Source organism: Niastella caeni (assembly GCF_004834005.1).
In the GTDB taxonomy this organism is placed as follows: domain Bacteria; phylum Bacteroidota; class Bacteroidia; order Chitinophagales; family Chitinophagaceae; genus Niastella; species Niastella caeni.
In genome coordinates, this window is the sequence record NZ_STFF01000005.1 from 1 (window position 1) to 57,671 (window position 57,671).

Below are 57,671 nucleotides of genomic sequence, written 5' to 3' on the forward strand. Positions count from 1 at the left end.
TTTTAATGCCAAAATCAAGGCTTTCAGAGCCTCGGCAAGGGGTGTTCGAGATATTAATTTCTTCTTATTCAGACTCCATAAAATCTATGCCTAAACAAATCAATCCCCCAAAAATTTCACTTGATCCATAATTTGTGACTTCAAGCTGAAAATATTTTCTAAGTTCAAATTTGTGACCTTAAGTATTTCGCAGAGAGTTAAAGAAGAACTAATTAGATATTTTTAATATCTGGGATTTTTTTATTTGGTTGGTGGAAAATTGAAAAATTGGGCGGAATAATGTCATATTTTTTGGCCTAAAACCAGAAATTTTGCCTCTTTTATATGATTTATATCACAAAAATCATGGAGAATTGAAAATTTCATCTATATTAGCGGAAGCAAAATAAAAAAAGCCACCCGTAGAAACGGCTGGCCTCTAACGATTGCTTGCCATATGAAAAAAGAGATAAATCTATTTGTCTTTTTGAATACTGAACAGTAACTTGCCGTATTCTTTTTGAGCCTCTAATGATTGCTGCTTTTTCTAACGATTGCTTCCCATAACCATTTTGCTCATTTGCTGGATCAAAAGTAGGATGTAAATACGTATCTTTCAAAACATCTTACTACCGGTTTAATTACGCCAAAAGCGTGAAAGGAATCCTAAAGCCCTTGCCGGTATTGAGTTTCAGGCAAATTTCATAATTATGTCCAACCGATTTACAGACGCGTTGTTTCAATTGGTTCATTCACTGGAGAAGTCGGAAAAGAGGCACTTTAAACTTTATATAAAAAGAAGTTCGGCTAATGAAGACTTGAAAATCATACGGTTATTTGATGCGTTAGATAAATTGCCCGAGTATGACGAAAAGTTGTTGCTTAAAAAGTTACCAGATATCAAAAAGCCACAGCTTGCCAACATAAAGACTCATTTATATAAACAGTTATTGGGCAGCCTTAGGCTGTTAAAAGCTACCGAAAACATTGATCTTCAACTGAGTGAGCACCTTGATCACGCCCGGGTACTCTACAATAAGGGATTAAAACTGCAAAGCCTTAAAATTCTGGAAAAGGCTAAGGAGATCGCGCGCTCCAATCAGAAATTTAATTTCCTGGCCCAGGTTATTTCCCTGGAAAAAAAGATCGAAACACTTCACATTACCCGCAGTTCTACCGAAAAAACACTTGTTCTCGCTGAAGAAGCCCAGGAAATCAGTAGTCATATCGACAGGGTTACCCGGCTTTCGAACCTGGCCTTGCTGTTGTACCGTTGGTTTGTGCTGAATGGCCATGCCCGCAATCCGGAAGATGAGCAAGACCTGATAAAATTCTTTAGGGAATACCTGCCTGCCGATATAAATGCCGTAAATGGTTTTTACGAAAAACTATACCTGTACCAGAGCTATAGCTGGTATGCATTTATAAAGCAGGACTTTTTAATGTATTACAAGTATGGGCAGAAGTGGATTGATCTGTACAACGAACATCCGCTAATGAAGGAGGTGGAAACAGGCCACTATATAAAGGGCATGCACAACCTGTTGAATGCTCATTTCGACTTACGTAATTTCAAAAAATTTGATATTACACTTAAGCAGTTTGAGGAATTCTCAAAAACACCGGTAGCAACACATCACGACAATTTCCGCACACATACATTTATTTATATCAACAGCGCAAAGGTTAACCAGCACCTGATGCAGGGAACCTTCCGGGAAGGACTGGCGCTGGTGCCTGAAATAGAAGAAAAGCTGGAAGAGTATGCGTTGTTTGTTGATCAGCACCGTATTCTCGTATTCAATTACAAGATCGCCACGTTACATTTCGGCAATGGGGAGTATGAAAAATGTATCGATTACCTGCAACGGATCATCAACGGTCCGATAGACCTGCGGATAGACCTGCAATGTTATGCGCGTTTGTTGCACATGCTGGCCCATTATGAAATGGGGAATTACGAGTTGATGGAGTCGCTGAGTAAATCAGTGTTCCGGTTTATGGCGCGCATGAAGAATATAACCGTGGTGGAAGAAGAAATGTTACGCTTCCTGCGAAATTCCTTTGGCGTAAGCCCGCGTGAGTTAAGGCCTGAACTGGAGAAGTTTTTAAACAAGATCAAACATCTCGAAAAAAACCGCTTCGAAACAAGGGCGTTCGCTTACCTGGATATTATTTCCTGGACGGAGAGTAAAGTATACCAAAAACCGATGCGGGAAGTGGTATATGAAAAATATATAAAAAGTAAACACCGGGGTACAGTTGTAGCCTGAATTTAATGAGTAAAAGGGTGCGCTTCAATTAAAAGCGCACCCTTTTACTTAATGCTGTTTTTGTGCATTTCCGCTCATCCACACTTTTCATAAATAGCCTGCAACGTTTTGTATATTTATCAATAATTAAAAGTTGGTTATGTTCATACAACGGTCCTTGGCTTTATTGGTTTTGTTTGGTAGCCTAATGGCAAATGCCCAGGTGAAATTAAGCCTGCCGCGCAATTTGAAGACTGCCTATGAAAAAGAAACGCGTACCAATAATGGACAACCGGGCAGTAAGTACTGGCAAAATACCGGCAATTATGCCATCGATATTAATTTTAATCCCGATACGCGGTTGCTGACAGGCAAGGTTGATATTGAATATATCAATAATAGTCCCAATACCTTGCAACAAGTTGTTTTCAAGTTATATCCCAATATTTACAAAAAAGGAAGCGTTCGCATGATGCCGGTTAAACCTGCGGATATTACAGATGGCGTTCGTATTTCATCACTTCAATATAATAATACGGTAATTGACAGCAGCAGGATTAGCATCGATGGAACCAATATGATGGTACCTGTTAGTCCGCTTGCGCCAGGGGGCACCATGCACTTTACCATTCAATATACGTATACGCTTAATAAAACCTCCCACATCCGTACCGGTGAAATTGAACCGGGTGCTGATTTTATAGCATATTTTTTCCCACGAATTGCAGTGTACGATGATGTCGATGGCTGGAATATGGCACCGTACTTAGGTACACAGGAGTTTTATAATGATTTCGGCAACTTCAACGTAGCCATTACTGTGCCGGTCAATTATGTAGTGTGGGCAACCGGCGACCTGGCTAATTGCAATGAGGTATTGACAGAAAAATATTGCCAGCGTTTGCAGATGGCAGAAAAGCAGGATGGCATTATCAACATTATTGATTCTTCCGATCTGCAACAAAGGGATATCACCCGTCAAAATGCGTCTAACACCTGGAAATTTTTGGCAGAGAATGTTACCGATTTTGCTTTTGCCGTAAGCGATCATTATATGTGGAAGTCGACCAGCCTTGTAGTAGACGCAGCTACAAAAAGAAGAACGCGGGTAGATGCTGTTTTCAATCCGGCACATAAAGATTATTATGAAGTGGTTGATTTTGGCCGTAAAACAGTTTGGGCCATGAGTTATGTATTTCCCCGCTGGCCATTTCCATATTCACATATATCAATTGTTGATGGGCTCGATCAGATGGAATATCCGATGATGGTAAACGATAATCCGCTGGAAAGCCGCGTGGAGACCATTGAGCTGGTAGACCATGAAGTGTTTCATACGATGTTTCCTTTTTACATGGGCATCAATGAAACAAAGTATGCGTGGATGGATGAAGGCTGGGCCACCATTGGTGAGTGGATCATTTCGTCGATCATTGATAGCAGCATAAGAGATGTTTACGGCGTTAGCGGATATGAAAGAGCCGCTGGAACAGAACAGGATGCGCCCATCACCACCCTGTCAACGCAAATGAATGGCATGCCTTATTTTTTAACTTCATATCCAAAATCGGGGCTGGGCTATTTATATGTAAAAGATATGTTGGGTGATTCGCTTTTTACAAAAGCGCTGCATTACTACATTCAGCAATGGCGGGGCAAGCATCCCATTCCTTTCGATTTTTTTAATTGCATGAATACGGGCTCAGGAAAAAACCTGAACTGGTTCTGGAAAAAATGGTTTATTGATGGCGGCGTACCTGATCTATCGATAAAAAAGGTAAATAAGACAAATACCGGCTTCAATTTAACTGTTGAATGTACCGGGCATAAACCTGTTCCGGTTGATGTTATAATAAATTATGCCGACGGGTCGAAAGAAAGCGTTCATCGCTCTATTGCGGTTTGGGAAAAATCAAATACCGTCATTATTGCATTACCTGCTAAAAAGTCGGTTAAAACGATTACCCTGGATGGACCTTATGTGCCGGATGTTAACAGGAAGGATAATGTATGGAACAATAATTTATAAAATTAATATATGTGGCAGGCGCAATAAGGGTTTCGTATTGTTAAAGTGGAAAAACAATCATAAGTTTTTATTATTTCATTCGTTTTTCGCGAATTTAATTTGCATCTTTGCAGACGCTTGCTGCCGTACGGATAAGTTTTTTATTTCCATTGTAAAACCGCTTATTATAATGTATACCCACATTTGGCTTAAATACCTGCCCATTATCAGAATTTTGATGAAGAAATCAGCAGCAGGTGATCAGGTACTTAACCTCAATCGTCCAGATTTTGAAAAGGCCGGTGTAGCGCGCAAAGCCGGTTACAAATTTACCATTGAATACACCAATGGAAAAGTAGCTAATGTAATCAGCACATCACAATTGGCCCTTGACCTGGCTGCTGTAATGCTAGAAGACGCTACTTTGAAAAATCTGTTCACAACGAATAATTACCAGGTTAGTTTGAACACAAAGTTCCAACTGAGCATTAAAAATTGCACGCCGCAACCTGAAGCCTTGGCTTTGGAAGAAACAACGGCGTAAGCAATTACTGTTCAATCAAACCTTTACCCCATTTTCCGAAATCGGAAGAATGAATTTATTGAACCCTGTGCCGGCCTGGCCGAGACAGGGTTTTGTTTTTATATCTTACCCGTTTACAACTTCATTTTAATACAGTTAAGGGACGTTTATAACTAACCCGATTTAATCTTTTTTTTCCGCTACAAATAACAGGCAGAGGCATTAACTTGCATAAATGATCGATTATTTACAGGGTTTGAATGCGCAACAGCGTGAAGCTGTTTTACATAGAGATGGTCCATTAATGATTGTGGCAGGAGCTGGTAGTGGAAAAACAAAAGTACTTACCACCCGCATTGCCCATTTAATGGCTACAGGTGTTGATGCTTTTAACATTCTGGCGCTCACCTTTACCAATAAAGCGGCGAAGGAAATGAAAGAGCGTATTGAGAAAGTGCTGCAAAATAGCGAAGCAAGAAATTTATATATCGGTACATTTCACAGTGTGTTTGCCCGCATATTACGGGGAGAAGCGCATCGCATTGGCTATCCCAACGATTTTACCATTTACGATACCGACGATACAAAGAGTGTGATTAAAACAGTGGTGAATGAGCTGAACCTCGATGACAAACACTACAAACCATCTGCTGTATACAATCGTATTTCAGGTGCAAAGAACGCATTGGTTGGCCCGGCGGAATATGCGAATGATTACGCTATTCAGCAGGAAGACATGCGTACCAATCGCCCGGCCATGGCCCAGATCTATGACGCGTATGTAAAACGTTGTTATAAGAATGGCGCTATGGATTTCGATGATCTGCTGTTGAAGTTTTATGAGCTGTTGAAAAATGTTCCTGAATCGCTGAGCAAATACCAACGCAAGTTTAAATATATTCTGGTCGATGAGTACCAGGATACCAACCCCGCGCAGTATGAAGTAATAAAATTGCTGGGCGCTATGCATGAAAATGTGTGCGTGGTGGGTGATGATGCGCAAAGTATCTATAGCTTCCGCGGCGCCACCATTGAAAACATTTTGCAATTCCAGAAAGATTATGAAGATGCCAAAGTGGTGAAGCTGGAACAAAACTATCGCAGTTCCAAAAGCATTCTGGATGTAGCTAACGAGGTGATCAAAAACAACAAAGGACAAATTCCCAAAAACCTTTGGACAGAAAAAGGTGAGGGAGAAAAGATAAAGCTGGTTCGCCTGAATACCGATAACGACGAAGGCAAGTTTGTGGCTGATACCATCCAGGAACAAAAGCTGCGCAATCATTATAACAACCGCGATTTCGCCATCTTATACCGCACCAATGCACAAAGCCGTGCATTTGAAGAAAGTTTGCGGCGTATGGGCATTCCTTATACAATGTTTGGTGGTCTCAGCTTCTATGCGCGTAAAGAGATCAAGGATTACGTAGCATACCTCCGGGTAATTGTTAACCCACGTGATGAAGAAGCCCTGAAAAGAATTATTAATTACCCGGTGCGTGGTATTGGTAAAACAACTATCGATAAAACTGTTTTGGCAGCCAATGAGCAAAACATCTCCATGTGGCAGGTGTTGGAGCGGGCGCGTGAGTTTGGTTTTAAAGCCGGCACACTGGAAGCGATCGAAAATTTTGTTACCATGATCAAAAGCTTTGCCAGTATGCTACAAGGCAAAAATGCATATGATGTAGCGGTGCATGTAGGCAAGCAAACTAATTTTGTAAAGGAGTTATTCAACGATAAAAGTACCGAAGGCGTTCAACGGTACGAGAACGTGCAGGAGTTGTTGAACAGTATTAAAGAATGGACTGAAAGTCCGGATACGGAAGAAGGCGAAGTAACCGACAAAGGCTTGGGCGCTTACCTGCAACAGATCACCCTGCTTACAGATGCTGATGAAAAAGACCCCAATGCCGATACGGTTAAATTAATGTCAATTCACGCCGCCAAAGGATTGGAGTTTGGCTGTGTGTTTGCCGCTGGTTTGGAAGAAATGCTTTTCCCGAATGCATTGGCCATAAACTCACGCGAAGAGCTGGAAGAAGAGCGCCGTTTGTTTTATGTTGTAATTACAAGGGCCAAAGAAAGACTTTGGATCTCTTATGCCAATACGCGTTACCGCTTTGGTAACCTGGTACAAAACGAACCGAGCAGGTTCCTGGAAGAACTACCTGAACAATATGTAGACAGGAGCTTTGCCGGAGGAGGGATGCGTAACCAGGGCATGGGCAACCGCAGCGCTTACGACAGAATGAATGGCGGAGGCTGGGGTGGTGGTCAGTCGGCAAATCAGGCAGAGAAACGCTATGGTCCGCCGCCCTCGAAAAAAGCGTCAACACCTGCATCTTCTACTCCCTCATATATTACTCCCAAGCCGCAAAACAAACCGGTTGAGCATGTGCCTTCCGCCGACTTTGTTGCCAGCGATATTTCCAACTTACAGGTTGGCCAGCGGGTTGAGCACCAGAAGTTTGGATTTGGTGAAGTGATAAAAATGGAAGGAAGTGCGCACAACCCTATTGCTACCGTGAAGTTTGAATTGAACGGCGAGAAAAAGATAATGCTTAACTATGCCCGTTTGAGAATTATTGAACAATAAATTAACCATGCCACGGTTCAAAACCGTGGCACGGTTATCGATCACGGCTGCGAAAACACTTTCATTACGCCATTCCTGAATAATTTACCAATGGGGATGTCGGTCTTATCGATTTCCACCAATTCATTGGTGAAAGATTTTATTTTGTTGATGGAAACGATGAACGATCTGTGGGTACGTACAAATAATTTTTCGGGTAACATGGCTTCTACCGAGCTTATCGATTGTTTGGTAATGATAACACCCTGCACTGTATTCACTTTGATATAATCTTTCATGCTTTCTATATACAGAATATCATCCAACATAACTTTTACCATTTTACGGTCGGCACGGAAGTAAACAAAGCTTTCATTTTTCTTTTCTTCCACTACGCTTGTAACAACTGGTTTCGATATGGCTGTGGAACTATTGAGCGGATAGGCTTTGTTGACCGCTTTCAAGAAACGGTCGAAGCGAATGGGTTTCATCAGGTAATCCACCACATCCAGTTCATATCCTTCCAGCGCATATTCTGAGAAAGCCGTTGTGAAAATAACCTTGGGTGGATTTTTCAATGTTTTTATGAAGTCAGTGCCGTTTAATTGCGGCAAGCGGATATCGAGGAATAAAAGGTCTACAGGTTGTTGTTGTAAAACCGTCAGCGCCTGAATAGCGTTGGCGCATTCACCCATTAACTGCAGCGTGGGTATTTCCTGTACATACCGGCGAATTATCTCGCGGGCAGGCGGTTCATCATCTATGATCAGGCAACGTATGGTTTGGGTATCATTCATGATAGGCTAACTTAAAACCAGCATTTTCTTTTTTGGTCAACGGTATACTATCTAATTGCAACCAAAGATTCACAATAAATACATCTTCTTCGTCGGTGATCGTTAACTCGTGTTTGCCGGGATACAACAGTTCCAGGCGTTTGCGTACATTCAAAATGCCAATACCTTGATAATTGTTTTTGGCTACCCCACTGTCCTTTCCGTTCATAAGCTTTACATACATCCTGTTGTTGTCAAGCGTTACCTGCAGGTTTAACCAGGGCTGTTCCAGCATATGGCTGGTACCATGCTTAAAACAATTTTCAACCAGCGGTAATAACAACAATGGGGCAATTGCCAGGTCTGAAGTATTAGCGGGCATGTTTACATGAACATCTAACTGTTCATCATAACGAATTTGTTCCAGCGTAATGTAATCCCTGATCAATTTTAATTCTTTCGATAGGGGCACCTGAGGTTGGTTGCATTCGTACAGCATAAACCGCAACATGTCTGACAAACCCATTACCAGTTGCGAAGCTACGGGCGCTGTATTTTGCGTATGGGAGTAAATGTTATTAAGTGTATTAAATAAGAAATGCGGGTGCACCTGGGCTTTCAGCAACTGTAATTGCGATTCGGCATTTTCTTTTTGTAGCTGCAGGTTGCGCTGTTCTTTTACATACCAGTGTTTCATTAATTTAATAGAAGCTGCAATGCCGCCGATGGTAATACCACCACGCAACCCAGCCATGAGTGCCTTATGGAGGTTGCTGGCTGCCCGCAGCCGCAGAGCCCGGCCAAACTCAGTAGTATTCAGGATCCATTCTTGTATTTGGGGAATAATAGTAACCGCTAAAATGGTAGATACGCAAGCTGCACCTAAAAAGCAAAGCAGTACCCATACAGCCGTTTGCCAGTATTTTTGTTTGAGCAGGTACCGGGGAATTACAAAATACATGAGGGCATATGCCAAAGAAATATGGGCTATCATGTATACCAGCGATTCAAATGTTGAATCCAACAGATGCAAAGCATAGCCATGTTTCAGACTAAAGCCTATTACCGAATACAATACAGCCTGAGTCAGCCACCAAAATACCCAAAATGCCAGGTGCCGCCGGATGCGGTATTTTGGCTCATCTGAAAAAATGAAAGGGTATTTGGCCGTGGGTCGCATATCCTAAAATTACATTTCGTTTGGCTTTCATAGGCGCTATTGGGTGTTAATATCGCCATATATCAATTTTTCGTCGACGAAAGAGTTTTAAGCCTGACAAATGGAGGAGATTTACAGGTGGGGTCATCAATTAGTAACATGCCACTTACCCATCGCCTATTCCCCTTTCAAACTATTCTCTACCAGCGACTGATTCTCTCTTGCCTTGTGCTGTTTCTCCCAGGCCACTACTGAGGTTTCCAGCACTTGTTTCAGTTGCATTTTAGTTGTTCGTTTGGAAGGGTTGATACGCAGCCCTTCTATTTTTTCTTTATAAACCAGCACCCCGTCATTGTTATAAAAATAAACGATGTGCTGTTTAGGCGCGTGGATATTACTTTCCACAACCCACCATCCTTTTTCCGATACCCATTCAGGACACACGCGTTGATTGTCCTGGCCAAAAGTTGCGGCCTGCATCAGCAGGCCCGTGATCAATGTTGCAAACAGATTTTTCTTCATGGCTATAACTTTACTGTCAAGATTATTTTTAGAAACTACGTAAAGCTATTTATCCCGCTGCCGGAAAATTGATAAAGTGGCTGGTAGTAGTGTTGGTTATGATAGAATACAAGTAACCGTAGACTAAAAGGAAAAACACCTATTAAATGTTTTGGTCGACGAAGCACACTCGGGCTTGACAAGTACAAGATGTAACCCCCACACTTCGGAGCATTTGAATGTATTGGCCAGAAATGAATGGGATTGGCACGTTCAAAGGGATTTTATAGGGGTTAAGTCATTGAATTGTAGGGGGTAATAGTTGATCGGTATCAAAATAAATGCTATTCGTTACAAAGACCCGATACGGGATTGTTTTAATGCCAAAACTTTACTACCTTATATGAATGTACGAAAAACCCCCACCCTTCGGCTCTTATTATGTTACACTAAGTGTGTCTGGCTGGATAGATGTATTCACCCATCATGCTTATTGCGAAATTCTTATTGACAACCTAAACAATTGTATTGACAACAAAAACCTACATGTGTATGAATACGTGTTAATGCCCAGCTACATCACTATTATTGCCTCATCAAAGAAGAAACACATCTCAACAATCTTAAGAGAGTTTAAAAACGGTACTGCAAAGCAAATTCTGAAATCAATTGCAGAGAATCCTGAAGAAAAGCGAAAAGAATGGATGATGCGATTGTTTCATTATTACAGTAACCGGTATCAACATGATGCGGAGCATCACTTTTGGCAATTTGGAAATCACCCCGTTGTTTTAGATAGCTCCGAATTGTTTGCCCAGCATGTAACCGAAGTAGTGAATTTGCCGGTTACAACCAGGCTGGTCGATGATCCCCATCATTATGTTTACAGCAGCGCCCATCCGCTGCAACGGGTTAAGCTGGCACCCTGGCAATAGTATTTTAATAAATTCCGTATACCTCTGTTAGCATATATTTTCCGGCCGATTTAAAAAATTGGTCGGGTGTATTCTTTTATGCCCTGATAAGCCATTATTTTAATTCACGAAAGGCATATCGTTAAAGCATTTGTAACCAGTAAAAAGCATTAATAAAAAATTATTATTCGTTAACGGGCATTAACACCAGGCGATTTTCTTACCAACATTTTGTATATTACATTCCCTTGTCTCTGCTATATTTCTTTAGCCTGATTGTACGTATTATCCGCACCCGGAGCCAATTCAACAGCACGGTTTTATTATTCACCCGAGTATACATTTATTAATGATAATTGATAAATCAATTCTCCTATGATTGATAAAAATAAAAATCAGGGTTTCAAACAACAGGATTGTTCCTATTTGACTTTTAATGTGGTAGACTGGATAGATGTGTTTATAAGACCAACTTATAAACACATCATTGTTGATGCATTAAACTATTGTATTGAAGCAAAAAAGTTCACGGTATATGCCTGGTGCTTAATGACCAATCACCTGCATATGCTGGCCAGGGCCCAGGATGGCTCGGGGCTGGCCATGATTGAAAAAGAATTTAAAAGATATACTACTACAAAGATCCTGGAGGCTATTGATATAGAACCCGACCTGCGCCGGTCGTGGATGTTGCAGCGGTTTGAAAACTGTAGCCTGAGCCTTAAAAAAATTGAAAAATTTCAGTTGTGGCAAACCTGCACCAATCCCGCCTACATAGATTTCAAGCAGGTATATAAATTACAGGAAAGGGTTTTATACATTCACGAAAACCCGGTACGCGACGGTATTGTAAGCAGCCCGGAACACTACTTATACAGTTCCGCCTCCGACTATGCCGGTAAACCGGGCATGGTTAAGGTGAACGTAATTAATTTTGAAAGCCTGCGGATGTCGTTATTAAAGAATGGGTCAGCGTAAAGCGTTCTTTAACGCCTCAACATTTTTCTTTTCACTGCCCACAAAAATTTTATCATTTACAAAAACCACCGGCCTTTTTAAAAAAGTGTATTCATCCAGGATCAACTGGCGATAATCTTTTTCTGTAAGGGGCTTGTCCTTCAGGCCCATTTCCTTGTATTTCATAGCGCGGCGGCTGAACAGCGATTCGTAGCTGCCGGTCTTGTTTTTCATTTCGTCGAGCTGGGTGGCACTTATGCTTTCGGTTTTAATATCCTGCATTTCGAAGCCTTTTTTATCGATCCCGGTCTCTTTTATAATAGCCTGGCAGGTGGTGCAGTTCCCCAAATGATAGATTTTATTCATGAGTGCGAAGATAGAGGATGAACTCAGAAGTCGGAATTCTGAGGCCGAAAGAAGAAAGTTTAAGGGCGTCGGAAAAATTAGGGAGCGAATTGGTTAACAAGTGTTTATGTGAAAAAATCCGCAGGTTGCCAGGTCATTAGGCGTCCAATTTGCAGGGTAAAAAAACTGTTCCCAGATCCACCAGGCGGTAGTTGGTTCTTTTTCACACTTTATTTACAGAAAATGGCCGTTTCAACTGTAATTTTTTAGGTAATTCGACGACCAATTTGGTATCTTTTCGCTAAAACCAACCCAACAATTGCAGGCAAAACTTAACCAGGATGAGTTTGTGGCTTTGGTGCACCAACACCGCGCTATGTTGTATAAGGTGTGCAATTTATATTGTACATCCGACTACGATAAACAGGATCTGTTCCAGGAGATCGTAATACAATTATGGGGCGCTTATCCACGGTTCAGGGGTGATTCAAAATTCAGCACCTGGTTATACCGTATTGCATTGAATACAGCCATTTCTGACCTGCGTAAACAAAAGAAGTACATTAAAAGCGTAGAACCTGAATTATTACCAACGGAGATTCAAGACATTCAATACAATAACGAAAAAGAAGAGCGGTTGCAGCAACTGTATAAGGCTATTAACCATCTTACTGAAATTGAACGGGCTATTGTAATGCTGTACCTTGAAGATAAGAGTTACGAAGAAATGGAAGATATTTTGGGGATCAATCAGAATAACCTGCGCGTGAAAATGAACCGGATCAAAGAAAAATTACGTAAACTCACAAAATCTGTAGAACATGGAGTTAGATAGCCTGAAAGATATTTGGAAAAATCTGGATGAAGAAGATCTTCAACCGGGCAGGGAAGTGCCTATTTTGTCCATGTTGCAAAAACGGTCACAAGGCACTATTGCCAAATTAAAGCGCAACCTTAACCGCGAGTTGGTTGCCGTATTGGTCATCTATACGCTTAGTATCTGGTATATTGTAATACAGCAGGGCCATTACAACGAACTGGCTGTATTGCTTGGTTTGGTGGGCGGCGCCTTTCTATTCTATTATTACCGCAAGAATAAGCTGCTGAAACAAATGCAGTGCGTGGCTTGTGAAGTAAAATCCAATTTGAAGCAACAGTTGGTTACGCTAGAAAAATACGTTCGCTTTTATTTTGTTGCGGGCACCATTCTTACACCGCTGGCTTATTTTGCTGCCGGCGTTATTACTTTATTTAATGCACCTGACGCCACTCCATCGCTGAATGGCGTTAATGTAGAAGCGCAAACTTCCGTTTCGCAATTGCCTATTACCGCCAACATCAGCAATCATCGTTTTTTCTATTTATTTATTTCAATAGGTGTGTTGGTCACTGTTGGCAGTTATTTTCTGAATCGCTGGTTCGTTAACAAACTGTACGGGCAGCATATTCAAAAGTTAAAAGACCTGCTAAACCAGATGGAAGAAGCTTAGTTCAATTGGCAATAAGCAATAGACACAGTCCACAGGCCATTTCCAGTAATAAATAAACCAATTTCCTTAACAGTTCGCTCCTGCATTTGCTTGCAGGGTGGGGCTTAAAGCGTACAGCTAAAATCTGCCACCAGTAAAACAATTTTCTTTAATATATACATGCCAGAATTTGGCAATACCTATCTGCACTGATACTTTTTTTGCATTGAATGACGATCGGTAGGTTTTGAAAATCATTGCACATGATTTTTAAGTAATTTCATTCCCTAAAACGATTCGCTATGTCTACTCGTCGGGATTTTATAAGACAATCGTCCCTGCTTACCGCAAGTTTTTTTATTAGTAAGGAAGAATGGTTCAGTACACCCAAAAAAATTGGCCTGCAGCTTTATACCCTCCGCAATGAAATGGGTAAAGATGCAAAAGGTACTTTAGCTAAAGTTGCTGCGCAAGGATATAAAACCGTTGAAACATTTGGTTATGGCGGCGGCAAATGGTTTGGTATGAACGCAACCGAATTGCTGGCAACACTTAAAGAAAACGGATTATCTACGCCCAGCGGTCACACGTTCCCCGCCAGTATTTTTTTACAAAGCGGCTGGGAAGAAAAATGGAAACCTGCAGTAGATGATGCCAAAGCAATTGGCCAGGAATTTATTGTTATTCCCTGGCTGGAAGAACAATACCGCACCTCAGCCGATAACTATAAGAAAATTGCAGCCTCCCTTAACAAAGCGGGTGAAATAGCTAAGAAAGCAGGCGTAAAGCTCGCTTATCACAACCACGATTTTGAATTTGTTCCGGTAGACGGTAAAACCGGCATGGATATCTTTTTAAAAGAAACAGATCCCAAACTGGTATTTTTTGAATTGGATATTTACTGGGTTTCAAAAGCCGGTAAAGATCCGTTGGCCATGTTTGCCAAACACCCCGGCCGCTTTACCATGTGGCATGTAAAAGATATGGACAATACGCCGAAAAAATCCTTTACTGAAGTTGGAAGCGGGGTTATCAACTATAAAAAGATATTTAATTACGCCAAGCAAAGCGGCATGAAGTATTTTTTTGTAGAGCAGGACATGTGCCCGGGTGCGCCATTAGATAGTACCGCCAAAAGTATCGCATACCTGAAAAAGAATATCATAAAGTAAACTTGTTATCCTATTATAATACCTTATACCATTTCATATGATGCATCGCAGAAAATTCTTGCAACAGGCGGGCACATTGCTTGCCGGGGGAACTGTATTGTCTTCGTTCGACAATCAAACATTTGCCATTTTTAAAAACCGCATTGCACCCTCCGACCAACTACGAATTGGCGCCATTGGCATCAATGGCATGGGTTGGGCTAATGTAACGTCTGCTTTAAAAGTGCCGGGCGTTAATTTGGCGGCCATCTGCGATGTAGACAAGAATGTGTTGGATAAAAGAATGGGTGAGCTGGCAAAGATGAATCTTGATGCTTCGAAAGTGAAAGCATATAGCGATTACCGTAAGCTACTGGAGCAAAAAGATATTGACATCGTTATTGTAGGCACACCCGATCATTGGCATGCCTTACAAATGATACATGCCTGCGAAGCAGGTAAAGATGTATATATTGAAAAGCCTGTTGGTAATTCAATTGTGGAATGCCGCAGCATGATAGCTGCCCAACAACGCTACAACAAAGTAGTTCAGGCAGGCCAGTGGCAACGCAGCCAGCAACATTTTAAAGATGCTGTTGACTATGTACAAAGCGGAAAGCTGGGAATGATAAGAACGGTAAAAGTGTGGTGCTACCAGGGATGGATGCATCCCCAACCGGTGGTGCCCGACAGTAACCCGCCTGCCAGTGTAGATTATGCCGCCTGGCTGGGACCTGCTCCCAAGCGCCCTTTCAATGCCAGCCGGTTTCATTTTCATTTCAGGTGGTTTTGGGATTACGCCGGTGGCCTTATGACCGACTGGGGCGTGCACCTGCTTGATTATGCTTTGCTGGGCATGAAGGCCGATGTGCCCAAGTCAATTGCCGCCCTCGGCGGTAAGTTTGCTTATCCCGATCTAAGCCAGGAAACGCCCGATACATTGACAACCTTATACGAATTCGACAAATTCAACCTGGTATGGGACTCCGCCATGGGTATTGATAACGGTTCTTATGGCAGAAACCACGGCATCGCCTTCATTGGCAACAATGGTACGCTGGTGCTTTACCGCGGAGGTTGGGAAGTGCTGGAAGAACCGCAAAGCACCAATAAAGCAAGCAAGTCGTTTGTTAAACCATCAGATAATGGTTTAAATAATCACTGGGTGAATTTCATTGATGTGGTGAAGTCAAGAAAAATGGAAGACCTCAACTGTTCTATTCAGGCCGGAGCGCATGTGGCTACTGTTGCTCAAATGGGAAATATTTCTTTCAGAAGCGGACAAAGGCTGGTGTGGGATAAATCGAATGGAAAATTTACCGATGAAAAGATCAATAGCCAGTACCTGATGAAGGAGTATGAGAATGGATATAAACTGCCAAAGGTTTAAATAAAATTAACCGTGCCACGGTTTGGAACCGTGACACGGTTATTATCATTATAATTTTTTGATCTTGATATTACGGTACCAAACGGAATTGCCGTGGTCCTGCAATGCAATTCTTCCCTTTTTATAAGTTCCAAAGCCAGACCATTGTTTGAATTTGCTGGCGGCGATCATTTTTTTCCAGGCATCGTCCCACATCGTAGTGCTGAGGACTTTGGTGCCGTTTAAATGAAATTCCAACGCCCCTTTATTTGAGATCACTTCAACCTGGTTCCATTCTCCGGCAGGCTTTACAGTTTCGGGTGAACTGGCAATAAGATCATACAGATCACCTGCGCGGTGCTTATTGATTTTAGCATCAGGATGCGCGGCATTATCCAACACCTGCATTTCGGGACCGGTATGATATGTTTCAGTGAATCCGGGTCCTTCCTGCACATAGAACATAATACCGCTATTGCCGCCCGGGTCAATTTTCCATTCCAGCTTCAGATCGAAACTCTCATATTCTTCATTGGTCACCAGGTCGCCCCCGCCTACTATTTTACCCTCGTTCTTAGTGGTTGTATCAAGGTGTATAGCGCCATCGGTCACCTGCCAGGCCGAGCCATCGGTTTTCTTATTGAAAACATGGAAATTGCCTTTAGATACGCCGTCAAACAGTAATTGCCAGCCAGTGTTTTTTTCTTCGTTAGTAAGGCTGTTTGTAGTTACTTCAACAGGAGCAGCGGCCATAGTATCTGTTTTTGTTGTATCGGTTCCCGGTTGATTGGTACCGGTACCGCCCTGGCAACCGGCGATTGCACCGGCCAATACCAAACAAGCAAAAGTTGTGCGCATATAGTTGATTTTAGTGAGGAGACGATTTTATAATCTTTTGATCTGGATATTTCTGAACGCTACGCCATTACCATGGTCCTGTAAGGCAATGCGGCCCTTTTGGAACATGCCAAAACCAGCCCAGTTCTTAAACTTGCTGTTCGCGATTAACGATTTCCAGTTATCATCCCACATAATAGTAGAAACTACTTTGGTTCCGTTCTGATATAATTCGAGCAGGCCCTTATTGATAATGATCTCAATCTGATTCCACTGGCCCCAGGGACGTACGTTCTCAGGTGTACTGGCAATAAGATCGTACAGATCGCCGGCGCGGTGTTTATTGATCTTTGAATCGCGATGGCCATTGTTGTCGATGATCTGCATTTCGGGACCCGTTAAGTACGAGGCGTTATATTTCGCATCTTCCTGGGTAAGAAAAATAATGCCGCTGTTGCCTGCCGAATCAATTTTCCATTCCAGTTTCAGATGGAAGTTTTCATATTCTTCATTGGTCACCAGATCGCCGCCGCCTGCGCCGCTTTGTTTGGCTGCGGGGTCGAGGTATAAAATACCATTTTGCACTTTCCAGGCAGCGCCATCTGATTTGTTATTATAAATATGCCAGTTGTCTTTAGACGTGCCATTGAATAAAACCTGCCAGCCGCCTTTGCTCTTTACAGATCCGTTTGATGAGCCAGTGGTTTTATTAGCAGAATGACAAGCTAACAATGTAACCGGGAATAAGGCGATAAGTAACTTTTTCATGTATTATTTCTAAATAAGTGGTACACGTAAGCGGCCTGCAATACATTAAAAAGAGACCCCCGCTTTGTGAGAGCAGGGGTTATGTAGTTTATTGATTTTTTAATGAGAGTATGTAGCGAACCATTTCTTTGGCACTGTCGACACTAACTGTCGGGTGTGGTGTCATTGGTACGCTGCCCCAGACACCAGAGCCGCCCTTGATTATTTTTTGAGCAAGGGTGTCAATATTTGCTTCGGTTGCTTCATATTTTTGAGCCACTTCAGTATAAGCAGGTCCGATATTTTTTTCACTGATCTTATGACAGGTAGTGCAATCGAGCGCACCGATCATTTCCAGGCCTTTTTCATTGGCGTTGCTGGCGGGAGCGGTGGGAGTTGCATTTTCGGCTGGTTTTTCTTCACCGGCTTTTTTACCGTCTGAGGAGTTGCAGGCAACCATTGCTGTACAAAATGCAGCAAAAACAACATATTTCTTCATCGAAACAAATTTTAGTTCAGAATGTGCAAGTTACAAGTTTAGCAAATTACATTATTTTAATCCTAATACCGACCGGTTAAATTTTTCATCGCTTCCGGTACCGGCAAAATCGTCAAACGCTTTCTCTGTAACGCGAATAATGTGGTCTTTTATGAACACGGCTCCTTCTGCAGCGCCGTCTTCAGGATGCTTGATACAACATTCCCATTCCAGCACGGCCCAGCCTTTATAATCATAAGCCGATAGTTTACTAAAGATAGATTTAAAATCTACCTGGCCATCGCCCAGCGAGCGAAAACGGCCGGCCCTGTCTATCCAGTTCTGGTAGCCACCATAAACGCCTTGCTTTCCGGTTGGGTTGAACTCCGCATCTTTTACATGGAACATGCGAATGCGCTCATGATAGTTGTCGATATACTCCAGATAATCGAGGCATTGCAATACAAAGTGCGAAGGGTCGTACAACAGGCAGGCCCTTGAATGGTTATTGGTATGTTTTAAGAAGAGCTCGTATGAAATACCATCGTGAATATCTTCATTGGGATGTACTTCGTAACAAACATCCACTCCGCACTCATCGAAGTAATTTAGGATGGGTAGCCAGCGGTTGGCCAGCTCTTTGAAGCCGGTCTCAACAAGCCCCGCGGGCCGTTGTGGCCAGGGATATACTGTGGGCCATAACAAGGCACCGCTGAAAGTTGCGTGGGCATCTAATCCCAGGTTTTGCGAAGCCTTGGCGCCATAGCGCAATTGTTGAACGGCCCATTCGGTACGGGCTTTGGGATTATTGCGGAATTTTTCCGGTGCAAAGCCATCGACCAATGTATCGTAGGCAGGATGTACTGCCACCAGTTGCCCTTGCAAATGAGTTGAGAGTTCTGTGATCTCTAACCCGGCTTCTTTTACGACGCCTTTTATTTCGTCAGCATAGGTTTTGCTTTCGGCTGCTTTTTGCAGATCGATACAGCGGCTGTCCCAGGAAGGTATTTGTACACCCACAAAGCCCAGGCTTTTCGCCCACTGGCAAATTGATTTCAGTGTATTGAATGGCGGTTGATCGCCCATGAACTGAGCCAGGAATAATCCGGGTCCTTTTATCGTCTTCATTAAATGCGCTTTGATTGTTAAAATTTCAAGAACCAAATTCCAAGATCCAAAGAATAAATTCCAAAACCCAAATTCCCAATTACCAAAGTACTATTATGCGTAGTTTGTGATTTGAGTTTTGTTTTGAGCTTGCGATTTGTAATTTGAGATTTACGGCCTTGCCGTTTATACTTCAAACAACGTCCATTTTTCTTTGCTGGCGCTGCTCTTAACAACGTTATCGATAAACGCCATACCACGAACGCCTTCGTCTACCCGCGGAAAGTCGAGCATTTCTTTTGAAGGTTGTACGCCATCAATATGAGCAGATAAGGTCAGCGCAAAGTTGCGATAGATATTGCCGAATGCTTCCAGGTAACCCTCGGGGTGTCCGCCCGGAGTGCGGCAGTTATGCGTTGCGAAAGAAGACAACACGCCGGTATAATTTCCACCGGCGCGTAAGATCTGCGTTGGTTGATCGAGCCATTTAACGATGAGGGTGTTTGGTTCGTGCTGCGCCCATTCAAGGCCGCCACGTTCGCCATATATCCGGATCTTCAATGCATTTTCTTCACCGGCGGCTACCTGCGAAGCCATTAAAACGCCGGCAGCGCCATTATCGAACTTTAATAATACGTTGCCATCATCATCCAGTATGCGGCCTTCTACCATTATATTCAGGTCGGCGCACATATGCGTAATTTGTAAACCGGTAATGTATTCAGTTAGGTGGGCAGCGTGGGTCCCAATATCGCCCATGCAACCGCTCTTTCCTGATTTTTTAGGATCGGTTCTCCAGGCAGCCTGGGCATTGCCTTCGCGTTCCGACAATTTACTTAACCATCCTTGCGGATACTCTACATATACTTTTCTTATTTTTCCAAAAACACCGCCCTGGACCATAGCGCGAGCCTGCTTAACCATCGGGTAGCCGGAATAGGTATGTGTTAAGCACAACTGTAAACCGGTTTCATCTACTTTCTTTTTTAATTGTTTTGCTTCGTCTAGTGTGAAGGTCATGGGTTTTTCTATTACCACATGAAAGCCATGGTCAAGCGCCATCATAGCAGGAGCAAAGTGTGCAAAGTTGGGTGTTACAATTGTAACAAAGTCCATGCGTTGACCGGCTGGTAATTTGCTTTCTGCCTTGATCATATCTTCATATTTGGTATATATGCGGTCATCGGGCAGAAATAACATTTTTCCGGATTCGATAGCCATCTCAGGGGAAATACTTAGTGACCCACATGCGAGCTCAATGAGGCCATCCATATTAGCAGCAATGCGGTGAACAGCGCCGATAAAGGCATCTTTGCCTCCACCCACCATTCCCATTTTTAATTTTCTGTTCATGAAAAAGAAATTAGAAAATGTGAAAAAGGATTTGTTTTAAAATAAAAAATTACATTTACATGCTTATTTGAATCTAACGAAATTACAATAGCATTCGATAAAGTTAGGTGGTTCGGTAAAAACTTTAAAAATTATCAATTACCCCCATCTATAAACCTAAATGTTTCTTGCCATGCAACAACCAACTATCAACCGGAAGCAACTATTTATTGCTAGCTGTACTGCGCTTATTGTTACTGCAATGACCTTTGCTTTCCGCGCCTCTCTTGAAGGTGTTTGGGGTACTGAATTTCATCTCGATAAAGAACAAATTGGCTGGGTTTTCAGTCCGGCATTCTGGGGTTTTACATTGGCCATGATCTTTGGTGGGCCGTTGTGCGATGTAATAGGTATGAAACGTTTGATCGGGCTTGCTTTTATCGGGCATGTGTCGGGCGTAATTATTTACCTGATTGCAAAGGACGCCACCATGTTATTTATAGGTACCCTGTGTATAGGGATCGGTAATGGCATGGTAGAAGCAGCTTGTAACCCGCTTGTGGTTTCTTTGTTCCCTGATAATAAGACGACGATGTTAAATCGCTTTCACGTATGGTTTCCGGGTGGTATTGTAATTGGCGGTTTAATAGCGTATGTGCTGTTAGAAAAAATGCAGATCGGCTGGCATGTGCTGGTAGCCCTGTTATTGATCCCGGCTGTAATTTATGGCGTGTTATTCCTGAAGCTTAAATTTCCCCAAACAGAACGTGTTGCAAAAGGTATCAGTGGCAAACAAATGTTTGCTGCCTGTTTAAGCCCCTTGTTTATAGTAATGGTTGTTTGTATGTTTTTGACCGCTGCCACCGAGTTGGGTACTAACCAGTGGCTGGGTGCTTTATTGCAGGGTGCAGGTGTTTCAGGTATCCTGGTACTGGTATTTATTAATGGTGTTATGGCCCTGGGCCGTTCTTTTGCCGGACCGGTTGTGCACCGTTTAAATCCCAATGGTATGCTGATATTTTCCGCTTTATTTGCCGGTATTGGTTTAATACTGTTAAGCAATGCCAGCGGCGGCGCTGCATTTGGTGCGGCCCTTGTATTTGCTATTGGTATCTGCTTCTTCTGGCCAACCATGCTTGGCTTTGTATCTGAATATTTACCCAATACGGGCGCTTTAGGACTATCATTAATGGGTGGCGCGGGTATGTTTTCGGTGTCTTTAATTCTGCCTGTTATGGGTAAATGGTACGATAACTATAAAGCTGCTGCCATTGCAGCCGGGGAAGAAGTAGCAAAAGCAGAATCCATCGCCGGCTCCAATACCTTTATGAAGGTTGCTATTATGCCTGCCATCCTGGTAGTAATTTTTGTTATAATCTATTTTGCGCGCCGTAAGCACTACGTGCAGCACAAACAGGAACAGGCAATAGCATAGGCTGTTTTGGGAATTCAAAATACGACGCCTGGTTAGCTGTTAACAACCGTTAGCGCATTATAGTACTATCTTAACCTTTTGGAATATTTTAACGTTAACGGTTTTACATTTAATCGTTTTTGCGTGAACAATTTGTAAATTTCAATCTTAACTTTTATAAACATGGCCAATCAATCGCGAAGAGTTGCCATTAAGAACCTGGTAGCGGGTACGGCCGCGCTGGGTACTGCCAACATGCTTTCGTCTTTTACCACTTCTGAAGAAATTAAATCAACAACCTTGAAAGGAAATATCAACCACGCAGTTTGTCGTTGGTGCTACAGTTCTGTTGAGTTGGAAGAATTTTGTGCTGCCACTAAAAAAATGGGCATTAAAGCTATTGACCTTGTTGGCCCCAAAGAGTGGCCCACCTTGCAAAAACATGGCCTGTTCTCTTCTATGTGCAATGGTGCCGAATTAAACCTGGTAGATGGCTGGAACGACAAAAAATTCCACGCGCAGTTAATAAAGAATTATACCGAGATGATTCCCCTGGTTGCTAAAGCAGGTTATAAAAACCTCATTTGCTTTAGTGGCAACCGGCGCGGTATAGACGATGAAACAGGCTGGAAAAACTGCGCCGAAGGCTTAAAGCAGATCATGAGCGTAGCTGAAAAAAATAATGTGATCCTCGTAATGGAATTGCTGAACAGCAAGGTGAACCACAAAGATTACCAGTGCGATAAAACCGCCTGGGGCGTTGAGCTGTGTAAACGCATAGGTTCAGAAAATTTCAAACTGCTATACGACATCTATCATATGCAGATAGATGAGGGTGATGTTATTCGCACCATAAAAGACAATCACCAGTACATAGCCCATTATCACACCGGTGGCGTTCCCGGAAGAAATGAAATTGATGAAACGCAGGAGTTGTATTACCCTGCTATCATGAAGGCAATTCTTGATACCGGCTTTAAAGGGTACGTTGCGCAGGAATTTATACCAGCTCGCAAAACCAACGAAGAAAAGTTGGCATCGCTTGAAAAAGCAATAAAAATTTGTGACGTATAGAACTGGTTTTTGCTTTTCTCTCGTCTTTCTAAAACTAAAAAACAATGAATCATGGCAGACAATGTATATGATGCTATTGTAGTGGGGTCGGGTATTAGCGGCGGATGGGCTGCAAAGGAGTTGACCGAAAAAGGACTGAAGGTACTGTTGCTTGAACGTGGTGAAAATATTGAGCATATAAAAGGTTACACAAACGCCAATAAGGCGCCCTGGGAATTTCCGCATCGAGGCGGTAAAACCCAGGAGATGATAAAAGAATATCCCGTGTTGAACCGGGATTATCCGTTGAATGAAATGAACCTGAACTATTGGACCAACGAAAAAGATTGTCCATATACCGAAACAAAAAGGTTCGATTGGTTTCGCGGATACCATGTAGGCGGCCGCTCATTGATGTGGGGCCGGCAAAGCTACCGGTTCAGCGATCTCGATTTTGAGGCAAATGTTAAAGATGGGCATGGTGTAGACTGGCCTATTCGTTATAAAGAAATTGCGCCCTGGTACGACTATGTTGAAAAATTCGCAGGTATCAGTGGTAGTAAAGAAGGATTGGCGCATTTACCAGATGGACAGTTTCAACCTCCTATGGAGTTGAACTGCGTTGAAAAAGATGCGGCTGCCCGGTTGAAAGAATATTATAAAGGACAACGTCATTTATTCATTGGCCGCGTTGCCAACATCACACAGCCGTTACCAGGCAGAACCAATTGCCAGTACCGCAACAAATGCTGGCTGGGTTGTCCGTTTGGCGGCTACTTCAGCACCCAGTCTTCTACCTTGCCTGCTGCTGTGGCTACCGGTAATTTAACACTGCGCCCGTTTTCAATTGTAACAAAAGTATTGTACGATAAAGACAAGAAAAGAGCCACAGGGGTTGAAGTGATGGATGCGCAGGAAAATAAAACATACGAGTTTAAATCGAAAGTGGTGTTCCTGTGCGCTTCAGCATTTAACAGTACCTGGGTTTTGTTCAATTCTGCAACTGACATCTGGCCTGGTGGCTTGGGCAGCAGCAGCGGCGAATTGGGACATAATGTAATGGATCATCATTTCAGGATTGGTGCAGATGGTTTGGCTGAAGGCTATGACGACAAATACTATTTCGGCCGCAGGCCAACCGGCTTCTATATACCACGTTTCCGCAATGTGGGCAGCGATAAAAGGGATTATGTGAGGGGTTTCGGTTACCAGGGTGGCGCCAGCCGTCAGGGTTGGAACCGCCAGATCGCTGAATTAAGCATCGGGGCCGAATTGAAGAATGCATTATCTGAACCTGGTCCCTGGTCGATGGGTATGACCGCCTTTGGTGAAATATTACCTTACCACGAGAACCGGATCTCGCTCGATACATCGAAAAAAGATAAATGGGGTTTACCCGTGCTGGCTATTGATTGTGAATTGAAGGAAAATGAAAAGAAAATGCGCATCGATATGAAGAACGATGCCATGGAAATGCTGACGGCAGCCGGTTTGAAGGATGTAAAACCATCAGAAAGCGATTATTTCATGGGCATGGGTATTCATGAAATGGGAACAGCCCGCATGGGTAAAGATCCTAAAACCTCCGTGCTCAATGCACATAACCAGGTTTGGGATGCACCCAATGTATATGTAACAGACGGCGCCTGCATGACATCTGCAGCGTGCGTTAACCCTTCACTTACTTACATGGCCTTAACGGCCCGTGCCGCCGACCATGCGGTGAGTGAATTGAAAAAGCAAAACCTGTAAGATTAATGTGCTGATGTACTAATAGTAAAGGCAGGCTTGTTAAATGTTCACGAAACATTTAAAATTTTTTTTAATTTACACGCTGCCTAATCCTAATTGATTGCGTCTTTATTCTGTCAATTAGCATATTAGCACATTATCAAATTAGCAAATTAATATTATGGGCGATTCTCTAAACGTACACCTAAACACTAAAGCAACTGTACAAAATACCTATGATGCCATTGTAGTAGGGTCGGGTATAAGTGGTGGCTGGGCCGCCAAAGAATTATGCGAAAAGGGCCTGAAAACACTGGTGCTGGAACGGGGTAGAAATGTAGAACACATAAAAGACTACGCCGGAACAGAAAAGGATATCTGGCAATTGATACACCATAATAAGGTAACTGAAGAAGACAGGAAGAACAGCCCTATTCAAAGCAAGTGTTATGCTTTTGATGAAGTATCAAAAAAGTTCTTTGTCAATGATCTGGAAAATCCATACAACGAGGTAAAGAAGTTCTGGTGGATACGCGGGTATCATGTTGGCGGCCGTTCGCTGATGTGGGGCCGTCAGTCATATCGCTGGAGTGAACTGGACTTTGAAGCCAATGCGAAAGATGGCCATGGAGTTGATTGGCCCATCCGGTATAAAGACCTGGCGCCCTGGTACAGCTATGTTGAGAAATTTGCTGGTATAAATGGAAACCGCGATGGTTTGCCGCAGTTGCCCGATGGCGAATTTTTACCTGCCATGGAAATGAATTGCCTTGAGAAACATGTGGCGGCCAGCCTTAAACAAAATTATACCGACCGGGTAATGATCATGGGTCGTTCGGCCAACCACACAAAACAAGTGGGTGACCGCGGGCCTTGCCAGTACCGCAATAAATGCCACCAGGGCTGTCCGTTCGGTGGTTATTTCAGCAGTAACTCGGCAACCCTGCCTGCCGCCAGAGCAACCGGTAATCTTACTTTACGGCCCAATTCCATTGTGCTGGATGTGTTGTATGATAAAGATAAAAAGCGCGCAACCGGTGTACGGATTCTTGATGCTGAAACCATGAAGACCGAAGAGTACTATGCTAAAATAGTCTTCCTGAACGCATCAACCCTGGGAACTGCGCATATCTTATTACACTCCGTGTCGGATGCATTTCCGAATGGATTTGGTAATACCAGCGAGCAGGTAGGGCATAACCTGATGGACCATCACTATGGTGTAGGGGCACATGGAGATTATGAAGGGTTTGCTGATACTTATTATTATGGAAGAAGGCCGAATGGTATCTATATTCCCCGGTTCAGGAATATCAATGAAAAAACAAAACGCAGCGATTATGTACGCGGTTTTGGTTACCAGGGCGGCGCCAGCAGGGGTAGAGTAAATAACGGAGATGGTATTGGCGTTGAACTGAAAGCCAGTCTTACAGAACCTGGTAACTGGACCATGGGCATTGGCGCCTGGGGCGAGCACCTGCCTTATTATGAAAACAAGGCCACTTTAAATAAAGACAAGAAAGATAAATGGGGGCTGCCTACGCTTGATATTGATTGTGAGTTCAAGGAAAATGAAAAGATCATGCGGAAGGATATGATGGATAGCGCCAAGGAAATGTTAGAGAAAGCAGGGTTGAAAAATGTGAGCACGTACGATAGCGATCCGCCGCCCGGATTCTGTATTCATGAAATGGGCACCGCCCGCATGGGTAGAGATCCTAAAACATCGGTGTTGAACGGCAATAACCAGATGCACGATGTAAAAAATGTGTTCATTACCGATGGCGCCTGTATGGCATCATCAGCCTGCCAGAACCCGTCATTAACGTATATGGCGCTTACGGCCCGCGCTGCTGATTTTGCGGTAAATGAGTTGAAGAAAGGAAACCTGTAGAATTTGATAATGTGGTAATTTGAAAATTTGAAAATGGGGGCATTCTTAATTTTCAGATTTTCAAATCAAATGGCGAATTGCAATTCTGAACGAGCAAGTGAAAACGGCAGATAGAATTTTCAAATTTTCAAATTGAATAATTTTCAAATTAGTTATTATGAACAGAAGAGACGCATTATCCCGTGTTGCATTGTTGTTGGGCGGATCGGTGATCGGGGCTGAATTCTTTCTGAGCGGTTGCGGCACTGGCGATAAAAAAATCGGTCAGTCTGTTGACTTCACCGCTGACGACATTGCTTACCTGGATGAAGTGGCCGAAACCATTATTCCTGCTACCGATACGCCTGGCGCCAAAGCTGCCAAGGTAGGTACGTTCATGACGGTTATGGTTAAGGACTGCTATGACGAAAAGAACCAGAAAGTATTCCTGGAAGGAATGAATAAACTGAACGAGGCCAGCAAGAAAAAATTCGGTGGCAGCGGGTTTATGAAAATAACCCCTGAGCAACGCAAAGAACTGTTGACCGAAATAGATAAAGAGCAAAAGGAATACGGGAAGAACAAAAAGAAGGAAGACGACGTGCATTATTTTACCCAGATGAAACAGTTGACCCTGTTGGGTTACTTTACATCTGAACCCGGCGCTACACAAGCTTTGCGCTATGTGCCCGTTCCCGGTAAGTTTGAAGCCTGCATTCCTTATAAAAAAGGTGACAAAGCCTGGGCTTTATAAAAATATTCAATCCCTACCCGTAGGGACAAGTGTTGAATAATGAATACTGAATGTTGAAGTGTTTGCTGCTTCAGCATTCAGTATTTGATTTTAATCGGTTCCACCATTTAAAAAATCAAAAATGCACAATAGAAGAAGTTTTCTCAAAGCAACCGGAACATTGGCTTCAGGATTACTTATTGGAAGATCAGCATTTTCAATGGATGATTTTTCAACCGATGCCTCGATAAAAAAGTTTGGTTTGCAGTTATATTCCCTGCGCGAAGACCTGCCTAAAGATCCCAAAGGCGTTTTGAAACAGGTAGCGTCGTTCGGTTATAAACAGGTTGAAAGTTATGAAGGCAAGCAAGGCATGTTCTGGGGGATGACCAACAAGGAGTTTAAAAATTATATGCAGGAGTTGGGCATGACCATCGTTTCAAGCCATTGCAATATCAATAATGATTTTGAGACCAAGGCAGCACTGGCCGGTGAAATTGGAATGAAATATTTGATCTGTCCGCACCTTGGTATGCAAAAGACCATTGACGATTTTAAAAAGGCGGCAGAAAAATTTAATGCCTGTGGTGAGATCTGTAAGAAAAATGGATTGCGCTTTGCATATCACAACCACGGTTACAGCTTTGAAACCCTGGAAGGTCAATTGCCGCAGGATGTATTGATGCAAAATACCAATGCTGAACTGGTAGATTTTGAAATGGATATTTACTGGGTAGTTACCGCCGGCGCAGATCCAATTGCCTGGTTGAATAAATATCCCGGCCGTTTTAAACTGTGTCATGTTAAAGATCGTAGAAAAGGTGCTGAGCCAAAAGATCATGATGCCTCTATTGACCTGGGCACCGGTAGTATAGACTTCAAAAGTATTTTGAAAACCGGTTCTTCGAAAGGGTTAGAATACTTTATCGTTGAACAGGAGCGTTATGATAACAGTACGCCATTGAAAAGCGCCGCTATCGACGCTGCATATATGAAGAAACTGAAGTTATAATTTTATAAAAAGTGTTTATATCAAAGCCTGGGAGAATTTCGATTCTTTCAGGCTTTTTTTTAGCTTCTAAGCCAAAAGCTTTAAGCAAATACAAATGTTTGGCATTCGGCTAATAGCTTACAGCTTGTAGTTTTAAGCTGTATCTTTAGAGAAACAACTACATATTATGAGAATACTAATGAGTTTCCTCCTGGCTTTTTTCCTCATTCAGCATACCTGGGCACAATCGGCCGATGAGCAGGCCATACGAAAAATACTAAGCGATCAAACCATAGCCTGGAACAACGGGAACATAGAAGAATTTATGAAAGGTTACTGGAACAATGACTCCCTGATGTTTATTGGGAAGAGCGGCGTAACATATGGTTACCAGAACACACTAATGAATTATAAAAAGAATTACGGCAATGCAGACGCTATGGGAACCCTGTCGTTCGACCTGGTCAAAGTACAGCGCCTTTCGCCCGAATATTATTTCATTGTAGGTAAATGGCATTTGAAAAGGAAGATCGGCGATGTGGGCGGCCACTACAACCTCATCTTTAGAAAGATTAATGATACATGGGTGATTGTAGCCGATCATAGTAGTTAAAAAAAAGTTTCATTCCCCAAAACAATAAACCATACTATCATGGCACTAATTATTATCGGGGTTATCGTATTTCTTATTGGCCGCCTGGTGATAACCCGCAGTATTGAATCAAATATCAGGCGCTTTGCATCTCCCCTCCGTATAATCGGGGTGATCTTAATCTTGATTGGTATACTGGCTTCCTGCATTATTCAGATAGAAGCCGGCGAAATAGGAGTAAAGAAATTGTTTGGTAAAGTACAGAACGATGTGTTGACCAGCGGCCTGCATTTCATTAACCCTCTGCTGGTTGTTGAGAAGATGGATGTAAAAACCCAGAACTACACCATGAGCGGCGTGCATGATGAAGGACAGAAAGCAAGTGATGACGCCATTCGAGCACTTACTGCCGATGGCCTGGAAGTAGTAATTGACCTCACGGTGTTGTACAGGGTACTGCCAACCGATGCGCCCCGCATCGTTCGGGAAATCGGGTTAAATTATACCGATAAAATCGTTCGCCCGCTTACCCGTACAAAGATCCGCGATAATACCGTGTACTACGAAGCTGTATCCCTGTACTCGTCAAAACGGGATGAATTTCAGGCCCGCATATTTAAAAGTATTGAAACCGATTTTAAAAATCGCGGCCTGGTGCTGGAACAATTACTCGTACGCAATATTACCCTGCCACAAATGGTAAAAACGGCCATTGAACAAAAGATCACTGCCGAACAGGATGCGCAGAAAATGCAGTTTGTGCTGCAAAAAGAAAAGCAGGAGGCTGAACGCAAGCGTGTGGAAGCGCAAGGTATAAGCGACTACCAACGTATCATCAACGAAAGCCTTACCGACAGGCAATTACAATACGAACAAATCAAGGCCATGAAAGACCTGGCGGCCTCAGGTAATGCAAAAATGATAATCATGGGCAGGGGGAATACGCCGGTTATTCTTGATGCGAAGCAATAGGCAGTGAATGGCCAATGGTGAATAAGCCCGCCGAAATTTCAGCATTCCGAAAATTCCGGAACCCAGTGACAATTCACCACTGATAACTCACGACTGCCGTTTCTTGATTCACGGGCTGAGGAGTTATTCCCCCCTTATGGGGTTAGGGGTAGGTAATAAATTCACTATCAAATCGTTTAAAGGTGTCAACCAACCCGTAGATTTGTGAGTGTGAATAGATTATATCCTAATTGAATATCAATGAGAAAGATTATCATGCTGTTATGTTGCCTGCCCCTGGCAACAGTCGCACAGAATTTTCATTTTTCCGCCCGTTTAGGTATCGCCAATTATCAGGGCGATTTACAGGCAAAGCGAATAACCTTTAAACAAGCCAAATTCTTAGGGTCACTTGGCGCCCAATACGATCTGTCTGAACATTTTACTGCCCGTACCTATTTCACGCTTTCCTCGCTACAGGCCGACGACAAGAAAGGTACTGCCGCCATGAAAATGCGTAACCTGAACTTTCAAACCAAACTGTTTGAATGGGAGTTGGGCGTTCAATACAATATATTAAGCTTAAACAATTCCTGGTTCACACCTTACGTGTTTGCCGGAGTTGGATTATATCATTTTAAACCTTTTACCCGTACCGAAGATGGCACCAAAACCTTTTTGAAGCCTTTGAGCACCGAAGGTCAGGGCATTGTGGCGGGTAAAAAGGAGTATTCACTCACCCAATTCAATATACCTCTGGGTATTGGCGCTACGTATGCCATAAGCGAAGATATCAGGGTTGGACTGGAGCTCGGTTACCGGAAATTATTTACCGATTACCTTGATGATGTTAGCTCAGATTATGTAGATCAGGCGGTGTTGTTGAACGCGAAAGGCCAAACTGCTGTTGACCTGGCTTACCGGGGCGATGAAGTGGGCGCCGGCGCATATCCGGCCACTAAAACAGCCCGCGGAGGCGCCAATGAAAAAGACGGTTATTATTACATGGCCTTAACGGTAACGGTACGCTCATTTATTGATCAGTACAAACGCATTGCAGGTTTACCTTCCTATCACCGTGATAAAAAAGTGGGTTGCCCGGCAACGAGGTTTTAATCGCCCCCAATACGTCTCTACTCATCACCAAAATACTTAATCGTGCTCCCTGAAAATGGGGGCACGATTGCTTTTAGGGATAGCTTTGCCAATCACTGCCGTTTTTCTTGCTCCAACGTGGAAGCTTTGACGAAAGCGTTTAAAGTTACAGCGGACGAAGAATTGTCTATTGCCTTCCCTTGTCTATTGCAAATTGTCAATTGCCCATTGATTTTCACCCGTGTGGGAACTTCTTTTTCCAGATGCGGTAATTGATATAAATAAGCGCGGCCAGGCTGCTGGCCATCCAGATGTAAAAAATAATATTACCAATGCTTATTGATGGGTTAGGAACCAGCAAATCATTGTAAGTGCCAATGCCAAGCGTAGTTGTCAGCCATAAAAATCCTAAAAAAACCGACCATACGATCCGTTTCAAAAAATCCTTAACATCATCTTCCATCATGCTCATACAAGAAGAAATTATAATTGGCTGTAAAATCCTGGTTTAATATCGAAAAAAAAACAACAATGCCTCGAAAGAAAATTTTCAGATCAATTATTTTATTTTCGAGTTGTTTAATTTTTCATTGTGTCGAAATAAAAATTGCGATGTATGCAAACTTTTAAAACGCATCGAAAAAAAGTTGCGGTATACGAAAACTCTTTGGTCACATCGAAAAAAAAGATACGGCATAGGAAAACTTTTTAGTTGAATCGAAATCAAAGCTGCGATGTATGCAAACTTTTAAAACGCATCGAAAAAAAAGTTGCGGTATACGAAAACTCTTTGGTCACATTGAAAAAAAAGATACGGCATAGGAAAACTTTTTAGTTGAATCGAAATCAAAGCTGCGATGTATGCAAACTTTTTATCTGGCTAAAAAAAAGAATTGTGCTATCAAATAATTTTTAAAACGCATCGGAGAAAAAGTTTCCCTGTCATTCAAAAGAAAAACGCCCTCATTAGTTCGGTTTTACTATATCAGAAACCAATTAAACCCCTATAAAATTACATTTTGTTGGGGCAAAATGGCTCAAAGGGCGCACCCTTTCCTTTTAATTGATCAGCAAATTCTTGAATTCGGTAGAGTCGCCGTTAAAGGCATTGAAATCGACTTTGCAGAAGATACCGTTCACGTGCCCCTGCTCGCTGTATTGCCAAAAATGCCAGGAGCGGTAAATCCGGGGCTTTTCTTTTTGCAGGTAGTGAGCCACCCATAAAGGATAATCGTCAAATTCATCTTTAAGCACCTGTTGGTAAAAATCAACATTGGCGTATATAATGGGCCGTACCCCGTAGTAATTCTCTACCGTTACCAGCCATTCACGAACGCGTTCGCGCACCTTTTGATAGGGCACCCCAAAGGTTCGCTCCACATCCAGCACGGGCGGCATGTCGCCGGGTTGCAGTTCTACTGTTTTTATAAAATGTTCGGCCTGGGTCTTGCCGCTTTTGGTAGCAATAAAAAAATGATAAGCGCCACGGGCCATCCCCGCTTCTTTAGCCCTTTTCCAGTTCCGTTTAAAAAAGCGGTCCTGGCTTTCAATCCCTTCGGTAGCCTTAATAAAGGTAAAACCCAGTTTCACTCCTTCCACGTTCATAGATTGAACGCTTTCCCAATCAATGGTTTCCTGGTAACGGCTTACGTCTATGCCATGAATGGTATAACGGGTGGGAATTTCAATACCAAAAGCCTCGTACCTGATGAAATGAGCGCGCCGTTCGGCCCACCATTCATAGACACGTAACAACAACATAAATACGGTGGCTACCATGATCAGGCCTACAACGATCTTCCAAACAATGGCTACCTTTTTTTTATTTGCCATAAGGGTACACAAATATATTAGAGCGCTTAAACAAAGCGAGATATAATCTGTTGAAGTGGAAAATTTTAACTCTTTTAAACGTTAGGGACCCTAAAACATTGCCCTTAAGCCCGCGAACCCTAATTTTACACTTCTATGCCTTCAATTAACTGGCACGATAGTTTCAATTTATTATCGAGGTTAACGCCCCGCCGGGTATGGAATGCGGGTAAGGTATTAAGCAGTTATTATATAAGTAAAATAACCGGCAAGCCAGTACAGTGGGGGTATCCGATATCCATTTCATTTGAGCCTACCACTTCTTGCAACCTGCGTTGTCCGGAATGTCCCAGCGGTTTACGGGCGTTTACCCGTCCTACGGGCATGTTACAAAAGGATTTTTTTAGTGAAACCATTGACCAGTTATCCAAAGACTTGTTATACCTGGTTTTTTATTTCCAGGGCGAACCGTATCTCAATCCAGGTTTCCTTGATATGGTAAAATACGCATCGGGAAAAGGTATTTACACGGCCACTTCTACGAATGCGCATTATTTGACTGAAGAAAATGCCCGGAAAACGGTTGAAAGCGGGTTAGACCGGCTGATCATTTCCATTGACGGTACTACCCAGGATGTATATCAGCAATACCGCGTGGGCGGAAAATTGCATAAGGTACTGGAAGGCGCCAGGAACATTGTAAAGTGGAAAAAAGAATTGAAGAGCAAAACGCCGTTTGTGTTTTTCCAGTTCCTGGTGGTAAAGCCTAATGAACACCAGATTGAAGAAGTAAAACGCCTGGCAAAGGAAATTGGGGTAGATGAAGTACGGTTTAAAACAGCCCAGGTGTACGATTATGAGAACGATCCCAATAACCTGATCCCAAGTATTGATAAGTTTAGCCGGTATCGCAAGAACCAGCAAGGTCAAATGGAATTTAAAAACTCGCTGCAAAATCATTGCTGGCGCTTATGGCATGCAACGGTTATCAGTTGGGATGGGTTGGTAGTGCCTTGTTGCTTTGATAAAGATGCGCAACATACGCTGGGCGATTTGAAAGGGAAAAGTTTTAAGGATGTATGGCATAACGATAAGTATAAACGATTTCGCGAACAAGTGCTGTTGGGTCGAAAAAATATTGATATTTGCGCCAATTGCAGTGAAGGTACAAGAGTGTGGGGCGATTGAGCTATAGGAAATACCTTACCGTTGACAGGAAAAATATATAAAGTGATTGGAATGGACGTTATGGTTCACTCCCGACAAAGTTTTCATCATAACTTACACGGCGTAGAAATTTTTGTCATGGTATGAGGCATCTGAATAAATTCAAAAAATGTACAGATGAAAATGAGGAATAAGGATTGAAAAATGTCAAAGGATTTAGAAAAACTGTAATTTCGAAAAACAAAATAGGTTTAGCAGAACAATCGAAAAGGTCAGACCGTAGACCAGACCAAATAACCCCTTACAACCCAAATAAGAACCCAGCATGTGAACTTAGTATGCTGAGCTAAAGATCTCGGAACCTGCCTACCGGCAGGCAGGCTAAGTAACCTAATCCTCCCCAACCTGACCGCAGAACAAGCTAAACCCAGAACTAACATGACCTTGTAAGCATCTGTTTGTAGCCGGTTGCAACATCAGTATGAAACCGTTCACGACCTGTTGAATGGATCTCAGATGACAAAGCAGCGTATACATAAAGATCAAAGGAGTGCATTTGTTAATCATCTTAACCCATTAACCGATGCTTCGGTAAGCAGAACCGGCCGTCACCCATGAACATGGGTTATTACCATTATTGACGGAGTTTTCTAAATACATGAAGCGCAGCATTAGTTCAGCATTTTTATGCTACAAGGGTCGGCACGGCCCTGGTTATCATTTTTGATTAAATAACTAATAATACCATCTGTGCAGAGCCATGAGTATAGAAAAAGATATACAACAGTCGAAATTCCGGAATGAGTATCATAAAACGGTGGTCAATCTTATTTTTACATATAATTGGATATCAGAAAAGACCAAACAGTTTTTTGAAAAGGGAGATATAACCTCCCAGCAATATAATATCCTCCGCATTTTGCGGGGTGCCGGAAAACCCTTGTCCACCTTGCAGATTCGTCAACGGATGTTGGATAAAATGAGCGATACCAGCCGAATTGTTGACAGGCTGGTGAAGAAAGATCTGGTGCAAAAAGTAATTTGCAAAACCGACCGGCGGCTGGTTGATGTAACCATTACCGATACCGGTATGGAGCTGCTGGAAAGGCTGGATAGCTACAACGAGCAAATGGATGCAATGCTCGGCAGCCTATCAGAAGAAGAAGCAAAAATGTTAAATAATTTACTGGATAAAATAAGAAATTCAGAATAGCGTACATATAACATCCGTTAATCTTTAATCCGAATATGAAAAGAACTACAATCCTGTTGGTAGGAGCCTGTTTTTTAGTGTTTAATGTAGTAGCGCAACCTAAATACGAGTTTAGGGCAGCGTGGATTGCTACTGTTGACAACATTGACTGGCCAACGAGAGGTAATTATAATACTGAAAGCCAGAAAGCAGAGTATATACATCTGCTTGATATGCATAAGCGTAATGGCTTGAACGCCGTCATTGTACAGGTGCGACCCTGTGCTGATGCGTTTTACCCCTCGCAATATGAGCCCTGGAGCCAATGGCTTACCGGTAAACAAGGCAAGGCGCCCGTGCCATACTACGATCCCATGCAGTTTATGGTGGAAGAAGCGCATAAGCGCGGTATGGAATTCCATGCCTGGTGTAACCCCTATCGTGCTGAGTTCCAGATAGGAAAATCGTCCATTGCGGCTAACCATATTACCAAAATGCATCCCGAGTGGTTTTTAAGCTATGGCGGAACCCGCTACTTCGACCCCGGTAATAAGGAAGCGCAACATTATGTGGTGAACGTTATTCGCGATATCGTAAGCCGTTATGATATTGATGCTGTTCACTTTGACGATTATTTCTACCCATACCCCATTTCGGGAAAAGAGTTTCCTGATAAGGACTCCTACCAAAAATATGGTAATGGTTTAAGTCTGGCCGACTGGCGCCGCAGTAATACCGATTCCATTATTTTGAAATTGAGCAATGCGATAAAAGAAGAGAACCGGCTTTGCCGTTTTGGGATCTCCCCCTTTGCCATTTGGAAGAACCGCAGCCAGGACCCGGAGGGAAGCGAAACCCAGTCGATGACCAATTATAATGAGCTGTATGCCGACATTTTGCTTTGGCTGAAAAGCGGGTGGATCGATTACGTAGCTCCCCAGATCTATTTTGAGTTTGGCCATCCGCGAGCTGCGTATGAAGTGCTGCTCGACTGGTGGGCAAAGCACAGCTATGGCAGACATTGTTATGTTGGACTGGGCATTTTTAAAGCTGGTACCAACGCGGCCTGGCGCGATAAGACCCAAATTCCCCGTCAGATTCAAGCCATGCGTAAATACCCCGAAATTCAGGGCGCTATTTATTTCAGTACCGCGTCATTTTTGAAAAATCCTTTAGGCTGGAACGATAGCCTGCGGTTCAATTATTATAAAGAACCGGCGCTGGTTCCCCCCATGTCGTGGCTTGATTCGGTTCGGCCCGGCACCCCCGATGTAGTTTCCATAAAACCGGTTGATACCACACTGCGGATAGAAGTTGTAAGAACGACCGCTGATAAAAGAAAGATAAAGGCCTACCGGTTATATGCCTGTTATAACGAAGAATACAGTAACAACAATTTCTACAATGCCCAATTAATAGGTTGCCGGTTCGATCAGTGTGATACCTGCGTTTTTTATGCCCCGTTACGATCTGATAAGAAATTCGTTCGGTTTTACGTAACAACGCTCGATGATGAGAATAATGAAAGCAAGCCCTATCCCAACTGGCCAATTAAGCTGGAAGCAGTAAAGGTTGACAGGCTGGGCTGGACGCTCAACAAGGAAACGAATACCGCGGCAATCCCCCCAACCCCCTAGAAGGGAGTTTGGGTTACCGGTTGCCAGTTACCAGATACCGGGTTAAAGATATGAGAGAGGCTTCTTTAATGGGAGCCTCTTTTTTTGTTGTGAGGCCAAACCGACCCCCACTCTCAACCTATTTTTCTACCTTTGCCCACCAGTTACGCCCCCATTCAGCGTTAATTGTGCGAATATTAGTGAATGATGCTATGTCGGGGGCCAACCACAAGCCACAAACCACAAACAATAAACCATAAACAGAATTCAATATGCCTGGCTTTGAACTTTTTGGCGCCGAAGAACGCAAACACGTAAATGATGTGCTGGAAACCGGTATCCTGATGCGATTTGGTTTCGATGGACCCCGCAAAGGGATCTGGAAAGCAAAAGAACTGGAAGCAGCTATCAGCAAGAAATTTGACTGTCAATATACACACCTCGTTTCAAGCGGCACCACTGCCCTCACTACCGTGTTGAGTGCGTTGGGGATCGGCTATGGCGATGAGGTAATTATGCCCACATTTACTTTTGTGGCCAGTTTTGAATCAATCATCAGCGTAGGTGCTATTCCTGTTCTGGTTGACGTAGATGATACACTGACCCTGAACCCGGAAGCGGTTCGCAAAGCTATTACGCCTAAAACAAAATGCGTAATGCCCGTGCATATGTGCGGCGCTATGGCCGATATGGATGCCCTGCAGAAAATTTGTAAAGAACATAAGCTGCTGTTGCTCGAAGATGCCTGCCAAAGTTTTGGCGCCACTTATAAAGGAAAATACCTGGGCACCATTGGCGATGCCGGCTGCTATTCATTCGACTTCGTAAAAATAGTTACCTGCGGTGAAGGCGGTGCTATCGTAACAAATCGTGAAGATGTTTATATCAACAGCGATGGGTTCAGCGATCATGGTCACGATCATAAAGGAGTTGATCGCGGCGCCGATCTGCATCCGTTCCTGGGTTATAATTTCCGTATTTCTGAACTGCATGCCGCTGTGGGACTGGCGCAATTCAACCGACTGGAAGAATTTGTGGCTAAACAACGCGCCAGCCACGCGCAATTAAAAGCTATTTTGGCGCAGGTACCGGAGATCAGCTTCCGCCGTATTATAGATGAGGCTGGTGATAGCTGCACCTTCTTAAGCTGGTTCTTACCAACCCGGGAATTAACCGAGGCTGTAGTTGCAGAATTGAAAGCGCAGAATAGCTGGGGCGGTAATTTCTATTGGTTCGATCACAACTGGCATTACATCCGCAAATGGGAGCACCTGAAAAAAGGCGTTACTTTAAATGCGCTGCATCCCGAATACAAAGCAGCCATCCTGCAACAAGCCAATAAAGATTTTTCAGCCAGCGACGCGGTGATGAGCCGGGGAATCTCAACCCAGATCACGTTATTAACCACCGAACAACAACTGAAAGAGAAAGGCGAAAAAATAGTAAGTGCGGTTAAAAAAGTATTGGCTGCGCAAAAGATCTCTGCCTAACGATAATTTTAATATCGGGCCGGCGTTTAGAAGATGATCCCTGCCTGGGGATCATCTTCTATTTGCATGAAAAACCAGCGTATTGTAAAATGAAAAGAACCGCTTTCTCTATAAGAACAGGTTTGTTCCTTTGTTTGGGTACATTACTCATTGCTACGGCCTGTAATAATAATTCATCTCAAAAAAACACAAAGCCATTATTAAGCGATTCTGCCCGGGCTGCCAATAAAAGGATCGATAGCCTCAGAAGAGCGTCTTACCGCAATAACGACCTTTCTATCATCTTCCTCGATGCCACTTCACAGATCATGCAAGCGCAAATGGTGTTGGAGAAAGCCGATTATGCCGGCAATAAACCGCAGATGGTAGATAGCCTGATCATCAATAGCGACAGTGGCGATTCTTTATACTATGCGCTGCGGAGAATGTATATGGCAGCAACTGCGTTTGCAGAAACGGAAGAACAAAGAGCCAGGTTCAATGCTATGACCATGCCCGACAGCACCAAGCTCTGGTTGCAGAAACACTTTAAAGGATCAACACCATCAGGCGCCCTCAGTGCCTTAACAAAGTTCCAAAACGACTGCACCGTAATTAATAAGATAATTCGGAAGTAAGCGGTTGCCGGTTACCAGTTGCCAGTTACCGGTTTCAAGACCCTGAGCATGAGCAGTCGAAAGGCCTGACACAGGCATCGAGCGAAATCGGGATGCCGTTTCACAGCTTGCCAGTCACATCCAGTGGAGGGGGTACAAATTGCAGAGCTTTCTGCTTGTGGCTTTTAGCTGTATTCACCACTCACCTCTTTCCCTCCAGTTTATTAGCATATTCCAGCGAGCCCAGGCGGAACCGCAGCGGAATGCGGGTGGTTTTTTCGAACTGAAGCTCCTTTTTGCAAAAAAAGCCAAACCGAAGCGTATAAAAATTGTTACCTATTGTATTAACGGCGGCCGGCGTGGCAAAAGCAGGCTGCACAGTCATTTCTGCCTGTTTTGATAGCTGAACCCCAGTTGTTAGTAACTTTTTGGGCCTATCATACATAGAAACCGGGGCCACTTTTACCGGTGAAAACAACATATAACGAGATGTTATATTTACCTGGTTTTGAGCCGAAATATTCCCCGATTTAAATAAAAAAGCCGCAAACACAAATATTTTACAAAATGGTTTCACAACGTTGATTACATTTGTCTGTAAATTTACGGCCTGATTTTTGTGGTTGCCGCAAATTTTTTTAAAATTTTTTTGGCGACTAACTGAATAAAATATTGACGCACATGGCATTGAGTCAAAGTTTACAGCAAAAGCTATTACAAAAACTTTCTCCACAGCAGATTCAGCTGATGAAGCTGCTGCAGGTGCCTACGGCTAATTTAGAAGAACGGATTAAAGAAGAACTGGAAGAGAATCCGGCTTTGGAATTATCCGAGGAAAATCATGATGACCAATTTGATAACGAGACTAAAGACGAGTTCGACAGCAGTGATGAAGAGGATTTTGATGTAGATGGCAGCGAAGATGAGTATGACAATATCGATATCAGTGAGTATGTAGGAGATGAAGATGGCGAAATTGCTGATTACAAATTGCGGGATGATAACTATCCCGAAATGGATGACAAGAAAGTTGTTCCATATCGCATAGAAACGTCTTTTCATGAGCACCTGTTGGGTCAGTTGGGCATGATGAAGATGAGTGATAATGAACGCAGGATTGCCGAACAAATAGTAGGTAGTATTGACGATGATGGTTACCTGCGCCGCGAAACAGCCGCTATTGTAGATGACCTGGCATTCAGGCAGAATATTGAAACAAATGAACAGGAAGTAGAGAAGGTGATCAGGCTGGTACAGCAATTCGATCCACCGGGAGTATGCGCCCGCGACCTGCAGGAATGTTTGTTATTGCAATTGTTCCGTCAGCAACGTGAAGGCAGAAATGTTGACAAGGCTATTGACGTGCTCACCGATTATTTTGATGAGTTTACCAAAAAGCACTACGATAAAATTCAACGTGGACTGAACCTGGATGATGAAGGATTGAAAGATGTGATCAGCCACATTATTCGCCTTACGCCAAAACCCGGCGGTAATCATGGCGACATAAACAAAGCGGAAAGTTATGTAGTGCCCGATTTCTTTGTATACAACAACGGCGGCAAGCTGGAGCTTACACTTAACTCGAAGAACGCGCCCGATCTGCGCATCAGCGAAGGATATCGCGATATGTTGCGCGAATACGATAAAGGCAGCAAGAAAGATAAGCGGCAGAAAGAAGCGATCCTTTTCATCAAACAAAAGATCGATGCGGCCAAATGGTTTATTGATGCCATTAAACAACGGCAGCATACGCTTAGCAGCGTTATGGAAACCATTATGTCGTATCAGCGGGAGTTTTTCCTTACCGGCGATGAAACAACGCTGAAGCCCATGATCCTGAAAGATATTGCAGAGCGGACCGGGCTCGATATTTCTACCGTAAGCCGCGTGGCCAACAGCAAGTTTGTGCAAACGGAGTTTGGTACATACCGGTTGAAGTTCTTCTTTAGCGAATCGCTCAGCACCGATAGCGGCGAAGAGGTTTCTACCCGCGAAGTAAAGAAAATACTCAGCGACCTGATAGAAGGCGAGAGCAAGAAGAAACCTTTAAGCGACGAAAAACTCACCGAGCTATTGCAGGAAAAAGGTTATAATATTGCACGGCGAACCGTTGCCAAATACCGCGAACAACTGAATATTCCGGTAGCCCGGTTACGGAAAGAATTGTAATAGAAATTTGTTTATGTCAACAACCACCCTCACTGCCCTGCCTCCCAAACAACCAGCGATCGTCAGGGCATTGGCACATTTGTTTTCTTATATCTTTCATCCGTTATTTATTCCGGCATATGTTACTGCCTTTTTGGTGTTTGTTGATCCCTATGCATTTGCCGGGGTCACTTATAAATACAAATTATTCCGGCTTATTTCTGTTTTCTTCAATACCGCGTTGATACCGGGGTTTGCTGTTTTTTTAATGTGGCGGTTGAAGCTGATAGCATCCATGCAGTTGCGCACGCAAAAAGAAAGGATAATCCCCTATGCTGCTGCGATGATCTTTTACTTCTGGGCCTGGTACGTATTTCATAAACAAGCCGATAATCCGCAAGCCTTTACTGATTTTTTATTAGGGTCGTTCCTGGCTATTTGTGCTGCCTGGTTTTTGAACATTGTTACCAAAGTAAGCATGCATGGTATTGGTGTAGGCGGCCTGGCGTTCTTCTTCCTGTTACAGGCATTCAACGGACAGGATGTTACCGGCATTTATTTTTCTATTGCCATTTTCATTGCCGGCCTTGTTTGCACTTCCCGCCTTATTGTTTCAGATCACACCCAACGGGAAATTTACCTCGGTTTTGTTGCCGGTGCTTTTTGCCAGTTGCTGGCGGTTTGGTTCCGGTAGGAAAGGCAACGAGGCAACAAGACAGGAATGCGCGAAGCTGCTTAGAACGATTTCTAAACAAGTTTAATGGTTTAGGTGCTCTTTCTTTATGCCTCAGTGCCTTGTTGCCTTAAAAAAAAGAAAAGCTCAATCATAGGGTACGATCCTACATTGAGCTTTCTAACCTTCAAACCATCTGAAGTGGTGTCCTATCTAACCATTCAAAACTTTTGACTTTTGGATATAATTTTTTGAGGGATGGTAAATGAACAGGCACGAACCATCCTTAATTGTTTCAATAACTTTTCCGGTTTCTTTTTGGGGCAGTGCAGGGCATCCGAAGCTGCGACCGTTTATGGGGCTGCGGCTTAAAAAGTTATCGCCAACATAATTTGAACCATGGATGACAATGTTCCGTTCGTCGGCTTTGTCGTTAAAACTTTTTTCCAGTCCTTCAATTTTTAAAGCCAGTCCGTGGCTGCCATAATACGTATAGCGGGTTACATAAAATCCGAGACTGCTTTTGTGCGATTCGGGGCTATTGGAAAAAGACCGGGCATATTCGCCACCAGAATTGCGGCCATGCGCTACCCAGGTATTTATAAGCACTTTCTTTTCGGCCATATCAATTACATAAAAACGCTTTCTGCGCGACGACTGACTGAAATCGCAAATGGAAAGCACTTCATTCTTCATCACTTTTCCGCATTCCACCAGGTTTTTATATCCTTTCAGCGCATACTCAAAAGCTTTTATGGAGAGGCCGACTTTTTTCAGGTTCATTACATTGTACAGGTCCAGCGCTTCTTCTGCCAGCATTGCTGCGGCTGATTTGGTGATCTCTTTAGTTGTTGCCGTATCCCGAACAACCAGGGCAGTTGATGCATTAACCACACCAATTTCCTTTGCCTCATTTCCCGTGCCGGTTGAATTTACCGGCGACACTGCCAAAATGCACAACAATGCACCGAATGACATTGATTTGTAAGTTCTTTTCATAGGTTAATTGAACATAAGCGATTTGCGACTATTGATTCAAAACAACACCGCTTTAAAACGAAGCAACAGATAAAATATTTTCGCTCTATGTGGCAGAAAAGCTATGATTTCCAGATCCTATGTAGATTGAATTATAAGGGTGTAGGGGAAATTACTTATTACTAGGTAAGTGCTTGGAGTGCAGGTTAATTACCGTTGGCGCCGCCCCCTTTTTGAATATTAAATTCACTGGCGTAAATTTTAATAAGCACCAGGAATAAGGAAATGAGGATGGGGCCGAATATGAGGCCGATAAAACCAAATAGGCTTACCCCGATAATTACCCCGAAGCCGGTGATCAGGGGATGAACATCGCCGATGCGCTTCAGCACCCAAAAGCGGAACAGGTTGTCGACCGTACCAATGATACCTAAGCCATATAAAAGCATAATGATGCCTTTTCCGGAGTTACCAGCAGCAAAGAAAAGCAGGCTTACCGGGATATAGGCAATGGCTGCTCCCACAACGGGCAGCATGGCGGTGATACAGGTAATTACAAACCAAAACCAGGGTTCTTCAACTCCCAGTATAAGGTAGCCAATAAGGCCCACTATTCCCTGCAGGATCGCGATCAGGGGAATACCGATCGCATTCGAATATACCATGCTGTTAAGCTCTTTGCGCAGCAGCAGCGTATTTTCATCTTTCAGGGGCACCCAGTCATAAAAGCTGGATTCCATCTTGCGGCCATCTACCAGCATAAAGTATAATATGAAATACATGATCACAATGCCGAAAATTGTATCGAACGTAGAGGCCAGGATCTTCGGCACGGTATTGCTGCCCCAGGTGGTTATTTTATCCAGGTTGGCATCGGTCAGGATCTGGATCTTATACTGGCTTTCTATTTTTTCAATAAACGCCTGCAGCGAAGACAGTACTTCCTGCGAGTGCTCCATGGCAAACGCAATTTTAGTGGTGAGCATATTTATGACCAGTAAAATGGGCAGCAGAATGATCAGGAACGATAATAGCATGAGTATGGCAGCGGTGAGGCTTTTATTCCACTTATACCGGCCCTGCAGAATGAACATCCATTTACGTAACAGCACATACAGGGTATAAGCTCCCAGGAAGGCAGGTATCATGTAGCTTAACTGGTTGAACAGAATTATACCAAGGGTGATAATGGTGGCCAGTATCAATATTTGCCTAATGGAATTATTGGGAATTTGCTTCATGCAGGTTGTAACTGAGGATTAAAAATAACTAATAATTGCAAAAGCCATTCCGCTAATAGCCGTGCCACGGTTCAAAACCGTGGCACGGCTTGCAAAAGCAGTTCGTTATATTTTAATTTTCTTCCATTTACCTCTTCTGAAGATAATAATTCCGGCAATGGTAATACCAGTTTCGGCTAATACAATGGCGATAAATACGCCATTGGGTCCAAGTTTAAATACAAGGGCCAGCAGTAAAGCCAGCGGAACCTGGAACAGCCAGAAGCCAAAGATGTTGATCAGCGTGGGTGTTTTGGTATCCCCGGCGCCATTAAAGGCATTGGTAACTACCATCCCTACACCATAAAAAATATAACCCAGGCTAACAATGCGCAGTGCCGACACCGCATATGATTCTATAGTAACATCTTTATTCATGAATGCCACTATGGGTTGGGCAAATAACAGGAATACCAGCGTTACGAAGATCATGAAGACGGTATTATACTGGGCTGTTCGCCATACCGATTTTTCGGCCCTTTCAGGCTGTTGGGCGCCCAGGTTTTGGCCCACCAGCGTTGCGGCCGCATTGCTGAGACCCCAGGCTGGTAACAAAAAGAACATAATTAGCCTGATGGCTACGCCATAACCTGCTACTGCCTGATCACCGAATTCGGCCATAATGCGGGCCAGCACCATCCAACTGGCGGAAGCTATTAAAAACTGGGCAGTGCCCGTCCAGGCAATATTTGAAATAGATTTAATAATAGGCCAGTCGGGAAAAAAGTCATGCCTCCTGATCTTGATGATCCTTTTACCACTGAACAGATGGTACAATTGGTACAAAACACCTACCCCGCGGCCAATAGTGGTGGCTATAGCCGCACCGGTAATACCAAATGCAGGAATGGGACCTGCACCGTGAATTAATACCGGGCATAAAATGATATTACAAATATTGGCGATCCAAAGCGACCGCATAGCCATAGACGCATCTCCGGCGCCGCGGAAAATACCATTGATGAGGAACAGCAACATGATAACAACACTACCGCCATAAATAATGCGGGTATAAGTAGTGCCTATGCGAATGGTTTCAGGAGAAGCGCCCATCAGCTTCAGGATCTCTGGCGCGAAAATTAATCCTAAGACGCTTATAATAACCGTTATAAAAAGCGCGATCATCAACGATTGCATGCCCGCTTTTGCTGCAGCTTCGGGGTTCTTTTCACCAATTCGTCGTGCTACCATGGCTGTTGCAGCCATACTTAAACCTATGGCAAGCGAGTATACTAAAGTTAGTACTGCTTCTGTGAGCACTACGGTTGAAACGGCTTCGCTCATGTTTAAGCGTCCTACAAAAAAAATATCAACCACTGCAAAAACCGACTCCATGCACATTTCGAGTATCATGGGTACGGCCAGTAAAAAAACGGCGCGCCGTATACTGCCCTGTGTATAGTCCTGCTCCTGGCCCGATAAAGCCTGTTTGAATAATGAAAAAAATGTTTTGATACGTAACGTACCTATGTTGGGTGTTTGGTCCGACATACAAATCCTGTTTAACAAGTAATAAAATAAAAACTAATAGGTGCGCCGTTAGCGCTAACAATCTGGTGCTGGAGAAATTAACTGTTCGTGAAACATGCCCGATGTTGCAGCGAACTGGATCCTACAATTTCATGGTTCGTATCATTGAAGAGAAGCAAAGGTAGCCAATGCAGCTAACTACCAAAATTTTTTTTGTTCACTCATGACAAGGTAGAAATAATAAACGACGAAAACGGAATTTCCAGTGCTAAAGGCTTCATGTAATTCGTTTTTTGTAAATTAGACCGATCGGTTTATTTTTGTGATGTGACAAAATCAGAGAAAACAAAAGAATATATTATTGCTAAAGCAGCGCCCCTGTTTAATAAGAAGGGTTATGCCGGTACTTCAATGAGTGATATTATGAAGGCAACCGGTTTGGCCAAGGGCGGGCTCTACGGCAATTTTGAAAGCAAGGATGAAATTGCGGCGCTGGCATTTGAATATTCTTATAACCAGTTAAAAGAAGATATCGGTCAAAAAGTGCAGGCCAGGAAAACGGGGATTGAAAAGCTGGTTACCATATTGCAATATTATAAAAACTATACTGTTTCACCTCCTATTGATGGTGGCTGTCCGCTCATGAACACGGCTGTTGATGCCGATGACGCGTACCCTTTTTTAAAAAAGAAAGCGCGGCAGGCATTACAGGAAATGGTAGGTTCCCTGCAACATGTACTTAAGCTGGGCATTCAGGAAGGATCTTTCAGAAGCGACCTGAATGTAAAAAAAGAAGCCGAGCTGATCTTTGCCCAAATTGAAGGCGGCATTATGATGGCAAAGGTGTTGGATGATGTAACGGTATTGAACAGGTTAATTGATAATCTTAAATACAGAATAGAAACAGAGTATAAACCTTAATAATGGCTATGCAACCAAAAACATTTTATACAGTCAGGTTTAGCGACTGTGATCCAATGGGACATTTAAATAATGCGCGGTATATTGATTATATGCTGAATGCCCGGGAAGATCATCTGAAACAGTTTTACCAGATAACTTTACCTGAATATCATAAACAGGGAATTGCCTGGGTGGTGCGCCGGCACGACATACAATATGTGCGCCCCGCTTTCTACAACGAAGTTATATGCATAGAATCAAGGCTTATTGAATTAGCCGAATCGCACGTGCTGGTAGAAATGTTAATGTTTGATGAAAAGCAAACGATGCTGAAAGCCATTATGTGGACCAACTTTACCAGTATAGATGTAAAAACGGGTCGCAAAAAAGAGCACCCTGTTGCTTTTATGGATTTTGCCGCAACAATAAAAGTTGATGATGTAAATATACCGGCAGGTATAACCGAACGAATAAAAGGCCTAACCCAAAGCGCCTAACGCTTAACACCCTAACGCTTAATGCAATTACAACTCTGCATTTTGCGTTAGGCGTTCTGCATTCAGCTTTCCGCTTTCTGCCTTTCCCTTTCTGCCTTCGCGTTTAAAGACCTTCTGTTAAGGAATTACTAATACCTTTTTCCTCCGCTTTAGCCTTATACATATGGCATTCTTCTTAGCATTTCTTTAATAAACTTCCGGGCTTTTGCGCCATCTATTAGTACATAAAAGCAATACGCTTACAACAATTAAAATAATTCACCTTAAAAACATTAAATATGAAAGCGTTTTTTACACTTACGAGCATTGTACTGATAGTAATTGCCAGTTTAGTTAGTTTCTCTTTATATAAACACGGACATTATACTATATCAGCATTGTTAGTGCTTACCAGTTTTTTGTCTTCTGTATTATGGATACATGTGCTTGCCAGCAAGAAAGTAGTGTTGAGTTAATACATAGTAGCTTCTTTCAGTCATAACATAAGGGTTCCGGGAACTGGTTAATTAACCGGTTCCTTTTTTTATCTGCCAGCCTTATGTTCAACCTGGTTCCCTAATTCAGGTTCCGCGGTAATAAACCAGCCAGGCAATTCCTGTTCATGTAATTTCCAATGCCCGTTTTCATCCCGCACTAGTGTTGCCGTGATCAGTCGGCCGCTGCTGTCAACAACAGATATGTGAAAATAAATGGCTATTGAATTAATACGGGCAAAATGAAATTCCCGCTCTTGTCCGTCGGTACACAGAATGATAGTTGAAAAATCTGTTTCCATGATGAACCTGTTTAAACCCTTATGCAAAGGTGCACAATAATCTTTCCAGTCTGGTCTGCGGGTAACGAATTACTTCATAAAGACACCCATCGGTTCTTGATAATGAATTGTAAATTAATTGATTGCTTATAAGATTTTTTTGATTGACTGTTTACAAAGGCGTCAATTATATATTAAGGAGAATTCAGAATAGATGCCATTTAATTCATCAAATTGAGGTGCCCATATCTCGTTAAATGTTTTTCAATACCTAGCAGGATTTTTGGCAACTATCTTCCTAAAAAAATCGTAAATTGATAAAGCGCCATACGGGTTGCCTAAACTGAGGATTCCATTACTAACCTTTCTTTGATCATATACCCTTTACTGCAAATTTTACTAACTACTTTTTGCCGAAAGCATGAAGAAAGCTGTTATTGGCTGGATGCTTATGTGTATGCTATTTACCGCCCGTGCCGATCACATCACCGGCGGTGAAATGAATTACACTTTTGTGGGTATTAATAACGGTCTTTACACCTATCAGGTTACCGCTAAATTATTTATGGATTGCTACAGTAACCGGCGGCTTCCTAACCCGGCTTATTTTGGTATTTTTAATAGAGGCACCGGAGCGCATATTATGGACCTTTCAATTCCAATGGCCCGGCAAGACAGGCTGCTCTTAAGTAACCCGAGTCCCTGCATTACCAACCCGCCTAATGTTTGTTACGATATTGGTTTGTATAATTTCACGGTAAACCTGCCACCGGTAGCAGAAGGATATCTAATCGTTATACAAGCAGTCTACCGGGTACAGGGGATCAGCAACCTGACGCCGGGTTATGGCAACATTGGCGTTACCTACACAGGCGAAATACCGGGTACAGCCACTGAAGCTTCAGGACCCCAAAATAACAGCGCCCGTTTTACCGGCGATGATATGGTAGTGATCTGCGCCAATAATTCTTTCTCCTACAGCTTTGCTGCAGAAGATAGAGACAAGGATCAGTTGCGGTATTCGTTTACCAATGCCTATATCGGCGGCTCGGGCGGAGGCGGAACCAATTTCCCGCCGGCGCCACCGCCTTATGCATCTGTTCCTTATGGATCTAATTACGGACCTGACGCTCCATTGGGCAGAAATGTCAAGATCAACCCCACCACCGGACTTATTACCGGCATTGCGCCTTCCGACGGTATCTATGTGGTAACCGTACAGGTGGAAGAGATCAGGAATGGCGTTGTTATTGCCACGCAGCGAAAAGACCTGCAAATACGCATAACAGCCTGTACCATTGCATCGGCATCCATGCCCCCGGAATATATGCTTTGCAAAAACACGCAAACCATTACGCTCACCAACCTGAGCACAAGCCCGCTTATTACTTCAACCAATTGGGAGTTGTTCGATAGCAAAGGGGTTTCAGTATACAATTCAAATAATACCACTACCAGCTATACATTTCCCGATACGGGCCTCTATACCATAAAACTGGTTATCAACCGCAACCAGCAATGTTCTGATTCTGCTACATCGCTGGCCTATGTATATCCCGGCTTTGTGCCTGATTTTATAGTGAATGGCATTTGTTTTAAAAAGCCAACACAGTTTTTTGATGCTTCAACTACCAGCTATGGGCTGGTGAATTCGTGGGATTGGAATTTCGGTGATGGAACAGGCAATGATGTGTCTGCATTGCCTTCCCCTACGTATTCGTATGTGTCTATGGGACTAAAAACAGTTCGGCTGGTGGCTACCAATACCAAAGGTTGTCGCGATACAACGTATAAAAATATAACCATTGTTGATAAACCACCTTTGTCGCTTGCTTTTCGCGATACCCTGATCTGTGTTCCAGATGCAGTTCAATTGAAGGCGATCGGTAATGGTATTTTTAGCTGGACGCCCGGTACTGCTATGGTAAATGGCAATACGGCCAACCCAACCGTTACGCCGGGTACAACCACTACGTATACCGTTCACCTCGATGATAATGGTTGCCTCAACCACGATTCGGTAAAAGTGCGCGTGGTTGATCATGTAACCCTGAAGGCAATGAACGATACCACCATTTGCCAGAGCGACACCATTGGCCTGCGCTTGCAATCAGATGGATTGAAATATAGCTGGATCCCAACCAGCCAGGTAATGAACCCAACAGATCCCAATCCCAAAGTGGTTACCAGGTTCACTACCAGTTACCAGGTAACGGCCAGTATTGGCAGTTGCACCGCTACAGACCAGGTAATAGTAACGACGGTGCCTTACCCGGTTGCCAACGCTGGCGCCGATACAACGATTTGTTTTGGCACCCATGCCCGGTTAAACGGAAGTACGGAAGCCAATGCATTTGCCTGGCTGCCCGCATCAACCCTGAGCAATTTAAAAATACTGGATCCCGTAGCTTCCCCAGCCACTTCTACCGCCTACGTTCTTTCGGCGAATGACAACAGGGGCTGCCCTAAACCAGGATATGATACCATAGTAGTAACCGTGCTACCTGATATAAATGCTTATGCAGGGAGGGATACAGCAGTGATAACGGGTCAACTATTGCAATTACAGGCTACAGGTGGCCTAAACTACCAATGGATACCTTCGATTGGATTATCAAACCCGGGAATCGCCAACCCGGTGGCAAATTACCCCACGCCTTCTACCGGTATTTCATACAAAGTACTGGTGTATAATGATGCCGGTTGTGTTGATTCAGCTTATATAAAAGTGAAAGTATTTAAAACCATGCCATCGGTTTTTGTACCGAATGCATTTACGCCTAATCGTGATGGCAGGAACGATCTGTTGCGCCCGGTTGCCGTTGGCATGACGCGTATCGATTATTTCCAGATATTTAATCGTTGGGGTCAGTTGGTGTTTAGCACAACAACCAATGAACATGGCTGGGACGGGACCATTGCCGGCAAACTGCAACCCTCCGGCACCTACGTATGGCTGGTAAAAGCCGTTGACTATACCGGCGCTCCTTATGTGCGACGCGGAACACTGGTATTGTTAAGATAAAAGAAAGGAATTGTGCCCAATGAGAGTTCATACATGCGCCTCACCGGCTGCATATATCGTGATTAATTTACTTTTCCTGCTACTTTTTTCCAATCCATCGAAAATACATTCATCAGGCAGTTGCACAGTTCGCTGATGCGCGTAGGCTTTGTTAGAAAATAATGGGCGCCTAACTGCATAATTTCCTGCTTGTCTTTTTGATTAGAGCTGGTGGTGTAGATAATAAGGGGAACCTTTGAATATTTGGGAAGCTTCTTTATTTCAATAAGGCATTCTTTGCCATTTAATTTTGGCATATTCAAATCGAGGAAAATAAAATCCGGAACCGGAATTATTTCTTCTCTTAATTGCTTTAAAGCTGCTTCGCCATTGTTGGCATAATAACATTCAAAAGGAATTTTCAGGTCCTTCATAGCTTCATTAAGAAATAACTGGTCGTCTTCATCATCATCAATAATGAAAAGGGTTTTTGTTTTATTCATCAGGGTTGTTAATAGGTAATAAAAATATCACGTTTATAGGGCATTTTTCCGTCTAAAACTTAATTTAATCAGAATTAAACGTCAGTAATTTCTGCAATTCATGATCATTGCTCCCATTGCATTAAATAAGTTACACTATTTTTCTCTTTTATAGAAACAAAGTTTGCGCAGAGGTTGCCCGGTTTGTGCAGGTTGACAATATTGTCGTTTAAACATGTATCTTCAAACCTGCGATACCGCCGGTAACGATTGTCAGCTTATCAGGCATTCTAAACCAACGAATCAGATGAAAAAAGTTTTAAAACACCTGTTTATTGCAGCATTGCTGTTACCTGTATGCCTGCGTTCACAAATAGATAAAAAGTCTTCGAATGGTGCAAAACACCGTGATTACTTCGTACAATCCATTATACGTATTGCGGATCCCGTTTTAACAGCTTTAAGCAAAAATGAGCTTAAAAAGAAAATGCCGGTAGAAGCAAAACTAAACGACCGGCGAAACTATACTTATCTCGAAGCTTTCGGTCGCCTGCTGGCAGGTATGGCGCCGTGGCTGGAGTTGGGACCAGATAGCACCGCAGAGGGGAAATTGCGGAAAAAATATATTGATCTAGCGGTCATAGGCATTCGTAATGCCACCGATCCGGCTGCGCCCGATTACATGAACTTTTATAAGGGCGGACAGGCTTTGGTAGATGCGGCCTTTTTGTCGCAGGCCCTGTTACGCGCACCCAAACAGTTATGGGACCCGCTCGATGCCAAAACAAAGAAAAATGTACTGGAGGCCCTCAAGTCATCGCGGGTAATAACACCCGGGCATAGTAACTGGCTTTTTTTCAGCGCCATGGTAGAAGCTGCGCTGTTACAGTTTGAGGGAAGCTGCGATAGAATGCGGATAGATTATGCCGTTCAGCAGCATTTGCAGTGGTATAAAGGCGATGGCGCGTATGGCGACGGCGCCAATTTTCATTGGGATTATTATAACAGCTTCGTTATTCAGCCCATGTTCCTGGAAGTATTGCAAACGCTGATGAACAGCGACCGGAAAGAAAATAAAATCTATGACCTGGAATTGGGGCGTGCCCGCCGGTATGCTGCTATACAAGAACGCATGATTTCACCCGAAGGTACTTACCCGCCCATTGGCCGTTCGCTGGCTTACCGGTTTGGCGCTTTTCAATTATTGTCGAAAATTGCCCTGATGCATCAATTACCGCAGGAAGTGTTACCGCAGCAGGTTCGTTGCGCGTTGTATGAAGTGGTAAAGAAACAAATGGAAGCGCCTGGCACTTTTGATAAAGAGGGCTGGTTGCAAATAGGATTATATGGCCACCAGCCGGGGGTTGGCGAGCCGTATATTTCAACCGGCAGCCTGTATTTGTGCTCAGAGGTGTTTTTAATATTGGGATTGCCGTCAACCGATCCCTTCTGGCAAAATGCCGATGCCGACTGGACGGCTAAAAAAGCATGGAAGGGGGAAGAAATTCCTATTGATCATGCTATTGAAAACTAAAAAATTGCCTGTCGATAAAAACGGCGGAGATGTTCTTCAGATGAGGCTTTCAGGGCGTTTTATCCGGTACAACAGACCCTGTAAAAGCCATTAAACAAGGGCGCAATGCGCAAAGAATAGGGTAATCCCTTACTGTTAACAAATTCCTGCATTTTTTTACTATCTGCATCAGGTTATTGAACCCGATTGGTTCGCTATTTGCCTGTACAACCAGACCTAAAAATGTAAAAGGTTGTTAAAGGAGCAATGAGCACCCAGCCAAGCATTAAAAAAACTCGTTATTATATTCCAGAGACCCATTTAAGATGAATATAAAAGCTATAACCTATTCAGTAGTCACCAGCCTGTTGCTATTTGCCGCTTGCCGGAAAAGCGATAAGATCGCTGCGGATAATTCCACAGATAATTGTGTGGTGCAACAAAGCACTTCCAGCGGAACAATTATCGATGGCCAGTACATAATTGCCTACAGAGAGTCGACCAACGTAAACTTAAGCACCACTGCCCGCACCGCTTCATTTACCAATACTTTGTTACAACGTAACAACATCAGCAGTACAGCTTTACGGCAAACTTTTACGGGCGCTACAGGTGGTTTTATTGCCCGGTTATCGAACACAGAATTACAACGACTGAAATTAGATACAACGATCAGCTTTATAGAACAGGATCGCATTATTGCATTTGGTACCTGCTTCCAGGTTGTTGAACCCAAAACAATTACCTGGAATGTAGCCCGCGTGGGTTATGGCGATGGAACCGGCAAAACTGCCTGGATCATTGATTCAGGAATTGATTTTAACCATCCCGATCTGAATGCAGACGCCACCCGCAGCAAGTCGTTCATTAACGGTGTAACCTCTGCGGCCGATGAAAATGGCCATGGTACCCATGTTGCCGGCATTATTGGTGCGAAGAATAATTCAATAGGTGTGCTGGGGGTAGCTTCGGGCGCCAGCCTGGTGGCTTTAAGAGTATTTAATAAAGATGGGGAAGGCACCCTGTCATCAATTGTTCAGGCTTTATCATACGTGAACAGCAATGGCAAAGCAGGTGATGTGGTGAACCTGAGCCTTGGCGAAGATGAGATCTCAGCCATTCTAGATCAACAGGTTCAAAATACAGCGGCCAAAGGTATTTATGTAGCCATTGCTGCCGGAAATGATCGCAAACCTGCCGTGGAGTTTTCGCCCGGCAGAGCCAATGGAGCTAATATTTACACCGTATCGGCAGTAGACAGCCTCGATAATTTTGCCTCTTTCTCAAATTATGGAAATGATTGTGTTGATTTTGCCGCCCCCGGCGTACGCATCACGTCAACTTATTTAAATGGAAAATATGCCATCTTCAGTGGCACCTCTATGGCAGCGCCGCATGTTGCCGGCTTGTTATTGCTTAAAGGAAAAAGCATAACCTCTTCGGGCAAAGCATTAAACGATCCCGATGGTACGGCCGATCCTATTGCCCATAAATAATTGCTGCATATCTGGTTATCTGCATATTGGGGAAATTGTTGCCCAACAAAGCTGGTTTTAAATTTCAATGGATGATGCATCCATGAAATTGAAACAGAAACAGCCGCGCAGATATGTAATTTCAAGGAAGCTGGATGCATTCTTCTTCGATGTATATGCTTTCGGGCAGTTTATTGCACGCTTTTTCAGGAATTTATTTTTACCTCCTTACGAGTTTAAAGAAATTATCAGGCAGTGTTATATGATAGGTGTAAAATCTTTACCCCTGATAACACTCACCGGTTTTATAACAGGCATTGTATTTACAAAACAAAGCCGGCCATCCTTATCTGAATTCGGGGCTACTTCGTGGTTGCCATCGCTTGTAGCCATTGCCATCATCAGAGCGCTTGCTCCGCTGGTGACGGGATTGATCACTGCCGGAAAAGTGGGTTCGAACATTGGTGCTGAACTGGGATCAATGAAAGTGACCGAACAAATAGATGCGATGGAAGTATCGGCCACCAATCCGTTTAAATTCCTGGTTGTTACCCGGGTGATCGCCACCACGTGTATGGTACCGTTATTAATGTTATACATGGCGGTGGTTGCATTGCTGGGCGCTTTTGTAAACGTGCATTCCAATGAACAAACCAGTTTTATTTCATTTATTGAGAACGGCTTTCACAGCATTATTTTCCTGGATATTTTTTCATCGGTATTAAAATCAATTGTATTTGGTTTTACAATAGGCATCGTGAGTTGTTACCAGGGTTATACTACCACACAAGGCACGCAAGGTGTAGGGCGTGCCGCCAATACCTCGGTGGTACTGGCCATGTTCCTGATATTTATTGAAGAAATAATTATTGTACAGATCACCAACTGGTTCAGGGTTACCTAATGGCAACAAAGGGAAAACATATTGATAGAACAAAGCAGGTTATTGTTATACGCGATCTACATAAATCGTTTGGTACAAATCATGTTTTGCGCGGCATTGATCTGGATATTTATCAGGGAGAAAATGTTGTTGTGTTGGGTCGGTCAGGAACCGGTAAATCGGTGCTGATAAAAATTATTGCGGGCTTGTTAAAACCCGATAAGGGTTCGGTAAACGTATTGGGAAATAATGTGGCTGCCATTAGCTATCGTGAACTGGAACAGCTTCGTTTACGCATTGGGTTTTCTTTTCAAAGCAGCGCCCTCTACGATAGCATGACGGTTCGCGAAAACCTGGAATTTCCTTTGTTACGCAATTCAAAACATTTAAGTGCTAAACAGGTTAACCAGGCAGTTGAAGAAGCATTGGAAGCTGTGGGGTTATCGCAAACCATTAATCAGTGGCCGGCCGAATTATCGGGCGGTCAGCGAAAACGCATAGGCATTGCCCGTACATTAATTATGCAACCCGCTATTATGTTGTATGATGAACCTACTGCCGGGCTCGACCCCATAACCAGCATGGAAATAAACGACCTCATCAATGAAGTGCAGCAACGGTATAATACAAGTTCTATTATCATTACCCACGACCTTACCTGCGCCAAAACAACCGGCGATCGTGTAGCGGTATTGCTGGATGGCCGGTTTGTGCAGGAAGGAACTTTCGAAGATGTTTTTAACAGTGGCGATGAACGGTTAAAAAGCTTTTATGATTACAATTTCATTACCTGAATTTCCCAACTAAAAAATATTTTGTGATGAACACAGAGAAAAGTAAACGAACCATAATAGTAGGCCTATTTGTAACAGTGGGCCTGCTGATTTTACTGGTAGGCATTTTTACATTGGGCGGACAGAAAAAAACCTTTGTGCCTTCCATTAACATACAAGCTGTTTTTGATAATGTAAACGGATTGCAAAAAGGTGATAATGTTTGGTTTTCGGGAGTTAAAGTAGGTACTGTAAAAACAATAGAGTTTAACGGCGGTTCGCAGATAAAGGTAATCCTGCATATTGAAAGAAAGGCCCAGGAATTTATTCGTAAAGATGCCAAAGCCAAAGTAGGCGCCGAGGGATTTATTGGCAATAAACTGGTGGTTATTTATGGTGGTACGCCACAAGCTGGCCCTATTGAAGGAGGTGAAAATTTGCAGGTGGAAAATACGCTGAGCACCGATGACATGATGGCCACGCTGCAAAAGAACAATGAGAACCTGGTATCCATTACCACCGATTTTAAAACAGTAAGTAACCGCTTGGTAAATGGCGAAGGAACAGCCGGCGCCTTGCTCACCGATGCATCCTTATTTAAAAGCCTGCAACGTACGGCCAACAACCTGCAAATGGCCGCACACAACAGCGAATTGCTTAGCGGCCGCATTGCAGAATACACCGCCCGGTTAGAAAAGCCGGGGAGCCTGGCCAACGGGCTGGTGCACGATACCATGATCATGAGCAATTTGCAAGCTGCCGTAAAGCAAATAAATGACGCAGCCAATGCAACCCATTCCTTTACTGCTAATTTAAAAACGGTTAGCGATCAGTTGAACACCAATGATAATGCGGTTGGGTTGCTGTTGAATGATGAACAAACGGCGGAACAGATAAAAAGCATTATTGCAAACCTGAATTCAGGAAGCCATAAGCTCGATGAAAACCTGGAAGCCTTGCAGCACAATTTTTTATTCCGCGGATTCTTTAAAAGAAAAGCCCGCCAGGAAGCAAAAAATAAAAATAACTAAGAAACAAATTGGGTTTTCTCACCTGGCAACATTGAAATAGCATTATGTTAAAATTTACTTAATGCCATTATTTGGCAAACAGCTTGCGCCATATGCTGTTAATAGGTTATCAATATTATTAACAGCAAGGACGTAATAAAACGAAGTGAATGCCTAAATCCAACTATCCCCAACTCAGAATTTTATTGTTTCCGCTATCGCTACTCATAGTAGTATGCTTCATGTTTGCAGCACCAGCATCCGATTTTCTATACAATAAAAAAGCTGCTACAGCTATAGCTGTAAAGGATTCAGCTAGCCATATCAGCGGCCGGGATTCTGCTTTTAACCGATTTAGCGTGTTATACAATTCAATAAAATTGGATAGTCTAGGCCTTTCGCAAGATGCATTTAATTACGGGTTGAATGGTTATATGGACCTTGTTTCGAATGGTGCTGTTAACAACAACCAAATTCTTTCTATCGTAGATTTCAGTTTGCCTTCTTCAAAGAAGAGATTGTTTGTTATTGATGTTGTATCGGGCAAGTTGTTGTTTAATACGTTTGTTTCGCATGGCAGAAATTCAGGAAAAGAAATGGCTACGGAGTTTTCGAACGATGTCAATAGCTTTAAAAGCAGCCTGGGTTTTTATGTAACCGGTAGTACCTATTCAGGCGAACATGGTTATTCGTTACGGCTCGATGGAAAAGAAGCTGGTATAAATGATAATGCCTATGACAGAAGCATAGTTATGCATGCTGCCAGCTATGTAAATGAAAAAGTAATAAGAATGAAAGGCTTTATAGGACGCAGTTTGGGATGCCCGGCTGTACCGCCTTCATTACATAAAGCAATCATCAATACAATTAAGGATGGGAGCTGCTTGTTTTTATATAGCCCCGACTCATCTTATATATCTCATTCCAAATTGATAAATCAGCCTGTAGTACAACAACCGGCGGCCAGTTAATAATTAATATATGAGACATAATAAAAAGTCCCGACAGTTCCGTTGGGACTTTTTGGTTTTTCAAAT

At 43.2% G+C, this 57,671-nt stretch carries 54 protein-coding genes; 36 read left to right on the top strand and 18 right to left on the bottom strand.

Annotated elements, in window-relative coordinates; translation table 11 throughout:
- Positions 1-371: 371 nt before the first annotated feature.
- Complete coding sequence (locus FAM09_RS17735) at positions 372-599, bottom strand: hypothetical protein (protein ID WP_136578485.1); 228 nt, start codon at positions 597-599, stop codon at positions 372-374.
- 90 nt (positions 600-689) lie between these two features.
- On the opposite strand from FAM09_RS17735, the gene FAM09_RS17740 reads away from it, so the two are divergent.
- From FAM09_RS17740 to FAM09_RS17755, 4 genes are all read left to right on the top strand, one after another.
- Positions 690-2,252, top strand: a complete 1,563-nt coding sequence (locus FAM09_RS17740; protein ID WP_136578486.1) for a C1 domain-containing protein — start codon at positions 690-692, stop codon at positions 2,250-2,252.
- A 202-nt stretch (positions 2,253-2,454) separates the two neighbouring features.
- Entirely contained in the window at positions 2,455-4,260 is a 1,806-nt protein-coding gene (locus tag FAM09_RS17745; RefSeq protein ID WP_243751705.1) for a M1 family metallopeptidase, read from the top strand.
- Positions 4,261-4,429: 169 nt separating this feature from the next.
- The gene (locus FAM09_RS17750; protein ID WP_136578488.1) at positions 4,430-4,783 is read left to right on the top strand and encodes a hypothetical protein; all 354 of its coding nucleotides are present in this window, start codon (positions 4,430-4,432) and stop codon (positions 4,781-4,783) included.
- A 214-nt stretch (positions 4,784-4,997) separates the two neighbouring features.
- Positions 4,998-7,361, top strand: a complete 2,364-nt coding sequence (locus FAM09_RS17755; RefSeq protein WP_208025599.1) for an ATP-dependent helicase — start codon at positions 4,998-5,000, stop codon at positions 7,359-7,361.
- Between the two features lie 41 nt (positions 7,362-7,402).
- Here FAM09_RS17755 and FAM09_RS17760 read toward each other — a convergent pair whose 3' ends face one another.
- From FAM09_RS17760 to FAM09_RS17770, 3 genes are all read right to left on the bottom strand, one after another.
- The gene (locus FAM09_RS17760; protein ID WP_136578489.1) at positions 7,403-8,137 is read right to left on the bottom strand and encodes a LytR/AlgR family response regulator transcription factor; all 735 of its coding nucleotides are present in this window, start codon (positions 8,135-8,137) and stop codon (positions 7,403-7,405) included.
- Positions 8,130-9,296 (bottom strand): sensor histidine kinase, encoded by a 1,167-nt coding sequence (locus FAM09_RS31090; protein ID WP_208025600.1) that lies wholly within the window; start codon positions 9,294-9,296, stop codon positions 8,130-8,132. The genes FAM09_RS17760 and FAM09_RS31090 overlap by 8 nt, the downstream gene beginning before the upstream one ends.
- A gap of 156 nt (positions 9,297-9,452) precedes the next feature.
- Complete coding sequence (locus tag FAM09_RS17770; RefSeq protein ID WP_136578490.1) at positions 9,453-9,797, bottom strand: hypothetical protein; 345 nt, start codon at positions 9,795-9,797, stop codon at positions 9,453-9,455.
- 386 nt (positions 9,798-10,183) lie between these two features.
- Here FAM09_RS17770 and FAM09_RS17775 point away from each other — a divergent pair, with 386 nt between their 5' ends.
- Positions 10,184-10,711, top strand: coding sequence for a transposase (locus FAM09_RS17775; RefSeq protein WP_136578491.1), 528 nt, complete (start codon positions 10,184-10,186; stop codon positions 10,709-10,711).
- 354 nt (positions 10,712-11,065) lie between these two features.
- Complete coding sequence (locus tag FAM09_RS17780) at positions 11,066-11,668, top strand: transposase (protein WP_136578492.1); 603 nt, start codon at positions 11,066-11,068, stop codon at positions 11,666-11,668.
- Here FAM09_RS17780 and FAM09_RS17785 read toward each other — a convergent pair.
- Entirely contained in the window at positions 11,660-12,013 is a 354-nt protein-coding gene (locus FAM09_RS17785) for an arsenate reductase family protein (protein WP_136578493.1), read from the bottom strand. The two genes, FAM09_RS17780 and FAM09_RS17785, sit on opposite strands and share 9 nt — an antisense overlap.
- A gap of 298 nt (positions 12,014-12,311) precedes the next feature.
- Between FAM09_RS17785 and FAM09_RS17790 the strand changes: the two genes are divergently transcribed.
- The 4 genes from FAM09_RS17790 (at position 12,312) to FAM09_RS17805 (ending at position 16,002) form a co-directional block, all read left to right on the top strand.
- Positions 12,312-12,827, top strand: coding sequence for an RNA polymerase sigma factor (locus FAM09_RS17790; protein ID WP_136578494.1), 516 nt, complete (start codon positions 12,312-12,314; stop codon positions 12,825-12,827).
- On the top strand, positions 12,814-13,482 hold the full coding sequence (locus FAM09_RS17795) for a hypothetical protein (RefSeq protein WP_136578495.1): 669 nt from the start codon (positions 12,814-12,816) through the stop codon (positions 13,480-13,482). Before FAM09_RS17790 ends, FAM09_RS17795 begins: the two co-directional genes overlap by 14 nt.
- Before the next feature lie 281 nt (positions 13,483-13,763).
- The gene (locus FAM09_RS17800) at positions 13,764-14,633 is read left to right on the top strand and encodes a sugar phosphate isomerase/epimerase family protein (protein WP_136578496.1); all 870 of its coding nucleotides are present in this window, start codon (positions 13,764-13,766) and stop codon (positions 14,631-14,633) included.
- Between the two features lie 37 nt (positions 14,634-14,670).
- Positions 14,671-16,002: a Gfo/Idh/MocA family protein gene (locus FAM09_RS17805; RefSeq protein ID WP_136578497.1), complete on the top strand. Its 1,332-nt coding sequence runs from the start codon at positions 14,671-14,673 to the stop codon at positions 16,000-16,002.
- A 48-nt stretch (positions 16,003-16,050) separates the two neighbouring features.
- Here the strand turns inward: FAM09_RS17805 and FAM09_RS17810 are convergent, their stop codons facing one another.
- The 5 genes from FAM09_RS17810 to FAM09_RS17830 all read right to left on the bottom strand — a co-directional run bounded on the left by FAM09_RS17810 (position 16,051) and on the right by FAM09_RS17830 (position 20,503).
- A complete protein-coding gene (locus tag FAM09_RS17810) occupies positions 16,051-16,839 on the bottom strand; it encodes a 3-keto-disaccharide hydrolase (protein ID WP_136578498.1) in 789 nt (262 codons plus the stop codon).
- A 27-nt stretch (positions 16,840-16,866) separates the two neighbouring features.
- The gene (locus FAM09_RS17815) at positions 16,867-17,586 is read right to left on the bottom strand and encodes a 3-keto-disaccharide hydrolase (protein WP_136578499.1); all 720 of its coding nucleotides are present in this window, start codon (positions 17,584-17,586) and stop codon (positions 16,867-16,869) included.
- Between the two features lie 88 nt (positions 17,587-17,674).
- Positions 17,675-18,064, bottom strand: a complete 390-nt coding sequence (locus FAM09_RS17820) for a c-type cytochrome (protein WP_136578500.1) — start codon at positions 18,062-18,064, stop codon at positions 17,675-17,677.
- Between the two features lie 51 nt (positions 18,065-18,115).
- Entirely contained in the window at positions 18,116-19,171 is a 1,056-nt protein-coding gene (locus FAM09_RS17825; protein WP_136578501.1) for a sugar phosphate isomerase/epimerase family protein, read from the bottom strand.
- 165 nt (positions 19,172-19,336) lie between these two features.
- Entirely contained in the window at positions 19,337-20,503 is a 1,167-nt protein-coding gene (locus FAM09_RS17830; protein WP_136578502.1) for a Gfo/Idh/MocA family protein, read from the bottom strand.
- Positions 20,504-20,675: 172 nt separating this feature from the next.
- Here FAM09_RS17830 and FAM09_RS17835 point away from each other — a divergent pair, with 172 nt between their 5' ends.
- From FAM09_RS17835 to FAM09_RS17875, 9 genes are all read left to right on the top strand, one after another.
- Complete coding sequence (locus tag FAM09_RS17835) at positions 20,676-21,917, top strand: MFS transporter (RefSeq protein WP_136578503.1); 1,242 nt, start codon at positions 20,676-20,678, stop codon at positions 21,915-21,917.
- A 162-nt stretch (positions 21,918-22,079) separates the two neighbouring features.
- Positions 22,080-22,970 carry a hydroxypyruvate isomerase family protein gene (locus FAM09_RS17840; RefSeq protein ID WP_136578504.1) on the top strand — a complete coding sequence of 297 codons (891 nt, stop codon included), beginning with the start codon at positions 22,080-22,082 and terminating at the stop codon, positions 22,968-22,970.
- 51 nt (positions 22,971-23,021) lie between these two features.
- The gene (locus FAM09_RS17845) at positions 23,022-24,701 is read left to right on the top strand and encodes a GMC oxidoreductase (protein WP_136578505.1); all 1,680 of its coding nucleotides are present in this window, start codon (positions 23,022-23,024) and stop codon (positions 24,699-24,701) included.
- Positions 24,702-24,861: 160 nt separating this feature from the next.
- The gene (locus FAM09_RS17850; protein ID WP_136578506.1) at positions 24,862-26,574 is read left to right on the top strand and encodes a GMC oxidoreductase; all 1,713 of its coding nucleotides are present in this window, start codon (positions 24,862-24,864) and stop codon (positions 26,572-26,574) included.
- 157 nt (positions 26,575-26,731) lie between these two features.
- Positions 26,732-27,307: a gluconate 2-dehydrogenase subunit 3 family protein gene (locus FAM09_RS17855; RefSeq protein WP_136578507.1), complete on the top strand. Its 576-nt coding sequence runs from the start codon at positions 26,732-26,734 to the stop codon at positions 27,305-27,307.
- A gap of 121 nt (positions 27,308-27,428) precedes the next feature.
- Complete coding sequence (locus FAM09_RS17860; protein ID WP_136578508.1) at positions 27,429-28,298, top strand: sugar phosphate isomerase/epimerase family protein; 870 nt, start codon at positions 27,429-27,431, stop codon at positions 28,296-28,298.
- Between the two features lie 166 nt (positions 28,299-28,464).
- Positions 28,465-28,890 carry a YybH family protein gene (locus tag FAM09_RS17865; protein ID WP_136578509.1) on the top strand — a complete coding sequence of 142 codons (426 nt, stop codon included), beginning with the start codon at positions 28,465-28,467 and terminating at the stop codon, positions 28,888-28,890.
- 39 nt (positions 28,891-28,929) lie between these two features.
- On the top strand, positions 28,930-29,841 hold the full coding sequence (locus FAM09_RS17870; RefSeq protein WP_136578510.1) for a prohibitin family protein: 912 nt from the start codon (positions 28,930-28,932) through the stop codon (positions 29,839-29,841).
- Between the two features lie 240 nt (positions 29,842-30,081).
- On the top strand, positions 30,082-30,936 hold the full coding sequence (locus FAM09_RS17875; RefSeq protein WP_136578511.1) for a DUF6089 family protein: 855 nt from the start codon (positions 30,082-30,084) through the stop codon (positions 30,934-30,936).
- Positions 30,937-31,150: 214 nt separating this feature from the next.
- Here the strand turns inward: FAM09_RS17875 and FAM09_RS17880 are convergent, their stop codons facing one another.
- Both FAM09_RS17880 and FAM09_RS17885 read right to left on the bottom strand, forming a co-directional pair.
- Positions 31,151-31,387 carry a hypothetical protein gene (locus FAM09_RS17880; RefSeq protein ID WP_136578512.1) on the bottom strand — a complete coding sequence of 79 codons (237 nt, stop codon included), beginning with the start codon at positions 31,385-31,387 and terminating at the stop codon, positions 31,151-31,153.
- Positions 31,388-31,974: 587 nt separating this feature from the next.
- Positions 31,975-32,748: a glycoside hydrolase family 25 protein gene (locus tag FAM09_RS17885; RefSeq protein ID WP_136578513.1), complete on the bottom strand. Its 774-nt coding sequence runs from the start codon at positions 32,746-32,748 to the stop codon at positions 31,975-31,977.
- Positions 32,749-32,883: 135 nt separating this feature from the next.
- On the opposite strand from FAM09_RS17885, the gene FAM09_RS17890 reads away from it, so the two are divergent.
- From FAM09_RS17890 to FAM09_RS17910, 5 genes are all read left to right on the top strand, one after another.
- Positions 32,884-33,915 carry a radical SAM/SPASM domain-containing protein gene (locus FAM09_RS17890; RefSeq protein ID WP_136578514.1) on the top strand — a complete coding sequence of 344 codons (1,032 nt, stop codon included), beginning with the start codon at positions 32,884-32,886 and terminating at the stop codon, positions 33,913-33,915.
- A gap of 739 nt (positions 33,916-34,654) precedes the next feature.
- A complete protein-coding gene (locus tag FAM09_RS17895) occupies positions 34,655-35,107 on the top strand; it encodes a MarR family winged helix-turn-helix transcriptional regulator (RefSeq protein ID WP_136578515.1) in 453 nt (150 codons plus the stop codon).
- A gap of 35 nt (positions 35,108-35,142) precedes the next feature.
- A complete protein-coding gene (locus FAM09_RS17900) occupies positions 35,143-36,723 on the top strand; it encodes a glycoside hydrolase family 10 protein (RefSeq protein WP_136578516.1) in 1,581 nt (526 codons plus the stop codon).
- A gap of 251 nt (positions 36,724-36,974) precedes the next feature.
- On the top strand, positions 36,975-38,192 hold the full coding sequence (locus FAM09_RS17905) for a DegT/DnrJ/EryC1/StrS family aminotransferase (RefSeq protein ID WP_136578517.1): 1,218 nt from the start codon (positions 36,975-36,977) through the stop codon (positions 38,190-38,192).
- A gap of 89 nt (positions 38,193-38,281) precedes the next feature.
- Complete coding sequence (locus FAM09_RS17910) at positions 38,282-38,809, top strand: hypothetical protein (RefSeq protein ID WP_136578518.1); 528 nt, start codon at positions 38,282-38,284, stop codon at positions 38,807-38,809.
- A gap of 181 nt (positions 38,810-38,990) precedes the next feature.
- On the opposite strand, the gene FAM09_RS17915 is transcribed toward FAM09_RS17910, so the two are convergent.
- Positions 38,991-39,173: a hypothetical protein gene (locus FAM09_RS17915; protein ID WP_136578519.1), complete on the bottom strand. Its 183-nt coding sequence runs from the start codon at positions 39,171-39,173 to the stop codon at positions 38,991-38,993.
- A 296-nt stretch (positions 39,174-39,469) separates the two neighbouring features.
- On the opposite strand from FAM09_RS17915, the gene rpoN reads away from it, so the two are divergent.
- Together rpoN and FAM09_RS17925 are read left to right on the top strand one after the other, a co-directional pair.
- A complete protein-coding gene (gene rpoN / locus FAM09_RS17920; protein WP_136578520.1) occupies positions 39,470-40,960 on the top strand; it encodes an RNA polymerase factor sigma-54 in 1,491 nt (496 codons plus the stop codon).
- Between the two features lie 13 nt (positions 40,961-40,973).
- Positions 40,974-41,633: a hypothetical protein gene (locus tag FAM09_RS17925; RefSeq protein ID WP_136578521.1), complete on the top strand. Its 660-nt coding sequence runs from the start codon at positions 40,974-40,976 to the stop codon at positions 41,631-41,633.
- A gap of 192 nt (positions 41,634-41,825) precedes the next feature.
- On the opposite strand, the gene FAM09_RS17930 is transcribed toward FAM09_RS17925, so the two are convergent.
- The 3 genes from FAM09_RS17930 to FAM09_RS17940 all read right to left on the bottom strand — a co-directional run bounded on the left by FAM09_RS17930 (position 41,826) and on the right by FAM09_RS17940 (position 45,361).
- Positions 41,826-42,611 carry a murein L,D-transpeptidase catalytic domain family protein gene (locus tag FAM09_RS17930; protein WP_243751706.1) on the bottom strand — a complete coding sequence of 262 codons (786 nt, stop codon included), beginning with the start codon at positions 42,609-42,611 and terminating at the stop codon, positions 41,826-41,828.
- A 185-nt stretch (positions 42,612-42,796) separates the two neighbouring features.
- Positions 42,797-43,831, bottom strand: a complete 1,035-nt coding sequence (locus FAM09_RS17935; protein ID WP_136578522.1) for an AI-2E family transporter — start codon at positions 43,829-43,831, stop codon at positions 42,797-42,799.
- A gap of 105 nt (positions 43,832-43,936) precedes the next feature.
- On the bottom strand, positions 43,937-45,361 hold the full coding sequence (locus FAM09_RS17940) for an MATE family efflux transporter (protein ID WP_136578523.1): 1,425 nt from the start codon (positions 45,359-45,361) through the stop codon (positions 43,937-43,939).
- 306 nt (positions 45,362-45,667) lie between these two features.
- Here FAM09_RS17940 and FAM09_RS17945 point away from each other — a divergent pair, with 306 nt between their 5' ends.
- From FAM09_RS17945 to FAM09_RS30925, 3 genes are all read left to right on the top strand, one after another.
- Entirely contained in the window at positions 45,668-46,261 is a 594-nt protein-coding gene (locus FAM09_RS17945; RefSeq protein ID WP_136578524.1) for a TetR/AcrR family transcriptional regulator, read from the top strand.
- 8 nt (positions 46,262-46,269) lie between these two features.
- Entirely contained in the window at positions 46,270-46,740 is a 471-nt protein-coding gene (locus FAM09_RS17950) for an acyl-CoA thioesterase (protein ID WP_136578525.1), read from the top strand.
- Positions 46,741-47,018: 278 nt separating this feature from the next.
- Positions 47,019-47,195: a hypothetical protein gene (locus FAM09_RS30925; protein WP_166437194.1), complete on the top strand. Its 177-nt coding sequence runs from the start codon at positions 47,019-47,021 to the stop codon at positions 47,193-47,195.
- Positions 47,196-47,263: 68 nt separating this feature from the next.
- Here the strand turns inward: FAM09_RS30925 and FAM09_RS17955 are convergent, their stop codons facing one another.
- Complete coding sequence (locus FAM09_RS17955; protein ID WP_136578526.1) at positions 47,264-47,515, bottom strand: hypothetical protein; 252 nt, start codon at positions 47,513-47,515, stop codon at positions 47,264-47,266.
- Between the two features lie 400 nt (positions 47,516-47,915).
- On the opposite strand from FAM09_RS17955, the gene FAM09_RS17960 reads away from it, so the two are divergent.
- Positions 47,916-50,519 carry a T9SS type B sorting domain-containing protein gene (locus tag FAM09_RS17960; RefSeq protein WP_136578527.1) on the top strand — a complete coding sequence of 868 codons (2,604 nt, stop codon included), beginning with the start codon at positions 47,916-47,918 and terminating at the stop codon, positions 50,517-50,519.
- A gap of 62 nt (positions 50,520-50,581) precedes the next feature.
- Here the strand turns inward: FAM09_RS17960 and FAM09_RS17965 are convergent, their stop codons facing one another.
- A complete protein-coding gene (locus tag FAM09_RS17965; protein WP_136578528.1) occupies positions 50,582-51,001 on the bottom strand; it encodes a response regulator in 420 nt (139 codons plus the stop codon).
- Positions 51,002-51,287: 286 nt separating this feature from the next.
- Here FAM09_RS17965 and FAM09_RS17970 point away from each other — a divergent pair, with 286 nt between their 5' ends.
- The 6 genes from FAM09_RS17970 (at position 51,288) to FAM09_RS17995 (ending at position 57,605) form a co-directional block, all read left to right on the top strand.
- Positions 51,288-52,514 (top strand): DUF2264 domain-containing protein, encoded by a 1,227-nt coding sequence (locus tag FAM09_RS17970; RefSeq protein ID WP_136578529.1) that lies wholly within the window; start codon positions 51,288-51,290, stop codon positions 52,512-52,514.
- A gap of 305 nt (positions 52,515-52,819) precedes the next feature.
- Positions 52,820-53,989, top strand: a complete 1,170-nt coding sequence (locus FAM09_RS17975; protein ID WP_136578530.1) for a S8 family serine peptidase — start codon at positions 52,820-52,822, stop codon at positions 53,987-53,989.
- A gap of 67 nt (positions 53,990-54,056) precedes the next feature.
- A complete protein-coding gene (locus FAM09_RS17980) occupies positions 54,057-54,872 on the top strand; it encodes an MlaE family ABC transporter permease (RefSeq protein ID WP_243751707.1) in 816 nt (271 codons plus the stop codon).
- Entirely contained in the window at positions 54,872-55,645 is a 774-nt protein-coding gene (locus FAM09_RS17985; protein ID WP_136578531.1) for an ABC transporter ATP-binding protein, read from the top strand. The genes FAM09_RS17980 and FAM09_RS17985 overlap by 1 nt, the downstream gene beginning before the upstream one ends.
- A gap of 26 nt (positions 55,646-55,671) precedes the next feature.
- Entirely contained in the window at positions 55,672-56,655 is a 984-nt protein-coding gene (locus FAM09_RS17990) for an MlaD family protein (RefSeq protein WP_136578532.1), read from the top strand.
- Positions 56,656-57,014: 359 nt separating this feature from the next.
- Positions 57,015-57,605, top strand: coding sequence for a murein L,D-transpeptidase catalytic domain family protein (locus FAM09_RS17995; protein ID WP_243751708.1), 591 nt, complete (start codon positions 57,015-57,017; stop codon positions 57,603-57,605).
- The last annotated feature ends 66 nt before the right edge of the window (positions 57,606-57,671 follow it).

Coding starts and splice junctions, on each gene's coding strand:
- FAM09_RS17740 (WP_136578486.1), top strand. CDS start 690: ATGTCCAACCGATTTACAGACGCGTTGTTTCAATTGGTTCATTCACTG.
- FAM09_RS17750 (WP_136578488.1), top strand. CDS start 4,430: ATGTATACCCACATTTGGCTTAAATACCTGCCCATTATCAGAATTTTG.
- FAM09_RS17755 (WP_208025599.1), top strand. CDS start 4,998: ATGATCGATTATTTACAGGGTTTGAATGCGCAACAGCGTGAAGCTGTT.
- FAM09_RS17760 (WP_136578489.1), bottom strand. CDS start 8,137: ATGAATGATACCCAAACCATACGTTGCCTGATCATAGATGATGAACCG.
- FAM09_RS31090 (WP_208025600.1), bottom strand. CDS start 9,296: ATGCGACCCACGGCCAAATACCCTTTCATTTTTTCAGATGAGCCAAAA.
- FAM09_RS17770 (WP_136578490.1), bottom strand. CDS start 9,797: ATGAAGAAAAATCTGTTTGCAACATTGATCACGGGCCTGCTGATGCAG.
- FAM09_RS17775 (WP_136578491.1), top strand. CDS start 10,184: ATGTACGAAAAACCCCCACCCTTCGGCTCTTATTATGTTACACTAAGT.
- FAM09_RS17780 (WP_136578492.1), top strand. CDS start 11,066: ATGATTGATAAAAATAAAAATCAGGGTTTCAAACAACAGGATTGTTCC.
- FAM09_RS17785 (WP_136578493.1), bottom strand. CDS start 12,013: ATGAATAAAATCTATCATTTGGGGAACTGCACCACCTGCCAGGCTATT.
- FAM09_RS17795 (WP_136578495.1), top strand. CDS start 12,814: ATGGAGTTAGATAGCCTGAAAGATATTTGGAAAAATCTGGATGAAGAA.
- FAM09_RS17800 (WP_136578496.1), top strand. CDS start 13,764: ATGTCTACTCGTCGGGATTTTATAAGACAATCGTCCCTGCTTACCGCA.
- FAM09_RS17805 (WP_136578497.1), top strand. CDS start 14,671: ATGATGCATCGCAGAAAATTCTTGCAACAGGCGGGCACATTGCTTGCC.
- FAM09_RS17810 (WP_136578498.1), bottom strand. CDS start 16,839: ATGCGCACAACTTTTGCTTGTTTGGTATTGGCCGGTGCAATCGCCGGT.
- FAM09_RS17815 (WP_136578499.1), bottom strand. CDS start 17,586: ATGAAAAAGTTACTTATCGCCTTATTCCCGGTTACATTGTTAGCTTGT.
- FAM09_RS17820 (WP_136578500.1), bottom strand. CDS start 18,064: ATGAAGAAATATGTTGTTTTTGCTGCATTTTGTACAGCAATGGTTGCC.
- FAM09_RS17825 (WP_136578501.1), bottom strand. CDS start 19,171: ATGAAGACGATAAAAGGACCCGGATTATTCCTGGCTCAGTTCATGGGC.
- FAM09_RS17830 (WP_136578502.1), bottom strand. CDS start 20,503: ATGAACAGAAAATTAAAAATGGGAATGGTGGGTGGAGGCAAAGATGCC.
- FAM09_RS17835 (WP_136578503.1), top strand. CDS start 20,676: ATGCAACAACCAACTATCAACCGGAAGCAACTATTTATTGCTAGCTGT.
- FAM09_RS17840 (WP_136578504.1), top strand. CDS start 22,080: ATGGCCAATCAATCGCGAAGAGTTGCCATTAAGAACCTGGTAGCGGGT.
- FAM09_RS17845 (WP_136578505.1), top strand. CDS start 23,022: ATGGCAGACAATGTATATGATGCTATTGTAGTGGGGTCGGGTATTAGC.
- FAM09_RS17850 (WP_136578506.1), top strand. CDS start 24,862: ATGGGCGATTCTCTAAACGTACACCTAAACACTAAAGCAACTGTACAA.
- FAM09_RS17855 (WP_136578507.1), top strand. CDS start 26,732: ATGAACAGAAGAGACGCATTATCCCGTGTTGCATTGTTGTTGGGCGGA.
- FAM09_RS17860 (WP_136578508.1), top strand. CDS start 27,429: ATGCACAATAGAAGAAGTTTTCTCAAAGCAACCGGAACATTGGCTTCA.
- FAM09_RS17865 (WP_136578509.1), top strand. CDS start 28,465: ATGAGAATACTAATGAGTTTCCTCCTGGCTTTTTTCCTCATTCAGCAT.
- FAM09_RS17870 (WP_136578510.1), top strand. CDS start 28,930: ATGGCACTAATTATTATCGGGGTTATCGTATTTCTTATTGGCCGCCTG.
- FAM09_RS17875 (WP_136578511.1), top strand. CDS start 30,082: ATGAGAAAGATTATCATGCTGTTATGTTGCCTGCCCCTGGCAACAGTC.
- FAM09_RS17880 (WP_136578512.1), bottom strand. CDS start 31,387: ATGAGCATGATGGAAGATGATGTTAAGGATTTTTTGAAACGGATCGTA.
- FAM09_RS17885 (WP_136578513.1), bottom strand. CDS start 32,748: ATGGCAAATAAAAAAAAGGTAGCCATTGTTTGGAAGATCGTTGTAGGC.
- FAM09_RS17890 (WP_136578514.1), top strand. CDS start 32,884: ATGCCTTCAATTAACTGGCACGATAGTTTCAATTTATTATCGAGGTTA.
- FAM09_RS17895 (WP_136578515.1), top strand. CDS start 34,655: ATGAGTATAGAAAAAGATATACAACAGTCGAAATTCCGGAATGAGTAT.
- FAM09_RS17900 (WP_136578516.1), top strand. CDS start 35,143: ATGAAAAGAACTACAATCCTGTTGGTAGGAGCCTGTTTTTTAGTGTTT.
- FAM09_RS17905 (WP_136578517.1), top strand. CDS start 36,975: ATGCCTGGCTTTGAACTTTTTGGCGCCGAAGAACGCAAACACGTAAAT.
- FAM09_RS17910 (WP_136578518.1), top strand. CDS start 38,282: ATGAAAAGAACCGCTTTCTCTATAAGAACAGGTTTGTTCCTTTGTTTG.
- FAM09_RS17915 (WP_136578519.1), bottom strand. CDS start 39,173: ATGACTGTGCAGCCTGCTTTTGCCACGCCGGCCGCCGTTAATACAATA.
- rpoN (WP_136578520.1), top strand. CDS start 39,470: ATGGCATTGAGTCAAAGTTTACAGCAAAAGCTATTACAAAAACTTTCT.
- FAM09_RS17925 (WP_136578521.1), top strand. CDS start 40,974: ATGTCAACAACCACCCTCACTGCCCTGCCTCCCAAACAACCAGCGATC.
- FAM09_RS17930 (WP_243751706.1), bottom strand. CDS start 42,611: ATGAAAAGAACTTACAAATCAATGTCATTCGGTGCATTGTTGTGCATT.
- FAM09_RS17935 (WP_136578522.1), bottom strand. CDS start 43,831: ATGAAGCAAATTCCCAATAATTCCATTAGGCAAATATTGATACTGGCC.
- FAM09_RS17940 (WP_136578523.1), bottom strand. CDS start 45,361: ATGTCGGACCAAACACCCAACATAGGTACGTTACGTATCAAAACATTT.
- FAM09_RS17950 (WP_136578525.1), top strand. CDS start 46,270: ATGCAACCAAAAACATTTTATACAGTCAGGTTTAGCGACTGTGATCCA.
- FAM09_RS30925 (WP_166437194.1), top strand. CDS start 47,019: ATGAAAGCGTTTTTTACACTTACGAGCATTGTACTGATAGTAATTGCC.
- FAM09_RS17955 (WP_136578526.1), bottom strand. CDS start 47,515: ATGGAAACAGATTTTTCAACTATCATTCTGTGTACCGACGGACAAGAG.
- FAM09_RS17960 (WP_136578527.1), top strand. CDS start 47,916: ATGAAGAAAGCTGTTATTGGCTGGATGCTTATGTGTATGCTATTTACC.
- FAM09_RS17965 (WP_136578528.1), bottom strand. CDS start 51,001: ATGAATAAAACAAAAACCCTTTTCATTATTGATGATGATGAAGACGAC.
- FAM09_RS17970 (WP_136578529.1), top strand. CDS start 51,288: ATGAAAAAAGTTTTAAAACACCTGTTTATTGCAGCATTGCTGTTACCT.
- FAM09_RS17975 (WP_136578530.1), top strand. CDS start 52,820: ATGAATATAAAAGCTATAACCTATTCAGTAGTCACCAGCCTGTTGCTA.
- FAM09_RS17980 (WP_243751707.1), top strand. CDS start 54,057: ATGGATGATGCATCCATGAAATTGAAACAGAAACAGCCGCGCAGATAT.
- FAM09_RS17985 (WP_136578531.1), top strand. CDS start 54,872: ATGGCAACAAAGGGAAAACATATTGATAGAACAAAGCAGGTTATTGTT.
- FAM09_RS17990 (WP_136578532.1), top strand. CDS start 55,672: ATGAACACAGAGAAAAGTAAACGAACCATAATAGTAGGCCTATTTGTA.